Origin of the sequence: Thioalkalivibrio sp. AKL19, from assembly GCF_000420165.1 — a bacterium.
Lineage (GTDB): Bacteria > Pseudomonadota > Gammaproteobacteria > Ectothiorhodospirales > Ectothiorhodospiraceae > Thioalkalivibrio.
Genome location: NZ_ATUK01000010.1, coordinates 510,801 through 565,777, shown reverse-complemented (window position 1 = coordinate 565,777; position 54,977 = coordinate 510,801). Strand labels below are relative to the sequence as shown.

54 protein-coding genes and 1 pseudogene (2 of these 55 cut by a window edge) are annotated in these 54,977 nt (G+C 67.6%); 24 read left to right on the top strand and 31 right to left on the bottom strand.

Annotation, left to right across the window (positions count from 1 at the left end; all coding sequences use genetic code 11):
* From F817_RS14085 to F817_RS0104535, 5 genes are all read right to left on the bottom strand, one after another.
* Positions 1-395, bottom strand: the start of a protein-coding gene (locus F817_RS14085) for an MFS transporter (RefSeq protein WP_081644452.1). It extends 571 nt beyond the left edge of the window; only the first 395 of its 966 coding nucleotides appear in the window; the start codon lies at positions 393-395; its stop codon lies beyond the left edge, outside the window.
* Positions 389-619 (bottom strand): hypothetical protein, encoded by a 231-nt coding sequence (locus F817_RS14695; protein ID WP_155988438.1) that lies wholly within the window; start codon positions 617-619, stop codon positions 389-391. The genes F817_RS14085 and F817_RS14695 overlap by 7 nt, the downstream gene beginning before the upstream one ends.
* 169 nt (positions 620-788) lie before the next feature.
* Complete coding sequence (locus tag F817_RS0104545; RefSeq protein WP_155988437.1) at positions 789-2,507, bottom strand: TrkA family potassium uptake protein; 1,719 nt, start codon at positions 2,505-2,507, stop codon at positions 789-791.
* A 32-nt stretch (positions 2,508-2,539) separates the two neighbouring features.
* Complete coding sequence (locus tag F817_RS0104540; protein WP_024326542.1) at positions 2,540-2,923, bottom strand: DUF6394 family protein; 384 nt, start codon at positions 2,921-2,923, stop codon at positions 2,540-2,542.
* Between the two features lie 267 nt (positions 2,924-3,190).
* Positions 3,191-3,862 carry a hypothetical protein gene (locus F817_RS0104535; RefSeq protein WP_024326541.1) on the bottom strand — a complete coding sequence of 224 codons (672 nt, stop codon included), beginning with the start codon at positions 3,860-3,862 and terminating at the stop codon, positions 3,191-3,193.
* A gap of 153 nt (positions 3,863-4,015) precedes the next feature.
* Between F817_RS0104535 and F817_RS0104530 the strand changes: the two genes are divergently transcribed.
* Together F817_RS0104530 and F817_RS0104525 are read left to right on the top strand one after the other, a co-directional pair.
* Positions 4,016-4,384 carry a nucleotide pyrophosphohydrolase gene (locus F817_RS0104530; RefSeq protein ID WP_024326540.1) on the top strand — a complete coding sequence of 123 codons (369 nt, stop codon included), beginning with the start codon at positions 4,016-4,018 and terminating at the stop codon, positions 4,382-4,384.
* 306 nt (positions 4,385-4,690) lie between these two features.
* On the top strand, positions 4,691-5,059 hold the full coding sequence (locus tag F817_RS0104525; protein ID WP_024326539.1) for a rhodanese-like domain-containing protein: 369 nt from the start codon (positions 4,691-4,693) through the stop codon (positions 5,057-5,059).
* 195 nt (positions 5,060-5,254) lie between these two features.
* On the opposite strand, the gene F817_RS0104520 is transcribed toward F817_RS0104525, so the two are convergent.
* Entirely contained in the window at positions 5,255-5,458 is a 204-nt protein-coding gene (locus tag F817_RS0104520; protein WP_018938832.1) for a hypothetical protein, read from the bottom strand.
* A 199-nt stretch (positions 5,459-5,657) separates the two neighbouring features.
* Between F817_RS0104520 and F817_RS0104515 the strand changes: the two genes are divergently transcribed.
* The 4 genes from F817_RS0104515 (at position 5,658) to F817_RS0104500 (ending at position 10,444) form a co-directional block, all read left to right on the top strand.
* The gene (locus tag F817_RS0104515; protein WP_024326538.1) at positions 5,658-6,206 is read left to right on the top strand and encodes a glutathione peroxidase; all 549 of its coding nucleotides are present in this window, start codon (positions 5,658-5,660) and stop codon (positions 6,204-6,206) included.
* A 233-nt stretch (positions 6,207-6,439) separates the two neighbouring features.
* Positions 6,440-8,632 (top strand): catalase/peroxidase HPI, encoded by a 2,193-nt coding sequence (gene katG, locus F817_RS0104510; RefSeq protein ID WP_024326537.1) that lies wholly within the window; start codon positions 6,440-6,442, stop codon positions 8,630-8,632.
* Positions 8,633-9,190: 558 nt separating this feature from the next.
* Positions 9,191-9,646 (top strand): hypothetical protein, encoded by a 456-nt coding sequence (locus F817_RS0104505; RefSeq protein ID WP_024326536.1) that lies wholly within the window; start codon positions 9,191-9,193, stop codon positions 9,644-9,646.
* A gap of 465 nt (positions 9,647-10,111) precedes the next feature.
* Positions 10,112-10,444 (top strand): hypothetical protein, encoded by a 333-nt coding sequence (locus tag F817_RS0104500; RefSeq protein WP_024326535.1) that lies wholly within the window; start codon positions 10,112-10,114, stop codon positions 10,442-10,444.
* A 382-nt stretch (positions 10,445-10,826) separates the two neighbouring features.
* Here the strand turns inward: F817_RS0104500 and F817_RS0104495 are convergent, their stop codons facing one another.
* From F817_RS0104495 to corA, 4 genes are all read right to left on the bottom strand, one after another.
* Complete coding sequence (locus F817_RS0104495) at positions 10,827-12,029, bottom strand: NnrS family protein (RefSeq protein WP_029681035.1); 1,203 nt, start codon at positions 12,027-12,029, stop codon at positions 10,827-10,829.
* 157 nt (positions 12,030-12,186) lie between these two features.
* Positions 12,187-12,519 (bottom strand): DUF3634 family protein, encoded by a 333-nt coding sequence (locus F817_RS0104485; protein ID WP_024326533.1) that lies wholly within the window; start codon positions 12,517-12,519, stop codon positions 12,187-12,189.
* 323 nt (positions 12,520-12,842) lie between these two features.
* Positions 12,843-13,211, bottom strand: a complete 369-nt coding sequence (locus F817_RS0104480) for a nucleotide pyrophosphohydrolase (RefSeq protein ID WP_024326532.1) — start codon at positions 13,209-13,211, stop codon at positions 12,843-12,845.
* 164 nt (positions 13,212-13,375) lie between these two features.
* On the bottom strand, positions 13,376-14,458 hold the full coding sequence (gene corA / locus F817_RS0104475; protein ID WP_024326531.1) for a magnesium/cobalt transporter CorA: 1,083 nt from the start codon (positions 14,456-14,458) through the stop codon (positions 13,376-13,378).
* A 141-nt stretch (positions 14,459-14,599) separates the two neighbouring features.
* Between corA and F817_RS0104470 the strand changes: the two genes are divergently transcribed.
* Positions 14,600-15,085, top strand: a complete 486-nt coding sequence (locus tag F817_RS0104470) for a universal stress protein (RefSeq protein ID WP_024326530.1) — start codon at positions 14,600-14,602, stop codon at positions 15,083-15,085.
* A gap of 16 nt (positions 15,086-15,101) precedes the next feature.
* The gene (locus F817_RS0104465; RefSeq protein WP_024326529.1) at positions 15,102-15,356 is read left to right on the top strand and encodes a Smr/MutS family protein; all 255 of its coding nucleotides are present in this window, start codon (positions 15,102-15,104) and stop codon (positions 15,354-15,356) included.
* A 298-nt stretch (positions 15,357-15,654) separates the two neighbouring features.
* Here F817_RS0104465 and F817_RS0104460 read toward each other — a convergent pair whose 3' ends face one another.
* On the bottom strand, positions 15,655-16,617 hold the full coding sequence (locus tag F817_RS0104460) for a patatin-like phospholipase family protein (RefSeq protein WP_024326528.1): 963 nt from the start codon (positions 16,615-16,617) through the stop codon (positions 15,655-15,657).
* A gap of 114 nt (positions 16,618-16,731) precedes the next feature.
* On the bottom strand, positions 16,732-17,163 hold the full coding sequence (locus F817_RS0104455; RefSeq protein ID WP_024326527.1) for a hypothetical protein: 432 nt from the start codon (positions 17,161-17,163) through the stop codon (positions 16,732-16,734).
* Between the two features lie 116 nt (positions 17,164-17,279).
* Here F817_RS0104455 and F817_RS0104450 point away from each other — a divergent pair, with 116 nt between their 5' ends.
* From F817_RS0104450 to F817_RS0104440, 3 genes are all read left to right on the top strand, one after another.
* Entirely contained in the window at positions 17,280-17,756 is a 477-nt protein-coding gene (locus F817_RS0104450) for a YbhB/YbcL family Raf kinase inhibitor-like protein (protein ID WP_024326526.1), read from the top strand.
* A 200-nt stretch (positions 17,757-17,956) separates the two neighbouring features.
* A complete protein-coding gene (locus F817_RS0104445) occupies positions 17,957-18,217 on the top strand; it encodes a type II toxin-antitoxin system Phd/YefM family antitoxin (RefSeq protein ID WP_019594942.1) in 261 nt (86 codons plus the stop codon).
* Positions 18,214-18,468, top strand: a complete 255-nt coding sequence (locus F817_RS0104440; protein ID WP_024326525.1) for a type II toxin-antitoxin system mRNA interferase toxin, RelE/StbE family — start codon at positions 18,214-18,216, stop codon at positions 18,466-18,468. The genes F817_RS0104445 and F817_RS0104440 overlap by 4 nt, the downstream gene beginning before the upstream one ends.
* A gap of 222 nt (positions 18,469-18,690) precedes the next feature.
* On the opposite strand, the gene F817_RS0104435 is transcribed toward F817_RS0104440, so the two are convergent.
* Together F817_RS0104435 and F817_RS0104430 are read right to left on the bottom strand one after the other, a co-directional pair.
* Positions 18,691-19,623 (bottom strand): carbohydrate kinase family protein, encoded by a 933-nt coding sequence (locus tag F817_RS0104435; protein ID WP_024326524.1) that lies wholly within the window; start codon positions 19,621-19,623, stop codon positions 18,691-18,693.
* Positions 19,624-19,858: 235 nt separating this feature from the next.
* Positions 19,859-21,190, bottom strand: a complete 1,332-nt coding sequence (locus tag F817_RS0104430; protein ID WP_024326523.1) for an ethylbenzene dehydrogenase-related protein — start codon at positions 21,188-21,190, stop codon at positions 19,859-19,861.
* A gap of 146 nt (positions 21,191-21,336) precedes the next feature.
* Between F817_RS0104430 and F817_RS14595 the strand changes: the two genes are divergently transcribed.
* The 3 genes from F817_RS14595 to F817_RS0104415 are packed head-to-tail and all read left to right on the top strand — an operon-like array spanning position 21,337 to position 24,638.
* Positions 21,337-21,513, top strand: coding sequence for a hypothetical protein (locus tag F817_RS14595; protein ID WP_019568628.1), 177 nt, complete (start codon positions 21,337-21,339; stop codon positions 21,511-21,513).
* Complete coding sequence (locus tag F817_RS0104420; RefSeq protein WP_024326522.1) at positions 21,510-22,259, top strand: ABC transporter ATP-binding protein; 750 nt, start codon at positions 21,510-21,512, stop codon at positions 22,257-22,259. Before F817_RS14595 ends, F817_RS0104420 begins: the two co-directional genes overlap by 4 nt.
* An 18-nt stretch (positions 22,260-22,277) precedes the next feature.
* Positions 22,278-24,638: an ABC transporter permease gene (locus F817_RS0104415; RefSeq protein WP_024326521.1), complete on the top strand. Its 2,361-nt coding sequence runs from the start codon at positions 22,278-22,280 to the stop codon at positions 24,636-24,638.
* A 460-nt stretch (positions 24,639-25,098) separates the two neighbouring features.
* On the opposite strand, the pseudogene F817_RS14825 reads toward F817_RS0104415, so the two are convergent.
* Positions 25,099-25,359 (bottom strand): annotated as a pseudogene (locus tag F817_RS14825) (hypothetical protein).
* A gap of 441 nt (positions 25,360-25,800) precedes the next feature.
* Here F817_RS14825 and F817_RS0104410 point away from each other — a divergent pair.
* The 3 genes from F817_RS0104410 (at position 25,801) to F817_RS0104400 (ending at position 30,046) form a co-directional block, all read left to right on the top strand.
* Positions 25,801-26,994 carry an efflux RND transporter periplasmic adaptor subunit gene (locus F817_RS0104410; RefSeq protein WP_024326520.1) on the top strand — a complete coding sequence of 398 codons (1,194 nt, stop codon included), beginning with the start codon at positions 25,801-25,803 and terminating at the stop codon, positions 26,992-26,994.
* 7 nt (positions 26,995-27,001) lie between these two features.
* A complete protein-coding gene (gene hrpB, locus F817_RS0104405; protein WP_024326519.1) occupies positions 27,002-29,509 on the top strand; it encodes an ATP-dependent helicase HrpB in 2,508 nt (835 codons plus the stop codon).
* Positions 29,510-29,824: 315 nt separating this feature from the next.
* Entirely contained in the window at positions 29,825-30,046 is a 222-nt protein-coding gene (locus tag F817_RS0104400; RefSeq protein ID WP_018938018.1) for a hypothetical protein, read from the top strand.
* 22 nt (positions 30,047-30,068) lie between these two features.
* On the opposite strand, the gene F817_RS0104395 is transcribed toward F817_RS0104400, so the two are convergent.
* From F817_RS0104395 to glgA, 5 genes are all read right to left on the bottom strand, one after another.
* Positions 30,069-31,466: a sigma-54 dependent transcriptional regulator gene (locus tag F817_RS0104395; RefSeq protein WP_024326518.1), complete on the bottom strand. Its 1,398-nt coding sequence runs from the start codon at positions 31,464-31,466 to the stop codon at positions 30,069-30,071.
* The gene (locus F817_RS0104390; protein WP_024326517.1) at positions 31,463-33,100 is read right to left on the bottom strand and encodes a PAS domain-containing sensor histidine kinase; all 1,638 of its coding nucleotides are present in this window, start codon (positions 33,098-33,100) and stop codon (positions 31,463-31,465) included. The genes F817_RS0104395 and F817_RS0104390 overlap by 4 nt, the downstream gene beginning before the upstream one ends.
* Positions 33,101-33,109: 9 nt before the next feature.
* Positions 33,110-33,382 (bottom strand): PP0621 family protein, encoded by a 273-nt coding sequence (locus F817_RS0104385; RefSeq protein WP_024326516.1) that lies wholly within the window; start codon positions 33,380-33,382, stop codon positions 33,110-33,112.
* Positions 33,383-33,391: 9 nt separating this feature from the next.
* Positions 33,392-36,232 carry a phosphoenolpyruvate carboxylase gene (ppc, locus tag F817_RS0104380; protein ID WP_024326515.1) on the bottom strand — a complete coding sequence of 947 codons (2,841 nt, stop codon included), beginning with the start codon at positions 36,230-36,232 and terminating at the stop codon, positions 33,392-33,394.
* Positions 36,233-36,313: 81 nt separating this feature from the next.
* Positions 36,314-37,801 (bottom strand): glycogen synthase GlgA, encoded by a 1,488-nt coding sequence (glgA, locus tag F817_RS0104375; RefSeq protein WP_024326514.1) that lies wholly within the window; start codon positions 37,799-37,801, stop codon positions 36,314-36,316.
* Between the two features lie 130 nt (positions 37,802-37,931).
* On the opposite strand from glgA, the gene pgi reads away from it, so the two are divergent.
* Positions 37,932-39,575: a glucose-6-phosphate isomerase gene (pgi, locus tag F817_RS0104370; protein ID WP_024326513.1), complete on the top strand. Its 1,644-nt coding sequence runs from the start codon at positions 37,932-37,934 to the stop codon at positions 39,573-39,575.
* Between the two features lie 22 nt (positions 39,576-39,597).
* Here the strand turns inward: pgi and F817_RS0104365 are convergent, their stop codons facing one another.
* On the bottom strand, positions 39,598-40,446 hold the full coding sequence (locus F817_RS0104365; RefSeq protein WP_029681034.1) for a bifunctional nuclease domain-containing protein: 849 nt from the start codon (positions 40,444-40,446) through the stop codon (positions 39,598-39,600).
* Between the two features lie 95 nt (positions 40,447-40,541).
* On the opposite strand from F817_RS0104365, the gene F817_RS0104360 reads away from it, so the two are divergent.
* Entirely contained in the window at positions 40,542-41,141 is a 600-nt protein-coding gene (locus F817_RS0104360) for a DUF938 domain-containing protein (protein ID WP_024326511.1), read from the top strand.
* A gap of 207 nt (positions 41,142-41,348) precedes the next feature.
* Here F817_RS0104360 and F817_RS0104355 read toward each other — a convergent pair whose 3' ends face one another.
* Positions 41,349-41,774 carry a DUF3617 family protein gene (locus F817_RS0104355; RefSeq protein WP_024326510.1) on the bottom strand — a complete coding sequence of 142 codons (426 nt, stop codon included), beginning with the start codon at positions 41,772-41,774 and terminating at the stop codon, positions 41,349-41,351.
* A 123-nt stretch (positions 41,775-41,897) separates the two neighbouring features.
* Here F817_RS0104355 and F817_RS0104350 point away from each other — a divergent pair, with 123 nt between their 5' ends.
* The gene (locus tag F817_RS0104350; RefSeq protein ID WP_029681033.1) at positions 41,898-42,854 is read left to right on the top strand and encodes a matrixin family metalloprotease; all 957 of its coding nucleotides are present in this window, start codon (positions 41,898-41,900) and stop codon (positions 42,852-42,854) included.
* Positions 42,855-42,893: 39 nt separating this feature from the next.
* On the opposite strand, the gene F817_RS0104345 is transcribed toward F817_RS0104350, so the two are convergent.
* The 3 genes from F817_RS0104345 to F817_RS0104335 form a co-directional block, all read right to left on the bottom strand.
* On the bottom strand, positions 42,894-44,180 hold the full coding sequence (locus F817_RS0104345; protein ID WP_024326508.1) for an OmpP1/FadL family transporter: 1,287 nt from the start codon (positions 44,178-44,180) through the stop codon (positions 42,894-42,896).
* Positions 44,181-44,303: 123 nt separating this feature from the next.
* Positions 44,304-44,492, bottom strand: a complete 189-nt coding sequence (locus tag F817_RS0104340; RefSeq protein WP_024326507.1) for a DUF3185 family protein — start codon at positions 44,490-44,492, stop codon at positions 44,304-44,306.
* Positions 44,493-44,514: 22 nt separating this feature from the next.
* On the bottom strand, positions 44,515-44,766 hold the full coding sequence (locus F817_RS0104335) for a GlsB/YeaQ/YmgE family stress response membrane protein (RefSeq protein ID WP_017941905.1): 252 nt from the start codon (positions 44,764-44,766) through the stop codon (positions 44,515-44,517).
* Positions 44,767-45,050: 284 nt separating this feature from the next.
* Here F817_RS0104335 and mltF point away from each other — a divergent pair, with 284 nt between their 5' ends.
* On the top strand, positions 45,051-46,520 hold the full coding sequence (mltF, locus tag F817_RS0104330) for a membrane-bound lytic murein transglycosylase MltF (protein ID WP_024326506.1): 1,470 nt from the start codon (positions 45,051-45,053) through the stop codon (positions 46,518-46,520).
* On the opposite strand, the gene F817_RS0104325 is transcribed toward mltF, so the two are convergent.
* From F817_RS0104325 to F817_RS0104310, 4 genes are read right to left on the bottom strand one after another with little or no spacing between them, the layout of a single operon-like run.
* On the bottom strand, positions 46,507-47,607 hold the full coding sequence (locus tag F817_RS0104325) for a DUF3524 domain-containing protein (RefSeq protein WP_029681032.1): 1,101 nt from the start codon (positions 47,605-47,607) through the stop codon (positions 46,507-46,509). The two genes, mltF and F817_RS0104325, sit on opposite strands and share 14 nt — an antisense overlap.
* Before the next feature lie 46 nt (positions 47,608-47,653).
* Positions 47,654-48,031, bottom strand: a complete 378-nt coding sequence (locus F817_RS0104320; protein WP_024326504.1) for a DsrE family protein — start codon at positions 48,029-48,031, stop codon at positions 47,654-47,656.
* Positions 48,032-48,072: 41 nt separating this feature from the next.
* Complete coding sequence (locus F817_RS0104315; protein ID WP_024326503.1) at positions 48,073-48,630, bottom strand: carboxymuconolactone decarboxylase family protein; 558 nt, start codon at positions 48,628-48,630, stop codon at positions 48,073-48,075.
* Positions 48,620-49,258 carry a TetR/AcrR family transcriptional regulator gene (locus F817_RS0104310; RefSeq protein ID WP_024326502.1) on the bottom strand — a complete coding sequence of 213 codons (639 nt, stop codon included), beginning with the start codon at positions 49,256-49,258 and terminating at the stop codon, positions 48,620-48,622. The genes F817_RS0104315 and F817_RS0104310 overlap by 11 nt, the downstream gene beginning before the upstream one ends.
* A gap of 66 nt (positions 49,259-49,324) precedes the next feature.
* Here F817_RS0104310 and F817_RS0104305 point away from each other — a divergent pair, with 66 nt between their 5' ends.
* Complete coding sequence (locus F817_RS0104305) at positions 49,325-50,053, top strand: hypothetical protein (RefSeq protein ID WP_024326501.1); 729 nt, start codon at positions 49,325-49,327, stop codon at positions 50,051-50,053.
* 19 nt (positions 50,054-50,072) lie between these two features.
* Here F817_RS0104305 and F817_RS0104300 read toward each other — a convergent pair whose 3' ends face one another.
* Complete coding sequence (locus tag F817_RS0104300) at positions 50,073-53,294, bottom strand: EAL domain-containing protein (RefSeq protein WP_024326500.1); 3,222 nt, start codon at positions 53,292-53,294, stop codon at positions 50,073-50,075.
* Positions 53,295-53,527: 233 nt separating this feature from the next.
* On the bottom strand, positions 53,528-53,842 hold the full coding sequence (locus tag F817_RS0104295) for a high-potential iron-sulfur protein (protein ID WP_024326499.1): 315 nt from the start codon (positions 53,840-53,842) through the stop codon (positions 53,528-53,530).
* A 292-nt stretch (positions 53,843-54,134) separates the two neighbouring features.
* On the opposite strand from F817_RS0104295, the gene F817_RS0104290 reads away from it, so the two are divergent.
* Positions 54,135-54,677 (top strand): outer membrane beta-barrel protein, encoded by a 543-nt coding sequence (locus tag F817_RS0104290; protein ID WP_024326498.1) that lies wholly within the window; start codon positions 54,135-54,137, stop codon positions 54,675-54,677.
* Between the two features lie 81 nt (positions 54,678-54,758).
* A protein-coding gene (locus F817_RS0104285) for a cation-transporting P-type ATPase (RefSeq protein ID WP_024326497.1) crosses the window boundary here: on the top strand, positions 54,759-54,977 show its 5' end (the start). 2,541 nt of this gene lie beyond the right edge of the window; only the first 219 of its 2,760 coding nucleotides appear in the window; its start codon is at positions 54,759-54,761; the stop codon falls past the right edge of the window.

Below are 54,977 nucleotides of genomic sequence, written 5' to 3'. Positions count from 1 at the left end.
CGACGCGACCAGTGGCTCTCGCCTTCGCCGGCGTCGGGGTCCGTCCGGGCCAGCGGGATCGAGCGCCCCAGGAGCATCAGCACCAGCACGGTCAACCCGACCAGGATTGCCGCGATTACGCCCCAGGTCGAGCGCCAGCCGATGGCGGCCGCCCCTGCGACCACCAGGATCGGGACCACGGCCTCGGCCACCGGCAACCCGGCCACCACCAGGCTGATGGCCTTGCCCCGGTGCGTGGTGAACGCCCGCGCCACTGCGGTCTGGGCCGTGTGCGTCATCAGCCCCTGGCCGAAAAACCGCAGCAGGAAGAACCCCAGCACCAGCCCCGGCACGCCCGGACTGAATGCGAGCACGGCGCTGCCCACGGCCGCCCCCAGTAGCACGAACGTCACCATGGCACGAAGCGGTGGTCCACCAGCCGCCCGGCGCTGATCAGCAGTAGTGCGCTGGCCAGCGTGGCGACCGAATACGCCAGCCCCAGCTGCCCGTGGGTCAGGTCGAACAGTTCGCGCCACTCGCCCCCGAACAGGGACAGAACGAACGTCTGTCCGACGACGGAGAACGCCACCAGCAGAAAGCCGGCCCCGAGAAAGCGCGGATGGCGAAGCAATGGATGCAAGAACCCACCCCGGACGGTGCGAAACAGCCGCCCATGATAACGACACCGGCAAGCGCAGGGCCGGAACACCCTGTCCGCATGGAAACGTTGTCATGGCCCCGGTTTCAGGTCCGGATCGCGACCAGACGCTGGCGCCCGGCAAGCGCATCCGACTGGATCATTCTGTCTCTCAGGCGGGTTGCCCGCGGGCGGCGCGCAGGGCGCGGCAGAACCAGCCCTGGGGGCTGTCCTCGCCGGTGAGCAGGTAGCGCAGGGCATGCGGGTCGCGCAGGGTATGGGCAATCGTCAGGGCGCTCGCGAAGCGGCCACAGAACAGCAGTTGGTCGCCGGCCTGCAGGAGCGTCTCGTCATCGGGCGCCAGGAGGTCCGGCGAGCCGTCCTCGCGCCGCAGCAGGAGGGCGATGCAGGCATGTCGCTGGCGTTCAGGGTGGTCGGCGCGCAGCAGCTGGCCAAGGGTGACCGGCTCCTGTTCCAGGTGGGCGAGCAGAGCCGGGGCATGTTCTTCGTCCAGTTGCTCGGTCCAGATCGCCGGTACGCGGTCCCCGACCACGGCCGTGATGGCGCTGACCCGCTCATTGGCCCATTCGGTGGACTGCTCGCGGCTCAAATCCAGGAAGCGTGGCAACAGCGGCGAGGTGAGATGCGCCAGGATCGCCTCCGCGATCACCCGGTCATGGCGCATCACCAGCGGCAGATCGGCGGCGGCGAACAGCAATGAGCTGCTCTCGCGGTTCTGGCGCCCGACCATGAACAGCTCCGGGTTCAGCTCGCGCGCGGTCATCACGATGGACAGGTTATAGTCGTCGCGGCCGGTGCCGGCCACGATCCCGGAGGCGGTCGCGATGCCGGCCTCGTGCAGGGTGTCCGCCTCGGTGCCGCGGCCCCGTATGCAGTCGGGCGGGCAGTCCGCGCCTTCGGGATCCGTCTCCACCAGGGTCACGTCCACGCCTTCCTGGATCAGACCGGCATGCACGGCCTTGCCGAAGCGTCCGAAGCCGCACAGGATCCAGCGGCCGCAGGGCGGATCGATCGGCATCGGCAGCGGGCTTCCAGGGATGTTCCCCAGCCACTCGTGCAGTAGATGATGCGCGGGGGAATGCAGTGCCAGCGCGAGCCGCTGGCCGAAGATGTCGAACGGGTTGATGATCTGGTCGGTTCCGAACGAGGCCATGTTTTTCTCCGTGTCATGGCTCTCGGCGCGGCAGATGACGGGGCGGTCTGGGTTCAGGAGCTTGGCGGCAATGGCGATGCGCAGATTCACCGCGTCGTCGCTGGTCAGTGCCACCACCCCCCGGCAGCGCGGGTTGAGCAGCCCGGCGTCGAGCAGGCGGTTGGCGACACTGGCGTCCGCGCACAGGCCGGGGATCTGCAGCGCGTAATCCTCCAGGGTCAGTTCGTTGATGCGGTCCGGGTTCTGATCGATCACCACGGCAAAGCCGTTGCGCCCGAGCAGGGAACGCACCACCAGGGCACCCGTGTCGCCATATCCGCAGACGATAAAAAACGGCCGCTGTAGCTTGCGGATGGTGCGGTCGAACGCGTGCTGGCTGACCGCCAGACGGAAGGCCGGGTCCTGAATCAGCGCGAGGATCTTGCCGATGGCGTACAGCCACGCGACCACCGAGAGGTACACGGCAAATACCGTCCACATCCTCTGCGCCTCGGTGAAGGCGTGGGGGATCTCGCCGAAGCCGATGGTCGTGGCCATGTAGGTGACGAAGTAGAACGCATGGAAGAAATCCATGCGCCAGGGTTCCCCCTGGTCGTCCACGCCAGGGATCAGCACCAGGCCGAGAACGGAGATCGAATAGGCCGCCGTCAGCGCGAGCAGGGGCGCCCGCATGCGCCGAAGGAACAGGAACAGCACCTTGTTGATGGTGGCAGGCACGGCGCGGGATTCGGCGGCAGTCGTGGCCGGTGTCAGCGGCGCAGGGCCACCGTATCCGCGATCAGCAGGAGCACCGAGATCAGGTTCGCCACCATGGCCCCGCCCGCCAGTGAAACGATGCTGGCCATAAACATCGCATCCATGCCTCCGGCATGCACGTGGCTGGCATAGCCCCACACCACCGCGGCCGCGATCAGCTGCAGCACCGCCACCAGCGAGCTGGCCAGCAGCAGCGCCCCGGTCTGCGTCCGATCCCCCAGCTTCAGGGCCGTCGCAATGATGTTCACCACGATGGCCGCGAACAGCTCGTAGACGTTGTGATGCGCCGGATTGTCGATCTCGCCGAGAAAGAACCCGAAGTTCAGCGTGAACGCCAGGATGATGAAAAAGCCGAAGATCACCTTCTCCAGGTTCATGCGCACGCTCCTTGTCGTTCGAGGTGACGGGTGCCTGATCGGCGCCGCGACACGGGGCCCGTCTTCATCCACCCACAGCATGGAGCATGGCCCAACACGTCCCGGATGGCGAGGGCGGGGACGGATGTCCTCACGTGCCGATACGCCAGGGGCGTGTTGTTGCGGGGGTCGCAAAGGCCACGACGATCGGTTGGGATGTCCAGGGCGGTGGCTGATCCAAGGTCAAGCAGGAGCAAACATCTGACCCAGTGCCCTGCGAAATCTCCCTCAGCTGCTGCGGCGCAGGGCGTTTGCGATGTCCGGAATAGCCTTGAGCCGATACAGCAACACCACGCAGGCCCCGTAGAAGGCGATCGCGATCCAGTCGGTCCATTGTTTGGCGAGCACGCCGTCCGCCAGGGCCAGCATCCCGATCGCAAGCAGATAGGCCACGGCGAAGCCGCCGTGCACGGCCCGGTCGCGCCAGGTTCCGCGGGCCACCGTGTACCAGAGAAAGACCGCGACATGCCACAGCGCCATGAACAGGAAGAGGAACTGGATCATGTTGTCGCCCAGTGTCACCTCGGTCGCCCCCTCGCGCCCACCGAGCGACGTCAGGTGCCCGATCAACAGTACCGCGTACAGCCAGGCCACCAGCATCACCTGGGCGAGGTCGCACAGGAACATCAGGATCATGCGCACCGGGCTCAGCTGCGCCAGTCGGGCCGCGTTGGCCGGCGCGCAGAAATAGGCCGAGTAGGCCACGAACTTGTAGGCGGTAAACACCGTCACGAGAAGCGCCAGAGCGATGCGCTTCCAGAATTCAGGGTCCGCGAAGGTACCCGGGTGATCGGTCAGGAACTGCACGTATTCGACCGACACGACCAGCAAGCCAAGCGCGATCACCGCGAGGATCAGGTCGCTGATCTTCTCCGATAATCGGCTGTAAAAGACGTCCATCCGCGCAGTCTTCCCTTTTTCCTGGTTCGCGCCTCGAGTGTCGCGCGAGATCCCGACCAAGGATAATCCAGGGCTGCGTGTCCTTGCTTACTGGAGCATGCGCTCCTTCGGTACGATGCAGGGAAGTTTGAGAGTCGATGCCACGGGGACGCGATGAAAGGGGATTCGCACAGAGCGCAGGGGCTGGAGGAGCTGGTCGCGCGGCTGGAGGCGTTCGTCGAGGAACGCGACCGGGTGCAGTTCAATTCGCCCAAGAACCTGTCGATGGCACTGGCCGGAGAGGTCGGCGAACTGATCGAACCCTTCCAGTGGCTCACCCAGGAACAGTCACGGCACCTGTCCGCCGAGACCCGCGAGGCGGTGCGGCAAGAGATCGCCGATGTGCAGATCTATCTCCTGCTTCTGGCGTGCAAGCTCGACATCGACCCGGTCGAGGCCGCCAGTGACAAACTGGAGATGAACGCCCGGAAGCATCCCGTCGAAAAGGCCCGCGGCAACGCCCGCAAATACTCCGACCTGTAACCCACGCTACCCGGCCGCGGTCCGCGAGACCGACTTGGGCGATGGCTACGGTGGAGCTAAACGCCGTAGAAGCGTGCCCGCACGCGAAGCCCCTGCCAAAGTACAACGCGGGCCGGGGCTTCGCGTGCAAGCACGCTCCCACAGAGGCGCGCCCCGTCGTTGCGAGGCCTCGCAGAGGCCGTGGCAATCGGCCGGAGCTGCCCGTGAGGTGTCGGTGTGGCGATGAACCTCCCTCGATGCACGCGCGAGCGCAGGCGGATGTACCCTTGGGGGAGCCACGGGCACCGTGGACAGGAGGTGATCACGATGGATTGGAGCCAGTGGCGGCCGTTCGGCCGCGTGCCGGAAATGAGCCCCGAGGAACTGGCGCAGGCGATGGAGAACGCCCAGGTGCAAGTGCTGGATGTGCGCACCGGTGTCGAGCATCGTCGGAGTCGTATCCCGGGCGCGCGTCACCTCCCGATCACGCAGTTTTCCAAGCGACGCCTGGCGGACCTGGAACTCGATCCCGATCGTCCCGTGGTGGCCATCTGCCTCAGTGCACACCGCAGCATCCCCGCCGTGCGCAAGCTGCGGGCCCGCGGCTACGAGGCCCGCCAGCTTCGCGGCGGCATGCTCGCCTGGTGGCGGGCAGGACTGCCATGCGAGCGGGGAAACGAAGGTGTCGGTGGATAAGACCTGCGACCGTTACGCGGGCCCGGCAAGCCCAGAAACGGGGCGGCCATCCCCCTCGGCCGCATGATCTCGGAGTGCAAGGGTGCCGTTTCCGGCCCAGGGCCCAGCGTGCGCGCCCTTGGAGCGGCCGTTGCGCTCAGGAGCGCCGAGTAAACGCAGTTCGCGGCTTGCGTCCGTCCCCGGCCGGCCGGTATCTCAGTCGTCGTCCTTGTCCTGCTTGCTGCCCGGAGTGACGGCACGTCCCACCGCTCCGGCGGTCTTGCCGGTCGCCTTGGCGGCGCCGGTGGTGACGCTGACGGCGGCGCTTCCCGTGGCACCGGCGACCTTCACGGCCGTGCAGCCCGTGGTCAACGGCAGGATGATGGCAAGCAGCAGGAGCGGGCGGGTGTAGGCAATCATCGGCTAGAGACTTCGTTGATGTCTGCGATCAAGGGTACGCCCGTCATGTTGGTGAGGCCATGGCATGTCCAAAAGGGAGCACCGAAATGGAGGATGTTCGGCGCCATCGTGGCCCCGTGCTGGCGGTCACGAGCCGGCCCTCCACAGAACCCGCAGGTGCGCCCCTGGTCTGAGGGTCGAGCCCCTGTGGAGACCTGCGATGTCCCGTTTTGCGCGCCTGTTTGCTTCCCTGTTGCTGATGCTGCCGATTGCGGCGGCGAGCGCTGCCGAACCGGACACGGAAGCCCTGTTCCAGCACGAGCTGGGCCGACTGCACTCATCCGAGATCGTGAACCTGCAGGAGCGCTTCCTGGGCCATCCGCTGCTGATCATCAACACCGCCAGCCACTGTGGTTACACCGACCAGTTCGGTGGGCTGGAACAGTTGCATCAGGACTACCGGGACCAGGGGCTGAAGGTGGTGGGCTTCCCTTCCCATGACTTCAACCAGGAGGCCGACGACGAGGCCGAGACCGCCCGGGTGTGCTTCGAGAACTTCGGCGTCACCTTCGACATGTTCAGGCCGATCAGTGTGCGCGGCGCGGACGCCCACCCGATCTTTCGCGAACTGGCCCGCCAGTCCGCCGCCCCGCGCTGGAACTTCTACAAGTACGTGGTGGACCGAGAGGGGCGGGTGAGGGCGCATTTCCCCAGCCAGGCTGGCCCCGGGGCCGCCGAGCTGCGTCGCGCGATCGAGAGCGTCTTGTAGCCCATCGCGCTGCGGCGCCGCTCGTGGCGGGATAGCGGGAGGCTATCTCGCTCATCGTGAATATCAACTGGCACTAATGGCTCGCGGGGCCTAGCTTCAAGGGCAGGTGGGCCGTGAGCCCCTCCCCGGTCGACGGTGGCCCGGAGGCAGAACGGCTTGCGGTCCCTGAGGAAAGCCATCGATGGCAGTTGGATGGCGCTTTCCGAAACACGAACACGCTGAACGCAGCGAACATGGAGAACGATATGGGTGAGCATCAGAACATGGGCAAATGCCCGGTCATGCATGGCGGCGAGACCGCCGCCGGCCACTCGGTCATGGACTGGTGGCCGGAAGCGCTGAACCTGGACATCCTCCATCAGCATGACCGCAAGACCAACCCGATGGGCGAGGACTTCGACTATCGGGAAGAGGTCAAGAAGCTCGACTTCGACGCCCTGAAGAAGGATATGCACGCGCTGCTGACGGAGAGCCAGGCGTGGTGGCCGGCCGACTGGGGCCATTACGGCGGGCTGATGATCCGCCTGTCCTGGCACGCGGCCGGCACCTACCGGATCGCCGATGGCCGGGGTGGCGGTGGCACCGGCAACCAGCGTTTCGCCCCGATCAACAGCTGGCCCGACAACGTCAGTCTGGACAAGGCGCGCCGTCTGCTGTGGCCGATCAAGAAGAAATACGGCAACAAGATCAGCTGGGCGGATCTGATCATCCTGGCCGGTACCGTGGCCTACGAGAACATGGGCCTGAAGACCTTCGGCTTCTCCTTTGGTCGCGAGGACATCTGGCATCCCGAGAAGGACACCTACTGGGGTGCGGAGAAGGAATGGCTGGCACCCTCCGACGAGCGCTACGGCGACGTCGACAAGCCCGACACCATGGAGAACCCCCTGGCGGCCGTCCAGATGGGCCTGATCTATGTGAACCCGGAAGGGGTCAACGGCAAACCCGACCCGATCAAGACCGGCGAGCAGGTCCGCGAGACCTTCGCCCGCATGGCCATGAACGATGAAGAGACCGCGGCGCTGACCGCCGGCGGCCACACCGTGGGCAAGTGCCACGGCAATGGCGATGCCGGTGCGCTGGGTCCGGAGCCCGAAGGGGCCGATGTCGAGGAACAGGGCTTCGGCTGGAAGAATCCCAGCATGCAGGGCAAGGCCGCCAACGCCGTCTCCTCCGGCATCGAGGGTGCCTGGACCACCCATCCGACGAAGTTCGACATGGGGTATTTCGACCTGCTGTTCGGCCACGAGTGGGAGCTGAAGAACAGCCCCGCCGGTGCCTGGCAGTGGGAGCCGATCGACATGAAGGAGGCGGACAAGCCGGTGGATGCCAGCGATCCCTCCATCCGCCACAACCCGATCATGACCGACGCCGACATGGCGATGAAAATGGATCCGAAGTACCGGGCCATCTGCGAGAAGTTCATGGCGGATCCCGCGTATTTCCAGGACTGCTTCGCCCGCGCCTGGTTCAAGCTGACCCACCGTGATCTGGGCCCGAAGACCCGCTACATCGGTCCGGAAGCGCCACAGGAAGATCTGATCTGGCAGGACCCGGTGCCGGCCGGCAGCACCGACTACTGCGTCGAGGCGGCCAAGCAGAAGATCGCCGAGAGCGGCCTAACCACCGCCGAGATGGTCAGCACGGCCTGGGACAGCGCCCGAACCTTCCGCGGCTCCGACATGCGCGGTGGTGCCAACGGTGCCCATATCCGCCTGGCCCCGCAGAAGGACTGGGAGGGCAACGAGCCGCAGCGCCTGGACCGGGTGCTCAAGGTCTACGAGCAGCTCTCCGCCGAGACCGGCGCCAGCGTGGCCGACCTGATCGTGCTGGGTGGCAGCGTGGGCATCGAGCAGGCCGCCCGGGCGGCCGGATACGATGTCCTGGTGCCGTTCAATCCGGGGCGTGGCGATGCCCGCGCCGAGATGGTCGATGCCGACTCCTTCGCGCCGCTGGAGCCGCTGGCGGATGGCTTCCGCAACTGGCTGAAGAAGGACTACGTGGTCAAGCCGGAGGAGATGCTGCTCGACCGCGCCCAGCTGATGGGCCTGACCGCGCCGGAGATGACGGTGCTGATCGGCGGGATGCGCGTGCTCGGAACCAACCATGGCGGCAGCAAGCATGGCGTGTTCACCGGCCGTGAAGGCCAGTTGACCAACGACTTCTTCGTTAACCTGACCGACATGGCCAACGCCTGGAAGTCTGCGGACAACGGCATCTATGAGGTCCGCGACCGCAAGAGCGACCAGGTGAAGTGGACCGCTAGCCGCATCGACCTGGTGTTCGGCTCCAACTCCATCCTGCGCAGCTACGCCGAGGTGTACGCCCAGGACGACAACGAGGAGAAGTTCGTGAAGGACTTCGTCAGGGCCTGGACCAAGGTGATGAACGCCGACCGCTTCGATCTGGAGCAGTACCAGCAGTAAGCACGGCCTGAACCGGGCGGTTTGCCCGGCATGCAGACCAGGACGCCCGGGCCCATCCCGGGCGTTTTTTGTGCCGGGGGCTACGGCTACCGGTGCGCGAATCCCGGGGCGGGCCCGGCCTTCGGCTCCCGTGACGCCACCCGCCCGCGTCTGGGTGGCAGGTGCCGTCCGTCCTTGAGCCAGCTCCTGTTGCGCGGCCCAGGTCGGTCCGTCCACGGCCTTCAAACAGATATAAGAGTCCGGAAAGCCGCCGAAATCCCGTCCATTACCGTGGTCCGACCCTGTCTCCCCCCCGCCCTGTCTCTTCCTCCGGGTTCTCCCGGCATCGGCGGCAAGAACGCTCCGGCAAACCAGAATGGATCTGCCGCCCGTTGGCGCTTCCGGTTGCCTCCCGCATGCGCGGTCGAACAGCGTATGGCGCGGCATGGAGCCGCCCGGCCCAAACCGGCGAATGCGCCGGCTGTTCCTGGCATGGTGGCTGCTAGCGAACGATCGCAGGAACGCATCACCGATTCCGGTGGCGCGTTGCATGCCGCAAATATTGTCAGGAGCCGAATCATGTTCGACGGAATTGGAGCCAACCCGGCTTATACCCGTACCACCCCCGCTTACAATCCCCAGCAGAATGACCCTCGGGCCGACGCCGCCCGTGAACAACGCGCCCAGGCTCAACAAGCCGAAGCGCGCGCGCCGGGGGAGCAGGCCCACGCGACCAGTCGCGCCGAACAGACCGAGCCGGCTGTCCAGCAGGCGCCGTTCAGCACCGTGGCGGCGCAGTCGATGAATGCACCAAGCGCATTGCAGGCGGCACAGATGGGGCCGTCGGCACAACCCGGCGCCGTGAGCGCCCTCATGGCGCAAACGACCATGACCGGAACGATGAACCATGCGACGACTCCGCAGACCGCCGGCGCAGCGTCCACGGCGAGCCTGGGCGAGACCGTGCAGCCCAACGGCACGGTGGACGCGACCGATCCAGCAAACCGCGGTTCTCACGTCGACACCGAGATCTGAACCCGCCGTTCAGGTTTCCCGGTCCTGCGGACCCGCCGAATCTCGGCGAGGCATCGTGGCATCTCGTGCGGGATTCGGCCGGTCCGGGGCTGGCCGATCATTCTCGCTGAACCCTCCCGGCCGTCTCGCCGCCACGACTTCCCGCGTCGCGTAAGGACTGCTGTGCCCATTGGGTTGCGGCTGGTCCGTGGCGGTGTCGCTGCTCCCCGGAATGTCGGGATGCTGAAGCTGTGGCGTCATGACCGGGTTGTCCTAACCCATGTGTCGGGATGAAACAGACCACTGTGCCTGGCTTTGCTCGTCCGCAATCCGACGGGGTTTCACAAGTGCATGAAATATCGGTATTAACATCGATTTTTGTCACCCTGGCATTGTGTTTGCTCCTCCCTGGTTGCAGTGGTCCGAACGCACTTTCGAGCGGATCGGCTGACTGCACGACTTGATTCCATCTTGAAGGAGAGAAGCATGATGTCGACTTTCCAGAAGACCGCGATCGCATTGGTCCTCGGTTCCATGTTTGCCATGGGAGGCATGGGGGCTGCACATGCCCAGGCCGGTGGTGACGCGGGCGCCGGTGCCGGCGCCCCGGAAGCGGGTACTGGCGCTGAGGGCGGTGCGGGCGCACCGGAAGGTGGTGCCGGAGCAGGCGCCGGTGCTCCGGAAGGCGGGGCCGAGGCCGGTGGTGGTGGCACCATGGGCGGCGGAGGCGCCGAAGGTGGTGCCGGTGCCGGTGCAGGCTCCATGGATGACCATGACGAAGATGACGACGACGATGACGATGGGGCCCCCGACTGGTAATCCCCATCTCTCCACCAAGCCGGGCACCCCGCCCGGCTTCTTCTTGGAAGACGCTGATCCATTCGCACGCCCGCGCTGGCGCTCCGGTTTTTCCGCAGCGAAAGCAAGGCGCGCTATTCGGCTCTGTCGCCCCTCTCCACTTCACTCAACGCGCCTTGTCGTCGCACAAAATCGACTCAAGCGCGAACGTGCGAATGGATCAGCGTACCTGGTCGACTTCGGGAGCCCAGCCGGCGATGCGCCAGGATCGTCCCCGTCGTAAGTGGGTCGGGCTGGCCGGCGTCCAACGGCCGAACCCGACGGCTCCCGGCATCGCCCCCTAGTTCCTTGTACTGATGCTTGTGTCCGTCCGGACGGCTGCCACCGTGTTGAGCGCACCCGGCTAGCCGTAATGCCCGTCGACGCGCGGTTTGACCAGCATCGGGGCATAAATCCAGAGAAACCCGGCGAAGGCCGCGATCCACAAGAGTTGCGAGGCGCTCATCCAGCTGGCGATCAAGGCCGGCCAGAGCAGAGGGGCGGCCACCCGTGCGAGCGCCCCGGCGGCCAGCAGGCCGAATAGCAGCCCGAGGACCCGCGGCGGGTCAAAGACGTTGCGTCCGGTATGGCCCAGGGCGACGCGCGTCATCATCCCCAGGGTCATCATGCCGATTCCCCCGTAGGTGAATGCGTGCAGCGCGGCCATCGGGCTGAGGGGGGTGAATTCGGCCACGGCCCGCAGGGCAAAGCCGATCACGATCCAGCCGTAGGCCATCATCAGCACCCACAGCAGTGGCTTGCGCCACAGCGCCGGCGTATGCCAGCCCGCCCAGCGCATGCCATGCGCCACGGCCAGACCGGCGGCCAGCCCCCCCGCGACCGTTGCCCATGGCAGGAACACCTCGACCAGCCAGAAGGCGAGCAACAGCAACAGGGCGAGGCGGTCCAGCCAGTCCCGGTTCACCGGCGTAAAGGCACCCTCCAGCCCGCGCTCGATAAAGAACGGGATGACCCGGCGCCCCATCATCAGGATCAGCGACAGCACCAGGTAGACCCCGGAGTAGAGCCCCAGGCGCTGGCCGCCATCGAGAAGATCGAAGGCGCCCAGGTAGAACAGGCCGTTGCTCGCCCCCAGCAGCGCGATTTTGCCGATCACGGCGAGCTGGGCCCATTGGCGCGTCTGCCATACCGGGCGGGCCAGGGCGGCCAGCAGCCACAGGGTAAAGCCCAGATCGAACAGCGCCATCGCCACCAGCCCGGGGTCCCCGAACAACGCCGCCACCCGGCCGCCGAGCCAGAGCCCGGCCAGCACCAGCAGTGCGGATCCGTGGGTCGTCTGTACCCCGGTCCAGTTGCGCACGGCCGTGAGCAGGAACCCGGCGACGACCGCCATGGCGTAGCCGAAGATCAGGGTATGGCCGTGCCAGGCGAAGGGCCCGCCAAAGGCGGCCGTGGGCAGCGCCGCCATGTCGAATTGGTAGAGCCAGGTCCACAGACCGACGACCAGCACGGCGTACAGCCCTGCCAGCAGGAAGAACGGGCGAAAGCCCAGATGGCTCAGGGCAAATCGAACCTGTCCCGGCTCTTCGATATTCAGCTTCAACATCGCCCCCTTGGTTCGCCACGCTGGTACCCGCCATCTCGTTGCGAGCCACCCAGAAGACGGGTTCGCACCCGCTCATATAATGCATGTAGTGAAAAGCTTTTGGCGAGCCTGGGTTCTTCGTCATTGCGACGCCTCGGCAATCGGCCGGACCGGCCCGCTATCCCGTCGCGCGCATGCCGCCGCCTCCCCCTCCGCCCGGCGGGGGTGTCCAGACGTTGCGAAAGGCCTGATGCGTCTTGGGTGGGAGGTGGCGGGAGAAGCGCAACTCGACACCCCGGTCGGTACGCACGGCACGGATCCGGCCCCGCTTCAGCCTGTATTGTCGTGCGACGTCCTCGCAGCCCCTCACGAAACCGGACGGCGGCTTGCCGCGCCGCACGCGGGCAGCGCCATCGCGCAGCTCCACCGAAAACACCAGCCGGGCATGCCAGAGCATCAGCGCGACGCCAAGCCCCAGCAGGGCGAACATGATCAGGAACGTGAGCAGCATGATGGATTGCGGGACAAGGGGCGCCTCAGTGTAGCGCACCCCATCCGCGGTCTTTCGCCCCCGACGGTCGCCGTGGCCTGCAGCGCAAACTCGCCTGTTCTCGCTCGTCCTGGTTGGTCATCCCGAAAATCGCGCAGCGGTGATCCGGGATCCACGCGGCGGGAGACGGGATGGGACCCGAGCGCTTGTCGCCCTGGAAGATCCCGGGTCTGTGTTTTCCTGGGGCCGGGATGGCCGGGGGGCTTTGCAGGCGCGGGCAGGTGCGGTTCCACCAGGTGCTACCACAAGGCTGTCCCACAGGATCCTTCGTCGTTTGATGGGGGTTACAGGTCGGAGTATTTGCGGGCGTTGCCGCGAGACTTTTCGACGGGGTATTTGCGGGCGTTCATCTCGAGTTTGTCGCTGGCGGCTTCGAGGAGGTCGATGTCGAGCTTGCGAGCGAGGAGCAGGAGGTAGATTTGTACGTCGGCGATCTCCTGGCGCACGGCCTCGTGGGTGCCTTCCGGGAGGGTGCGCGACTGGTCCTGGGTCAGCCACTGGAAGTGTTCGATGAGTTCGCCGACCTCGCCGGCCAGTGCCATCGACAGGTTCTTGGGCGAGTGGAACTGCGCCCAGTCGCGTGCCTCGACGAAGGCCTCGACGCGGGCGGTCAGTTCTTCCAGGGCCTGCGTGCCGTTGGTTTTCGCGTCCATCGGTGCTCCGTTCGGTCCGTACTTCTGCATTCCCGGCATCGTAACGGAGTCGGCGTGCGGACTGTAATCGAGGTTGTGCGGTTCCCCGTGGGACGCTGTGGGCTGCGGGTCTCGCGGGGGGTGTTGCTGTCGGCGGCGGCGCGGGCAATCCCGCTCCTGCGGGGCTACAGCCAGCCGCGGCGGCGGAAGAGGTAGAGCATGCCGAGGACGACGGCCAGCATGATGCCGAGCAGGATAGGGTAGCCGTAGTAGGTGTAGAGCTCGGGCATGGACCAGGGGCTGTCGGGGTGGTCGAAGTTCATGCCGTAGATGCCGACCAGGAAGGTGAGCGGGATGAAGATGGTGGCGATGATGGTGAGCACGCGCATGACGTCGTTGGAGCGCTGGTTGATGGTCGACATGTAGGCCTCGATCAGGGTGGCCGCCATCTCGCGGTAGGACTCCAGCAGATCCATGATCTGGATGGTGTGGTCGTGGGCGTCGCGCAGGTACGGGAACAGCTCCGGGGTGAAGGGCTCCATGTCGTCGCGCATCAGGCGGGCGACCACGTCGCGCGTGGGCCAGAGCTGGCGGCGCAGGACGAGGAGTTCGCGGCGCAGGATGTGGATCTCGTTCAGGGTGTGGCGGTCGGGTTGGTCGAGGACGGTCTCCTCCAGGGTTTCCAGCTTTTCGCTGATGCGTTCCATCACCGGGAAGGCCTGGTCGATCACGGTATCCATCAGGGCGTAGGCGAGGTAGGCGGCGCCCAGGCGGTTGAAGTTGCGGTTGGCGCTGCGCATGCGGTCGCGGACCGGACCGAAGGGGTCGTGTGCGCCGCTGTGGATGCTGATGACCAGGCGGGTGCTCACCACGAAGACGTTGACCTGGTCGAGTTCGATACTGCCGTTGTGATGGCGCGGCTGGCGCAGAATCGCGACCAGCTGTTCGTCGAAGAAGTCCACCTTGGGACGCTGTCCCTGGTGGCGCACGTCTTCCAGCGCCAGCGTGTGCAGGCCGAAGGCCTCGCCGAGGTCGTGCAGCTGACGCGGGCTGGGTGCGCCCTGCAGGTGCAGCCAGACCAGGCCGCCGTCGAGGGCTTGCACGCCTTCGCGCAGGGTGCGTTGCGGGTCGAGTTCGACGAGTTGTTCGTGGTGGTAGTGCCAGGCGGAGACGGTGGCGTCGTCGGCGTGCGGATGCTCGGTGGCGTGGGCCCCGTGACCGGGGGCGGCGCCGGGCTTCAGGTAGGTCTTTTCGAACAGGCGGGTCATCGCGGTTTCCGTGCGGATTTTTGGTCAGTATAGGAGGCTGAAAAATGCTGCGCGCGGGGGGCGAGTCTGGCAGTCTGGGCGGCCACTGAACGGCTCGGGCCCGGGCCGTCCCCCCCACGGGTTAGGAACAAGGAGCGCGGTATGGAACTGAAGACCATGTTGGTGCCGGTGGATGGTTCCGCCAACGCCTGGCGGGCGGTGGAGGTGGCCGCGGACCTGGCGTCCAAGTATCGCGCCCGGGTGGTGCTGGTCAGCGTGTTGCTGCAGGGCGAGGTGCCGCCGCATATCCGCAAGCTCTCCGACCTGCCGGACGCGGACGATCCGCCGCTGGCGATGGGCGGTGCGGCCGTGGGCTCCGCGGTGCCGCCAAAAGTGCTGCGGGATATCGCGAAGAAGCTGGTGGATCAGGCGCACGCCTACTTCACCGAAATGGGCGTGGCCGATATCGAGCATCATATCGAGGATGGCTCGCCGGCCAAGGTGATACTGCAGCAGGCGGAGTATCACGACGTCGACATGGTGGTGATGGGTTCACGCGGCCTCGGTGGCCTGCAGGGGCTGCTCTCCGGCAGTGTGTCGCACAAGGTGCAGCAGCTGGCGCGCTGCATCGTGGTGACGGTCAACTGAGCCCGGCCTTCTCGCGATGTCGCGGCTGTCGATCGATTTGCACGAGTGCTTTCGCAATGGCCGCCAGATCGACGCCGAGCTGAACGGCGCGATCGAGCAGGCCTGCGACAAGCGCATCAAGACGGTGGAGATCATCCACGGCAAGGGCAGTGGGCAGCTGAAAAAGCGCGTGCTGCGCTTTCTGGAACAGCCCGAGGTGAAGGCGCGCTACCACCGGGTGGAGAAGGACTCGAAAAACCACGGGCGGCTGTTCGTGCACTTCAAGCATTGAGCCGTGGGTTCCTTTTTGCAGGAGGCCGGCCTCTGACGGCCCGGCAGGTGCTGTCATTTCGGAAACCGCACAGCGGTGATCCGGGATCTCGGGCGTTGGGGCAGGGGGATGACGTTGGAGATCCCGGCTCTTCGCTGCGCTGCGGCCGGGATGACCTGGTGGAGGTGGATGGCCGGGAGGATGTGGGCTGGGGTTCTGTAGGAGCGTGCCTGCACGCGAATGCCCCTGCCAGAGCCGGACGCGGGCGGGGCTTCGCGTGCAGGCACGCTCCTACAGTGATATTCCCACCGGGGGGCAACTAAGGCTTCTGGTGGCCTAGTTTGCGGTTGGCGAGTTCGTAGCCGAGGTCGATCATGTCGGCGGCGCGGTGGAAGTCGAATATGCCGCAGGCGTTGACCGGGACCTCGATCAGGTGCTCCGGGTTGTAGGCGGCGATGCGAAAGCGCGCGATCGAGCCCTGCATGGCCTCGATGGAGTGGGAGACGATGTCGATCAGGCCCAGCGCGCGGGCCTCCTGTTCGCGGCTCAGGCCGGGGTCGGTCTCGCCCAGGCCCAGCTTGTCCTGCCAGTCTTGCAGCCAGCTGCCGACGCGGTCGGGCAGGGCCTCCGCAAGGCGGTGGTTCAGGAGGCCGCCAGGGTCGGGTTTCCCCGCGGCGTGGCCGGGCTCGCTGGTGCGTTCGGGGCGGATCAGTTCTTCGCCGACGCGGCCGTTCAGGCTGACCGCAAGGGTGATGTCGGTGTCGTCGTTGAGGGTGGGGGCGATCGGGACCGGGTTCAGCAGGCCGCCGTCCACCAGTAGCCGACCCTTGAGGCGGACCGGGGTGAAGACGGTCGGGATGGCGATGGAGGCGCGGATGGCGTCGAACAGCGAGCCGGAGTTCAGCCATACCTCGCGTTCGCGCTCGATGTCCGTGGCCACGGCGGTGAACGAGATCGGCAGCTGCTCGATGTCGGTGTCGCCGAGCATGTCGCGCAGCTTCTCGATCAGGCGATCGCCGCGGATCAGCCCGGCGCCGCGGAAGGAGAAGTCCAGCAGCCGCCAGACGTCCTGGCGCCGCAGGGTCTTCACCCAGTCCTCGTAGGCATCCAGCTGGCCGGCGGCGTAGATGCCGCCGACGACCGCCCCCATGGAGGCACCGGCAATGGAGCGGATGTGGTAGTCCGAGTGTTCCTCCAGCCAGCGGATCACGCCGATCTGTGCCAGACCGCGGGCGCCGCCGCTGCCGAGGACTAGGGAAATGGACTGGGGCTTGCGCGTCATGGTTGCCGGGGTGCCTGTGTGGGGTTTTTTGGCCGTCGGTCGGTCGGTCGGTCGGCCGGTCGTGCTGCCTGATTCAATACTGGGGGCGCGGCGCGCGTTTTCCAGCGTGCTTCTTCATGCGCGATCGGGGTCCAGCAGGTGGTCGTGCAGGGCCTGGGCGGCCTCGCCGGCGGGTTCTTCCACCCGTAGCTGCCACACGGCGGCGGGGTGGTCCGGTGACCACTCGCTGAATACCACCAGCCCGGCATACGGGCCGTGCCCGCGGATGGTGCCCAGCGTCAGCCGGCCCTCCGAGTCGCCGTACAAGTGCACTTCGAACTCGGGGGCGGGTGGCGGCAGCTTCCAGTAACCGTCGCGACCGGTCTCGCGGAAGGCGGTGTCGGAAGGCTCGGCGTCGTCGTCGAAGTGGCGGCGTAGCAGCGGCACCGACAGTCGGTGTGGCAGCCCCAGGACGGTCTCGATGCCAGTGCGGCCGTGGTCAACGGCCTGAGCGGCGGCCTCCAGCGGATCGCGCGGGCCCAGCCATTTCTTCAGTAGCTTGCGCATGCGCGGATCATCCGTGTGCCGTCCGCAGTGTGCAAGCGTCGGTGGTCATGTAGTGGCTTGGAGGGTGATGGCTGCCGGCGTTACGGTGCGGGTGGGTAAAAGAAAAGGAGTCAGTCATGGGGTTTGCACTGTCCGCGATGCAGTTGTCGAGTTCCGCCTTTGGGCCCGGCCAGCCGATCCCCAAGCGGCACAGCGGCGAGGGCGAGGATACCTCGCCTGCCTTGCGGTGGCGGGACGTGCCACAGGGCGCCCGGTCCCTGGCGGTGATCTGCCATGACCCGGATGCGCCGTTGATCCAGCCAGGCACCTACGGCTTCGTGCACTGGGTGCTGTACAACCTGCCGCCGGATCTGGACGGCCTGTCCGAGGCAACCGATCTGGGCACGACGGGCCAGACGGATTTCGGTCGCACCGGCTACGGCGGACCAATGCCGCCCGAGGGCCACGGCAAGCACCACTACTTCTTCTGGCTGCTGGCGCTGGACGCCGACCTGCAGCTCCCGCCCGGGTTAACCCTGTGGCAGTTCCTGGAGCATGCCGAGCCCCACGTGATCGGCATGAACCGCCTGGTGGGCACCTACCAGCGCGACTGATGCCTTGGGGGCATGGGGCATTTCTTGTAGGAGCCGCCTTGGCGGAGAAGCCCCTGCCGGAGTCGGACGCGGGCAGGGGCTTCGCGTGCAAGCACGCTCCCACGGGGGCCCCTATCCTGCTTGTGACTGTTCGGTCTTGACCGGGTGGGTCGGCGGGCGCACGATGTGTACCACTTTATGTACGTTTCGGGTGACTGGCGATGACGACGCTGACGGCTACCGAGGCCCGCAAGGGTCTGTTCGATCTGATCAAGGGCGTGAACGAACAGCACGCGATCTACCATATCCGGCATCGCAACGGCGATGCGGTGCTGATGTCGGAAGACGAGTACGCCAGCCTGATCGAAACCCTGGAGCTGCTCTCGGAGCCCGGCTTCCGGCAGGAATTCGAGCGGGGCCGCCGCGAGGCGGATGAGGGCGATACGCTGGGATTCGAGGAGGTGTTCGGGGAGAAGCAGTGACCTGGACCATTCGGTTCACCCGTCAAGCGGAGAAAGACCTCCGGCGTCTGACGCCGAAGCTGCGCGACAAGGTGAAGCAGATCCTGCGCAACCGGGTTGCGGTCGACCCGTACTGTGGCAAGGCGCTGGTGGGTGATCTGCGCGGGTTCTACTCCCTGAGGATCAGCTACAAGGACCGTCTGCTGTACACGATTCGGGACGAGCAGTTGCTGGTGATCGTGATCCGGGCGCGTACGCATTACGGCGAATAGCCTTGTAGGAACCTGCTTGTGGGAGCCGGCTTGCCGGCGAAGCCCCTGCCAGCGTCGGACGCGGGCAGGGGCTTCGCGTGCAAGCCGGCTCCCACAGTGATGCGCCCTCAGGGGCAGGGGGTGGCGGCGGTGTTGGCTCCATCCATAAAAAAGGCCCGGGCCGAGCGAACTCGGTCCGGGCCTTTTGCGTTCCCGGGCGGGTGCCCGGGGCGGCGGCGTTGCTTAGTAGCGGTAGCCGAAGGCCTTTTCGAACTTGTCGGCGAACTCCTCGGCGCTGAAGTGGTGGTTCTGGGTGCCGGAGTGCGCGATCTTGATCGAGCCGATCAGCGAGGCGATACGGCCGGTGGTCTCCCAATCAAAGCCCTTTTCCAGGCCGAACAGGATGCCGGCGCGGTAGGAGTCGCCACAGCCGGTCGGATCCTTGATCGCGGCCGGTTCGACCGACGGGATGGTGATCTTCTTGCCGCCGGTGTAGATGTCGGAGCCGTCGCCGCCACGGGTGACGATCATGGCGTCCACCATCTCGGCCAGCTGTTCCATGCTCATGCCGGTACGGTCGGCGGTCAGCTGCGCCTCGTAGTCGTTGAACGCGGCGTAGGTGGCGTTCTCCATGAAGCGCTTCAGGTCGTCGCCGTCGAACATCGGCAGGCCCTGGCCCGGGTCGAACATGAACGGGATGCCGGCGTCGGCGAACTGCTGGGCGTGCTCGATCATGCCGTCACGGCCGTCCGGGGAGACGATGCCGACCTTGATGCCGTCGGCGTCGGTGACCTTCTGCTGATGCGAGAAGCCCATCGCGCCCGGGTGGAAGGCGGTGATCTGGTTGTCGTCCTGGTCGGTGGTGATGAAGGCCTGACCGGTGTAGGTGTCCTTCAGCTCCTTGACGAACTTGCGCGAGATGCCGTGGCGGTCCATCCAGTCGGCATAGGGGGCGAAGTCGCCGCCCACGGTCGCCATCACGGTCGGATCGGCGCCCAGCAGCTTCATGTTGTAGGCGATGTTGCCGGCGCAGCCACCGAACTCGCGGCGCATGTCCGGGACCAGGAAGGACACATTCAGCATGTGCACCTTGTCCGGGAGGATGTGGTTCTTGAAGCGGTCGGGGAACACCATGATGGTGTCGTAGGCCATGGACCCACAGATCAGTGCGGACATTGTTGCTCCTTAGCGTTGGCTGAAATCGTTGTCGTGCGCGCCTTTGAAGGCGGCACAGGACGTCCCGTAGCGCGCGCTGGAAGCCCGAATGGCGCGCCGGTCACGGGTCGTGCGATGTGCATAGGGTAAGTATTTGGGCGCAAAACAACAAATCAGGGGGGCTGCACGACGCCCGTCGAGTGCGTCCGCAGCCCCCTGAAGACGTGCCCGGACGGAGGTTCCGGGGCGGTCCGGCTCAGTCGTCCTGTTCGAGCAGGTGGCGTTCCATGTCGACGATGAAGTCTGGCAGGGTGTCGAGGTCGTGCTCGTCGCGGACGCCGAGCTCGCCTTCCAGCACCAGCGCTTGTCCGGGGTGCTTCTCGCTGTGGAGGAACTGATTGGTGATCTGGCCGGGATAGAATACCTCGATCTCGGTCCACTCCGGTTCCGCGTCGTCGAGGTTGCCGTCCACCCGGCGGGCCACGATGTCCGCGTCCTCGTTCTCCAGACCCAGGGTCTGCGGCAGCGAGACCAGATGCCAGCGGGCGCCCGCAGCACTGTGGACGGCGAAGGCCACGTTGTAGGTGCCGCCGTGTTCCAGCGTCTTGCTGTCGCGTTCGTTCGGGGCTTCCAGCGAACGCGTCAGGGCGATGCGCCAGGCACCGTCCTCGTAAGCGCCCGAGGCGCTGATGGCCCCGCGGCTGCCGCTCGGCTCCTGCAGGAAGCGTTGCGGGATGACGTCACCCTCTTCCCAGTCGTGGTCGGGGTCGAACGGGACCGCATTGTCTTCGGAGATGTAGTAGTGGTCATCCTGATCGTACTGGCGATCCAGCAGGGCCTCCCAGTCGAGGGAGCGTGAGCCGGTCTGCTCGGGGTCGAACATCCAGGCGGGCTGGTCCTGCTCGTCGTCCCAGTTGTCGGTGAACATGCTGTCCCCCTCGGAGGACAGCCGGTAGTGCAGCACGTAGTTGTTGTCGGCGTAGCCCATGGGGTGGCTGCGATGCGAGCGCCACTGCCACAGATCGATAAAGCTCCCGGCTTTCTGCAGCTCCTCCAGGGCCCCGTCGTCCTTGATCTGGTCCCAGGACTTTTCCGTGGGGTCTTCGGTCGTGCGGGTCTGGGGCAGGTACTTGCGCACGTCGCTGCGGCCCAGTTCCTCACCCAGCTTGGGATGCTCGGTCACGGCCTCGGAGTCCACCTCGGAGGTCAGGCTGCGCATGCCCTCGTGGGCAGTCATCCAGCCGCCCAGGCGATCGAAGCCGTCGACCGCGCCGTCATCCAGCATCATGGAGATGCGGTCTTCGTACAGGCCATGTTCGTCAGGGCCGGGGCCGCCGGAACCGTAGCGGACCCAGTCGCCATCCTCGTAGCGCCAGACCTGGTGATACCAGCTGGGATCGTCGGTCTCGTACTTGTAATGGATACGGAACTCTTCGTCGTTGTACACCGCGCCGACGCTCAGTACGGCGCTCCCGTCTTCCTCGGAGGGGATGTACACGTTGCGATCGGTATCGACCATGCGGGGTTCTGCCACGCCGAGCCCCGGGACTGTTCCGGCGATCGCGATCACGAGCAGTGAACGTTTCATGGTAAATCCTTTCGTTCTGAGGTGGAATTCGATGTGACACCCAGTAGTTCTGGCAGTTCCGCCGGGGCCTTTTCCCCCTTCGGCCAGAGTCCCCGGGGCTGGCCTGTGGCAGCATGGGGTGATTCCCGTGAGCGAGGGCGTGACTGATGAATCCGCGCGTACTGATCCCGATCCTGATCATCCTGCTGTTGTTGCTGAGCCTGTGGTCCATGAGCCTGGACGGCGACGGGGGCATCCTGCCCGGCGCGCCCGATACGGGTGCGGCACCGGCGGCCGAGCGCATGGCCGCTGGATCAGGATCGGTTGCGCCCCGGGCGGCATGAATACAGCCACGGCGCCCGCCCCGGATGCGCCGCACGCCGGGCGTGAAGTGATCTTCCGCGCCGCCGGGGTGACCAAGGTCTACCGCATGGGCGAGGTGACGATCCACGCCCTGCGCGGGGTGGACCTGGAGCTCTATACCGGCGAGCTGGTGGTGATGCTGGGGGCCTCGGGCTCCGGCAAGTCGACGCTGCTGAACATCATGGGCGGGCTGGATACCGCGTCCGAGGGCGAGGTGCGCTACCGCGATCAGGATCTGGCGCAGGCCTCCGAGCGCACACTGACGAACTTTCGCCGGGACCATGTCGGCTTCGTGTTCCAGTTCTACAACCTGATCGCCAGCCTGACCGCGCGCGAGAACGTGGCGATTGTCACCGAGATCTCGCGCGACCCGATGCCACCGGAGGAGGCGCTGGCGCTGGTCGGGCTGGAGGACCGCATGGACCACTTTCCCTCGCAGCTCTCCGGCGGCGAGCAGCAGCGGGTGGCCATCGCCCGCGCGATCGCCAAGCAGCCGGCGGTGCTGCTGTGCGATGAGCCCACTGGCGCGCTGGACTCGAAGACCGGCATCCGCGTGCTGGAGGTGCTGCAGCACATCAACGAGCGCCTGGATACGACGGTGGCGATCATCACCCACAACGCGGTGATCGGCGAGATGGCCGATCGCGTGATCCACCTGAGCGACGGCCGTGTGAGCGAGATCCACGAGAATGCCAGCCGGCAGTCTCCTTCCTCGTTGCACTGGTAGCGGCGCCGGTCCCGTCTCGTGCGCGCCCTGAACCGCAAGATCCTGCGCGATCTCGGCCACCTGAAGGGCCAAGCGGCGGCCATCGCGCTGGTGATCGCCAGCGGGGTGATGACGCTGGTGATCGCGGTCACCAGCCTCGACGCCCTGACCATCACCAAGGAGCGCTTCTACTCCGAATACCAGTTCGCCGATGTGTTCGCGGAGATCACGCGCGCGCCGGAGAGCGCGGTGGAGCGCTTCCGCGATGCGCCGGGCATCAACCAGATCGAGACCCGGGTGCAGGCCCCGGTGCGTCTGGAGGTGGCCGGCTTCGACGACCCGATCCGGGGCACCATGCTCTCCCTGCCGGACGGGGGCGAGCCGCTCCTGAACCGGCTCTACCTGCGCGAGGGCCGGCTGCCCGAGCCGGGCCGCGAGCGCGAGGTGGTGGTCAGCGAGGCCTTCGCCGAGGCGCACGGTCTGGGCGCCGGGGATGCCCTGCGCGCGATCATCGACGGGCGCTTGACCGACCTGCAGATCAGCGGCATCGCGCTGTCGCCGGAGTTCGTCTACCAGATCAGCCCCACCGACCTGCTGCCGGACTACGAGCGCTACGGCATCCTGTGGATGAACCGCCGCGCGCTGGCGGCCGCCTACGGCATGGAGGGGGCGTTCAACTCCGTCACCGTGAGTCTGCAAGCGGGCGCCGACCCGGAGCCCGTGATCGAGGCCATGGACCGCGCGCTGGCCCGCTACGGCGGTCTGGGCGCCTACGGGCGGGAGGACCAGTTCTCGCATCGCTTCCTGTCCGAGGAGCTGACCCAGCTGCGCGCCCAGGCGGCCATCCTGCCCACCATCTTCCTGGCGGTGGCGGCGTTTCTGCTGAACGTCGTGGTCGGACGCATCATCCGCTCGCAGCGCGAGCCGATCGCAGTGCTCAAGGCCTTTGGCTATGGCAATGGCGCGATTGCCGCGCACTACGGCCTGCTGACCGGCGGCATCGTGCTGGTGGGTTGTGCGCTGGGGCTCGCGTTCGGGGCCTGGGCCGCGCAGGGCCTGGCCGGCATCTACGCCGAGTACTTCCGCTTCCCGGCGATGAGCTTTCGCCTGCAGCCCTGGGTGATGGTGCTGGCGGTGGCCGTGGCGATGGGCGCGGCCATGCTCGGCACCTTCCGCGCGGTGTGGCAGGCGGTACGCATGGCCCCGGCCGAGGCCATGCGCCCACCGGCACCGGAACGTTTTCACCGCGGCTGGATGGAACGCACGGCGGCGTGGCGCGGGCTGGACCAGCCGACCCGCATCATCCTGCGCAACCTCGCGCGCCACCGGCTGAAGTCCGTGCTGTCGGTGATCGGCATCGGCCTGTCCGGCGGACTGCTGCTGATGGGCGCCTACCAGCTGAACGCGGTGGATCAGATGCTGGATACCCAGTACGGGCAGGTGCTGCAGATGGACATCGACCTGCAGTTCACCGATCCGGTGCCGGCGCGCGCGGCCGGGGAGCTGCGCCACGAGCCGGGCGTGCTGGCGGTGGAGACCTTCCGCGCGGTCCCGGTGCGGCTGGTCGGGGTGAACCGCGAGGAGCGCGTGCGCCTGCTGGGTCTGGACGCGGAACCGCGCCTGCGTCAGTTGCCGACGGCGGGCGGGCGCGGTCGCCTGCCGGAAGAAGGCATCCTGCTGACCGACTACCTGGCGGAGCAGCTGGGGCTGCGCGTCGGCGATCCGGTGGAGCTGGAGATCCTCGAGGGGCGCCGGCGCACGGTCTCGGTCCCGCTGGCCGGGGTGGTGGAGGAGCCGATCGGCGTCGGCGCCTACATGTACCGCCCGGCGCTGAATCGCCTGATCGGCGAGGGGCCGGCCGTCTCCGGTGCCTGGCTGCTGACCGACCGCGCGCAGGAGGCAGCGCTGTTCGCGCGGCTGTCGGATCGCCCGCGTGTGGCCAGCGTCGGTCTGATCGCGGAAGCCGAGCGCAACATCCGCGAATACATCGGCGAGACCATTATCGTGTTCGCCCTGGTGTTCGTGGCGCTGGCGGTGTCCATCGCCTTCGCCGTGACCTACAACAACGCGCGCATCACCTATGCCGAACGCGCCCGTGACCTGGCGACGCTGGAGGTGCTCGGCTACTCGCGCGGCCAGGTGAGCTGGATCCTGCTGGGCGAGATCGCCGTGCTGACGCTGGCGGCGATCCCGGTCGCCTGGCTCACCGGCACCGGTTTCGCCTGGCTGCTGAACCAGGCCTTCGCGATGGATTTGATGCGTGTACCGCTGGTGATCACGCCGCAGGCCTACGGCTTCGCCGCGCTGGGCATCCTGGTGGCGGCCAGCCTGACCGCCTTCCTCGCCTGGCGCCGCCTGCAGAGCCTCGACCGCGTACAGGCCCTGAAGGCCGCGGAATGACATTCCGGAGGACCGAACAGGCCAGCCGTCATTGCGAGGAGCGCAGCGACGAAGCACAAAAGCGCGAAGCGCGTTGAACGGCCGCAGGCCGGCCCGAAGGGCGAGCGCAGCGAGTAATCTCCATCCGGAACCAGCGCAGCCAGATCTTGAAAGCATTGCCCGCTTTCGGAGGTTGCTTCGTCGCTGCGCTCCTCGCAATGACGGGGCTTGTGACGGTGGTTGCGGATCTTTACTGGCTGCGTTCGGCCGCGTGCCTTGTTGTGGCTGGCACCGGTTCGGCATCTGGTGTTTACGGAGCCTTCGTCCGGCCGCCTGCCACGCGCTCTCTCGCGAGCGCACCGCGAGGTCCTTTCTTGCTTGTCCAAGAAAGGACCCAAAGAAGGACACCCGGATTCCGCCCGGGAACCTTGCTCCAGGGCCCTCGGACCGGCGGCGCTGAACTCGCTACGCTGCGCTTCGCTCAGACATCCAGCGCCTTCTCCCGGCCCGAGGACCCTTCCGCAAGGGGCTGCATACGGGAGGGGAAAGTCAAAACAGGCGGCATCCCGTAGGGTGCGGTTGAGCCCAGCGAAACGCACCACTCCCAACGTCGTGCGAAACCCTGATGCGATTCGCTACGCTCATCGGCATCCTACGAAAGCCCCCGGCGCCCGCTTCGCGGGCGCGGCACGCCATGGCCAAAGGCCGAGGGTGCGAAGATGTCCGAAAGCCTAGCCATCATCTATTAGCCATAGCGCTGGGATAGCCGTTGTTTTGACCTGCCTCCCCGTTGTCGTCGCGCCGAGTGGAGAGGCTTTTCGCGGGATTCAAGGCGCTGGATGTCTGAGCGGAGCGGAGCGTGGCGAGTTCAGCGCCGCCCGCGAAAAGCCTCGGAGCGAGGGAAACCCCGGCCCGCGCAGCGGGCCGGGGTCGCGGCAGTCGGGCGTGTTTCTTGGGTACTTCTTTGCACGAGCAAAGAAGTACCTCGCGGTGCGCTCGCGAGAGAGCGCGTGGCAGGCGGCCGGACGAAGGCACCGTAAACACCCGATGACGAACCGGGGCCAGCCACCACAAGGCGGCTGGATTGGGCCCCGTAAAAGGGACGTCGCTGTGCCGACTTGCCGTAGGCATCATGCGAGTGAATGGGGGAGCGCCCGACAGCAGGATTTGCGAGACTGAAGGCATGGCGATGAGGAAGCGGATCACGATTGGGCTGGTGGTGCTGGCGGGGGTGGCCGCACTGGTGTGGGCGCTGCGGCCGCAGCCGGTGCCGGTGTCGCTCAGCGAGGTGCACAAGGGCTCCTTCGAGGAGACCGTGCGCGAGGAGGGGCGTACCCGGCTGCGCGACACCTACACGGTTTCGGCGCCGATTGCGGGCTATCTGCATCGGGTAGCGCTGGAGGAGGGCGACGCGGTGGCGCTGGGCGATACGCTGTTCCGCCTGGAGCCGTTGCCGACGCCAGCGCTGGATGCGCGCTCGCGCGAGCAGGCGCGCGAGAACCTGGCCGCCGCGCGTTCGCGGCTGCAAAGCGCGGAGGCGAACCTGGAGAACCTGCGGGCCGAGGCGCGTTTTGCCGAGTCCGAGTATCGCCGCCACCAGGAGTTGTTCGACCGCGGGGCGGTGTCCGCGACCGAGATGGAGCGCATGGAGACGATGCGCGACCGGGCGCGTTCCGCCGTGCGCGCGGGCGAGTCGGCGGTGGAGGTCGCGCGCAGCGAGATCGAGAGTGCCCGCGTGGTGCTGGATATCGCCAGCGGCCAGATGCCGGAATCCGAGGCGGATTCCCTGTCCGTGCGTTCGCCCGCCGAGGGCGTAGTGCTGGAGCGCTACCGCTGCTGCGAGGGCACCATCGGCGCCGGCGAGCCGGTACTGGTCGTCGGCGATCTGGACGACCTGGAGGTGCAGGTGGACCTGCTGTCGATGGATGCGGTGCGCGTGGTACCGGGGATGCGCGTGCGCCTGACGGACTGGGGTCGTGACGCGCAGCTGGACGCCACGGTGCGTCGGGTGCAGCCGTTCGGCTTCACCAAGATCTCCGCGCTAGGCGTGGACGAACAGCGTGTGCCGGTGATCCTCGATCTGGATGCGGTGGAGGCGCGCCTGGCCGGGCTGGCCGTTGGCTACCGCGTGGAGGCCGAGTTTCTGCTGTGGGAGGGCGACGACGTGCTGCAGGTGCCGACCAGTGCGTTGTTCCGCGACCGTGGCGACTGGTCGGTGTACGTGGTCGAGGACGGCCGTGCGGAGCCGCGACGGGTCGAGGTGGGCCGCCGTTCCGGGTTCACGACCCAGATCCTGGAGGGCCTGGAGGGGGGCGAGCGCGTAGTCACCCGCCCGGGCGACCGCGTGCAGGCCGGTACCCGCGTCGTCGAAAACTGACCTGCCGATGGTCGAAACCCCGAATGCCTCGCCCGAGGCGCTGGATGACCTGCTGAGTCCGCTGGATGCCGCGCTCGCCACGTGCGGTGCGGCCGTGCTGGTCGCAGAGCCGGGGGCGGGCAAGACCACGCGGGTGCCGCTGCACCTGGCGGATTCCGTATCCGGGGGGCGGGTCATCGTGCTTCAGCCACGCCGCCTGGCTGCGCGCATGGCGGCCACGTTCATGGCCGCGCAGCGCGGCGAGGCGGTCGGGCAGACGGTGGGTTACCGCGTGCGCGACGAGCAGAAGGTCTCGGAGAACACCCGCGTGGAGCTGGTCACCGATGGCCTGTTCCTGCGCCGCATCCAGGCCGACCCGCTGCTGGAGGATGTCGGCGCCGTCGTGTTCGACGAGTTTCATCTGCGCCGGCCCGAGGCCGAACTGGCGCTGGCCTTCGCGCTGCAGGTGCGCCGGTTGCTGCGCCCCGAGCTGCGGATCGTGGTGATGTCCGCCACCCTCGACGACGAGGCCGTGGCGCGACTGCTTGCGGGGCCGGAGGCGGACCCCGTGCCCGTGCTGCGGGCTCGCGGGCGACAGTTCCCCGTGGAGGTGCGCTATGCGGCGCCGAAGAAGGACGCCCCGCTGGCCGACGCCGTGGCGCAGGCGGTGCGCGAGGCACTGGAGGCCGAGCGGGGTTCGGTGCTGGTCTTTCTGCCCGGCGAGCGCGAGATCCGCGAGGTCGCTGAGCGTCTGGGAGAGACCGTGGAGACACCGTCCGGCCCCGCGCGGGTGGCGCCGTTGTTCGGGCGGCTGTCGGCGGAGGAGCAGAACCGCGCGGTGCGCCCGGCCCCGCAGGGCGAACGCAAGGTGGTGCTGGCCACCGACATTGCCGAGACCAGCCTGACCATCGAGGGTGTGCGCGTGGTGGTCGACGCGGGGCTGTCGCGCGAGCCGCGCTTTGATGCCGCGACCGGGCTTTCGCGGCTGGTGACGGTCGCCGCCTCGAAGGCCGCGGCGGAACAGCGCGCCGGCCGTGCCGGGCGGACCGAACCCGGCGTCGCGATCCGGCTGTGGGCCCGTGCCGAGGAGGTACAGCGCCCGGACTACGCGACACCCGGACTGCAACAGGTTGATCTGCTGCCGCTGGCCCTGGAGCTGGCGGGCTGGGGCGAGGCGGTGGCCGAACTCGACTGGCTGGAGCCGCCACCGGCGCACGGCATGGCCGCCGCGCAGGCGATCCTCGCGGAGCTGGGCGCGGTGGATGGCGAAGGACGGATCACCGATCACGGCCGCGCCCTGCTGCGGCTGCCGACGCATCCGCGCCTGGCGCACATGCTGCTGCGGGCGCGCGAGCGGGGACTTGCGCGTCTGGGCTGCGAGCTGGCGGTGGTGGTCGAGGAGCCGGGGATGGCCGGGCCGGGTGCACCGCTGGAACTGGGGGAGCGCCTGGTGCAGGCACGGCGTGCGGGTGGCCGCGCCTGGAAAGCCGGGCTGCGGCGGCTTGAGCAGGCCCTGGCGCGGCTGGACGACAGCGCCGGCGCAGCAGAATCCGTACTGGACGAGGCTGTGGCGCTGGGGGTGCTGGCTGCGCTGGCCTGGCCCGAACGCATCGCGCGGCCACGCGGCGGGCAGGCCGGGCGCTTCGTGATGGGCAATGGCCGCGGGGCGTTGCTGTCGGAGCGCGAGCGCCTGGCGCATGCCGAGTACCTGGTGGCGGTGGATTGCACCGACGCCGAGCGCGAGGCCCGTATCCGCTGCGCGGTGGAGCTGGACCTGGCCGCGCTGGAGCGCGAGGCCCCGGAGCTTTTCCACCGCGAGACGCGTTGCGACTGGGTGGAGGACGGGGCGCGGCTGGAGAACGCGCGCATCCGCCGCATTGGCACGTTGGTGGTCGAGCGGCAGATGGTCGCGCTGGACGACCCGGCGTCCACGATCCCGCGCTGGTGCGAGCGACTGCGCCGCGAAGGGCTGGCGCTGCTGCCGTGGGATGACGCGGCGACCCAGCTGCGTGCACGCATCCAGCTGCTGCATCAGGTGATGCCGGAGGCGGGCTTTCCCGACATGGGTGACGCCGCGTTACTGGCCGGTCTCGAGGACTGGCTGGGGCCGTACCTGGCCGGAATGACGCGGCTGCGCGATCTGGGTCGGCTGGGCCTGGCGGCGATCCTGCGCGCGCGGCTGGACTGGGAGCATCAGCAGCGACTGGAGCGCGACGCGCCGGCCCGTATCGCGGTGCCTTCCGGTTCCGCCCACCGGGTGGACTACACGCAGGACCCGCCGGTGCTGGCGGTGAAGCTGCAGGAGGTGTTCGGCCTGACGGAAACGCCCGCTGTGGCCGGAGGTCGCGTGGCGCTGGTGCTGCACCTGCTTTCGCCGGCGCGGCGCCCGGTGCAGGTCACCCAGGATCTGAAGAGTTTCTGGGAGAACGGCTACCCGGAGGTGCGGCGCGAGCTGAAGGGCCGTTACCCGAAACACCCGTGGCCGGAGGATCCGTGGAATGCGCCGGCCACGCGGCATGCGAAGCGGCGTGGGTAGGCAGTTCAGGTTTGGCGGGGGCTTCGCCTGCAAGCAGGCTCCCACAGAGGTCAGCACAACGCGGGACGCCGCGCGTGACCCCCTGTGTCGTCATCCCGGAAACCGCGGAGCGGTTATGCGGGATTTCGGGCGTCGGGGTGGCCATGGCCGCGGAGATCCCGGCTCTTCGCTGCGCTGCAGGCGGGATGACGCCGGGGTGATGGGCGCCAGGCAGCACCTGGGGCGCGGGGTGGTGGGGACGATGCGGCGGGTGGCGTTCTCGGGTAGTGTCGCGTTCAGTGCTGTTGCGAGTCCCGTGCGAGGAAGCGAACCCCGATGCTGAAGTTTCTGACCGTGATCCTGATCCTGCTGTTCGTCTGGTGGCGGGTGTCGCGCTGGATGGATGTACGCCGCCGCCGCGCGCGAGGGGAGGATGTGTCCTATCAGGTGGACGTGAAGGGGTTTCGTCCAATCACGGTGCTCAGCGTCATCTTCCTGCTGCTCTACGGCGGCTACGTGATCTGGTTTGCCCTGACCGAATGGGTGGATCTGCTGTAGCGCCGGGCCGACCGGCGAGCGGTTACTCGATCCCGAGTTTCTTCAGGCGGTAGCGCAGCTGGCGAAAGCTGAGGCCGAGCAGGCGTGCGGCGGCCGTGCGGTTGCCGCCGGTCTGTTGCAGGGCGGTGGCAATGGCCTGGCGTTCCTGCGCGGCGAGCTGGTCGTCCAGGGCCCGGTCCTTCTCGTTCCGGGTGTTGTCCGCGGGGCAGTCGGAGATCCCGTCGGTAGCGGGTTCGGTGCCGAGACCGTTGGCCGGCAGGTCGATGTTGTCGGCGTGGATCAGCGGGCCCTCGCACAGCGTGGCGGCGCGTTCCAGGACGTTCTCCAGTTCGCGGACGTTGCCGGGGAAGCTGTGTCCCTCCAGGGCCGCGAGGGCATCGGGCGCCAGCTCCAGGTCGCCGGTTTGCCACTGCTCGCTGATGCGTCTCAGGATGCGTGTGGCCAGGCGCGTGATATCGCCGCGGCGGCTGCGCAACGGTGGCACCTTCAGTTCGATCACGTTCAGGCGGTAGTAGAGGTCCTGGCGGAAACGGCCCTCGCGCACGGCCTTCTCCAGGTCGTGGTGAGTGGCGCTGAGGATGCGTACGTCCACCGGGATCTCGCGGGTGCCGCCGACCGGCTTGATGGCGCGTTCCTGGATGGCGCGCAGCAGCTTGACCTGCATCGGCAGCGGCAGGTCGGCGACCTCGTCGAGAAACAGCGTGCCGCCATCGGCGGACTGGAACAGGCCGGTGTGGTCCTGGGTGGCGCCGGTGAAGGCGCCCTTGCGGTGGCCGAAGAATTCGCTTTCCATCAGCTCGCTGGGGATGGCGCCGCAGTTGACCGGCACGAACGGCCGCTCGGCGCGCGGGCCGAGGCGATGGATCTCGCGGGCGACCAGCTCCTTGCCGGAACCGGACTCGCCGGAGATGAACACCGGGGCCTGGCTGCGCGCCAGCTTGTGGATGGTGGCGCGCAGCCGCTGCATGGGTTCGGACTGGCCCAGCAGGGGGCTGTCGTCGGGGGTGGCCGGGGCGGCATCGTCATCGGACGCGTCGGGACCCGGGCTTCCGGTCTCCAGGCGCAGGGCCGCGTCGATCAGTTCGCGCAGCTGCTTGAGATCCACTGGTTTGCTGACGAAGTCGAAGGCCCCCAGCTTCAGGGCCTGCACCGCCGTATCCACGCTGCCGTGGGCCGTGATCACGGCCACCGGGAGTTCCGGACGCTCACACTGGATATGGCGGACGAGATCCAGCCCGTCGCCGTCGGGCAGGCGCATGTCGGTCAGGCACAGGTCGAAGTCGCGCTCGGCGATCAGGGCCCGCGCCGGCTCCAGCCGGGTGGCCGTGGTGGCCTCCAGCCCCATGCGGGCCAGGGTGATCTCGAGCAGTTCGCAGATATCGGGCTCGTCGTCCACGACCAGCACGTGGCGGATACTCATGCGCCTTGTTCCTTTGGCGAATCGGCTTCCAGGGGAGCGAACAGGATCCGGAAACAGCCCCCGGTGGGTGTCCGGACGTACTCCAGCGAGGCCCCGTTGTTTTCGCACAGCATGCGCGAGATGTACAGGCCGAGCCCGGTCCCCCCCGTGCGCCCGGAGACGAACGGCTCGAACAGGTCCTTTTCCTGCTCGGTGGAGATCCCGGGGCCGGCGTCGATCACGTCCAGGCTGACGACGCGCGCGACCTGGCCGGCACCACCGCGCAGCACGATGGGCGGACTGTCCGGCGTGTCGTGGCCGCCGTGGATGCGTGCGTTGGTGCACAGGTTCCACAGGATCTGGTTGAGCTGGGAGCGGTCGAACTGGATCTCGGAATCTCCCGGTTCCACCCGGGCGTGCAGGGTCTCCCGGGGGAGTTGCAGCGCGCCGCAGAACTCCTCGGCGAAGCGGTCCAGGGACTCCTGCAGGTTCAGCCGCTCGCGCTCGCCGGTCTCCCGGCGCGACAGGCTGAGGACATTGGAGATCAGTTCGTTCACCCGCTTGCTCTGGTTGTTGATGATGTCGAGCAGGCGCTGGTCGTGGGGCTTGAGATCCGGCGATTCGCCCAGCAGCTGGGCACTGTGGCTGATGGCGCCCAGCGGATTGCGGATCTCGTGGGCGATGCTGGCGGTCAGCCGCCCCAGGGCCTGGAGCTTGCTGGCCTGTGCCTGGCGCTGGAGTTCGCCGGCATCCTCGAGGATCAGCAGGGTGCCCTGGTCCCCGCGGTCGCCCAGTGGGGCGAGGCGGATCCGCAGGGCCGGCTGGTCGCGATCGCCCGGCAGCTGCTGGCTGGTGTTGGGCATGCCGTTTCGCTGCCACTCGCGGATGACCCGCGCCACGGAGGGCGACAGCGACGACAGGTGCCGTCCCGGCCGCGGTGGCAGCAGCCGGCGTGCGGCCTCGTTGATGGAGCGGATGTAGCCGTCCGGATCGACGGCGATCACGCCGGCGCTCATGCGCGCGATGATCTGCGCGTTCAACTCGGCCAGGTTGGCCAGATCGGCCTCCTGGCGCTCCACCTGGGCGCGGGTCTCGCCGGCGTGGCGGGCAAAATGGCGTGCCAGTAGCCCGGCCGCGAACAGGGTGGCGCCGAGCAGCCCGGCCTGGGTGATGGCGCTTTCGCTGGTTTGCAGCAGCAGAGCGCTGACGAGTTCGGCCAGCAACAGCGCCAGGGTGGCGATGGCGGCCAGGCTCAGGGCGAATCGCGCACTGGAGAGCAGCACGGCGGCGACCAGGGCGGGGACCAGCAGCAGGCCGATGCCGGTCCCGACCCCGCCGGAGACGACCAGCAGCGCGATCAGGCCGACGCCGTCGCCGGCGCCCCCGATCAGGGCGATGCGGCTGAGGCTGGTGGTGTCGGGGTTCTGGGTGCAGCGCCAGGCGAAGGCCGCGGCGGCCAGGGCGAAGGCGAGATACCCGGTGGCGATGACGGCATAGAACTGGGGCGCCACCACATGCAGGCCGAGCGGTGTATCCGGAAACAGCCCGAGCAGGAGCAGGACTGCGGCGACAAACACCCGGTAGAGCGCAAACAGCCAGGCGGATCGCCGGGTGTCGGCGTCGATTGGCGTGTTTCCCCCGGTATGGTTACCCATGGACGGGGCTCAGTCGTCGTCGGAGCGGGAATCGGCGTCGGAGCGGCTGCGGTCGACCTCGGCATGCTGGCGCGAGCAGTACAGGCGGTCCCCGTCGCGGTAGGCCTCGGCCTCCGGTACGTGCACGCCGCAGAAGGCGCAGCGGATCACCGCGCCGCCTTCCTTGAGGCGCTCAGGGCGCTCTCCCTGCGACACCTGCTTGCGGTTGCCGCTGGAGCGCACCAGAGTGCGTACCGCAAGGAACACGGCGACGATGGCAACGATCAGGAGCAGCAGGCGCATGACGGGATTCTAGCCGGTATTGCGCATGCCCGCGGCGATGGCGTTGATCGAGCGCAGCATAGGCGACAGCCACGGGTTGTCGGCATCGTCGTCGGCTTCGGCGTCGAACTGGCGCGACTGGCGCAGCAGGTGGATCTGGATGCTGTTGAGCGGGTCCAGGTACGGATTGCGCCGCTGCAGGGAGCGCGCCAGCAAGGGCGTCTCGTCCATCAGGGCGTCCAGCTGCGCGACCCGCAGCACCTCGGTCACGGTGCGGCTGTGTTCCTCGCGTACCCGGGCATAGATGCGCTCGGCCAGTTCCGGATCGCTGCACAGGCGGGCATATTCGGCCGCGGTGCGCATGTCGGCCTTGGTCAGGGCCATCTGGCAGTTGGACAACAGCGAGCGGAAGAATGGCCACTCCTGGTACATGCGCTGGAGCTGGGCCAGGCGTTCGGGATCGTCACCACGCCAGCGTTCCAAGGCGGTGCCGATGCCGTACCAGGCGGGCAGGGTGTGGCGGGCCTGGGCCCAGCCGAAGACCCAGGGAATCGCGCGGATGGAGCTCTTGGAGCGGTCGGTCTTGCGCCGGTGTGATGGGCGCGAGCCGATGTTCAGGAAGCCGATCTCCTGCACTGGGGTGATCTCGTAGAAGTAGTCGAGCACGCCGTCGGTGCGGTCGATCAGTTCGCGATAGGCGTCCTCGCCGCACTCCGCGAGATCCTGCATGGTGGCGCGGTAGTCATCGCGATCCTGGCGCGGTGGCCGGATCAGGCTGCGCGAGGCGAGCATGACGCCGGTCGCGCCCATGCCCAGTTCGTACACCGCGGTCTCCACGTTGGAGTACTTGTACGACAGCACCTCGCCCTGCTCGGTGAACTTGATGCGCCCCTGCACGGTGGCCGGGGGCTGGGCGAGGATCGATTCGTGGGTCGGGCCGCCGCCGCGCCCGACGGTGCCGCCGCGGCCGTGGAACAGCTGGCAGCGCACGCCGAAGCGGTCGGTGATGCCGACGATCTTCTTCTGTGCCTCGTAGAGGTTCCAGCTGGAGGCGAGGATGCCGCCGTCCTTGCAGGAATCCGAGTAGCCGAGCATCACGTCCTGGATGTTGCCGGAGGCGGCCAGCAGCCGGGCGTAGACCGGATTGGACAGCAGGCCCTCGAGGACGTCCTCGACGTGCAGCAGGTCCTCGATGGTCTCGAACAGCGGCGAGATGCGCAGGTGGCAGAACGGCTGGCCCTGCTCGTCGTCGCCTGCCAGGCCCGCCAGACGGCCCAGCAGCAGGACCTCCAGCACATGCGAGGCGGCGTGGGTCATGGAGATCACGTAGGTGCCGATGCCGTCCGGGCCGACCTCGCGGCGCATGCCCCGGATGACCTCGAACACGCGCAGGGTCTCGCGGGTGGTCTCGCCCAGGGCCTCGCGGTCCAATTCGGCCAGCTTCTCGGCAGCGATCAGGTCACTCAGGGTCTTCTGGCGTCCGGCCTCGTCCAGCGCGGCGTAGTCGGTGTCCGGGGCCAGCTGGCCGAGGATCTCCGCAACGGCGTCGGTGTGGACGGTGGATTCCTGGCGCACGTCCAGGTGGTGCAGGTGAAAGCCGAAGGTCTCGACCAGGCGAATCAGGTCGGTCAGCGCGCCGCTGGCGATATTGCGGTCCCCGTGACTGATCAGCGAGTTGCGGATCAGTTTGAGGTCGTTCAGGAAGGCCTGGGCATCGGCATAGGCGCTGTTGGTCGGCAGTACCGCCGCCTCGCCGTGCACCCGGCGGACCACGGTGTCCAGGGTCTCGCGCAGGCGGTAGCGCATGATGTAGAGCTTGCGCCGGTAGGGCTCGCTCTCGAAGCGGTCGGAGGCGCCCTGGAACACCGCGTTGGCGATGTTGGCGTCGGAGTCCAGGCTGTCGAGGAATTCCTGGGACGGCTGGCACATGAACGACGAATGGGTCAGCACGTTGCGCAGGTGATTGACCCGCTTGATGTATTCGCGCAGCACCTGTTCCATCGCCAGGCGACAGGAAAGCTCGGTGACCTCGGGGGTCACGTTCGGGTTGCCGTCGCGGTCGCCGCCGATCCAGGAGCCGAAGTGCAGGAAGGCCGGGATGCGCACCGGCAGGCTGCCGTCCGGGTTGACGCCGTAGATGCGACGGATGGCCTTCTCGAGGAAGCGATAGGACTGCGGGATCGCCTCGAACAGGCTCTCCTCGAAATAGAACAGGCCGTACTTGATCTCGTCCTGGACCTGCGGCTTCTTCACCCGAACTTCGTTGGTGCGCCAGAGGAGCTGGATCTGGGTCTCCAGTTCCTCGGTGATCAGCCGGCGTTCCTCCTCGCCCAGACCCGGCTGGTTCAGCCGGTCGGCGGTCTCGAAGACCCGGCGCTGGTTCTCCATCGTGGTCCGGCGGCGGGCCTCGGTGGGGTGGGCGGTGAATACCGGCTGGTAGTGCAGCTCGTCGAGCAGCCGCTCCAGTTCCTCGGCGGTGACGCCTTCATCGTGCAACTCGCGCAGGGTCTGGTCGAAGGAGCCGGTCCACAGCGGTTCACCACTGGAGACCTGGGCGCGGCGCCAGCGGTAGAACAGGTCTTCCTCGGCGATGTTGACCAGGCTGAAGTAGATGCTGAAGGCGCGGATTACGCGCTCGGTGAGCGAAGCGTCGAAGTCCGTGATGTCGGCCATCAGCTGGCGGCGCAACTCCGGGTCCTCGTCCTTGCGCAGGCTGACGAAGCCGCGGCGCAGCTTTTCCACCGCGTCGAAGACGGCCTGGCCTTCCAGCTTGTGGATCACGTTGCCCAGGAGTTCCCCGAACAGGCGCACGCGGGCGCGCAGTTCCTTGTCCTTGGGGAGGAATCGGTCGTGTTGATCGCTTCGAGTCATATCGGGCCTGTGCGTGCAGGACGACGATTGCCGCTGCCTGGGCTTGCCGTTTGGGGTCGGGAAGTCGCGAAAAGCACGCGATTATAGCGCAGATGCCGCCTTCGCACGCCGGCTGCGGCGCGGGAGCTGTTCGCGGTACAGGGCGAGATAGGCGTCGGCGCTGGCGTTCCAGCCGAAGTCGCGGGTCATGCCGTTGCGCATCAGCTGCTCCCAGCGCCCGTCGCCGCGGGCGGCGTGCAACTCGAGGGCCCGCTCCAGGGCGGCGCCGAGCGCGGCGATGCTGTCCGGCGTGAAGCTGAAACCGGTCGCGGTGCCGGCGTCGAGGTTCTCCGGCGTGGCATCCACCACGGTGTCGGCCAGACCGCCGGTGGCATGGACCACCGGCGGGGTACCGTAGCGCAGGCTGTAGAGCTGGTTGAGCCCGCAGGGCTCGAAGCGCGACGGCATCAGGAACAGGTCGGCGCCGGCCTCGATCTGGTGGGCCAGGGGCTCGTCGTAGCCGATGTGCACGCCAACCCGTCCGGGGTAGGCGCGCGCGAGGGCGCCGGTGGCGTGTTCCAGGTCCTTCTGGCCCGAGCCGACGAGGGCGAGCTGGATGCGTCCGGCCTCCAGCAGCGGGGTGCAGGCGGCGTGCAGCAGGTCCACGCCCTTTTGCTCCACCATGCGGCCGACGTGCCCCAGCAACGGGACGTCCGGGTTCGGTTCCAGGCCCATGCGGGTCTGCAGCGCGGTCTTGTTGGCGGCCTTGCCGGAGAGGTCGTCGGCGCTGTAGCGCGTGGCGATATGACGGTCGCGCGCCGGGTCCCAGTCGCGGTAGTCCACCCCGTTCAGGATGCCGTGCAGGTCCTCGCTGCGGGCACGCAGGACGCCGTCCAGGCCCATGCCCGAGGCCGGGTCCTGGATCTCGCGGGCGTAGGTGGGCGAGACCGTAGTGATGGCATCGGCGAAGACCAGGGCCGCCTTCATGAACGAGAGCTGGTCGTGAAACTCCAGGGCCTCCGGGTGCCACAGCTTCGCGGGCAGGTTCAGGTCTTGCAGCGTGCTCGCCGGGAACAGGCCCTGGTAGGCCAGGTTGTGGATGGTGAACACGGTCCGCGGGCGCTCGACGCCGGTGCGTTCCGGGTCCAGCAGCAACGGGACCAGACCGGTTTGCCAGTCGTTCAGGTGGACCAGCTCCGGCGCCCAGTCCAGCCCGGCCTCGTCGCGTGCCAGGGCCACGATGGCGCGGGCGAAGCCGGCAAAGCGCTGGGCGTTGTCCGGCCAGTCCATGCCGTTGCTGGCACTGTAGGGGTTGCCGGCGCGCTGGAAGTATTCCGGCCAGTCGACCAGGTAGACCGGCAGCCGGGTCCCCGGCAGGTGGCCCTCGAGGAGCTGCCACGGGGCGCCCTCCGGGCCCGGGCGCGGGGTGGCATCCACCAGGTTGCGGCAGGCCTCGGGATAGCCCGGCAGTACCAGGCGCACATCCTGGCGCCGGCGGCGCAGGGCGGCCGGCAGGCTGGCGCTGACATCGGCGAGGCCCCCGGTCTTGACCAGACCGTAGGCCTCGCTGCTGGCGAAAAGGATGCGCATGCAGAAAATCCCCAAGTACGGAACCGGCGGCGCCGGATGACTTTCTGTTAATTGTAACGCAGGGGCCGGGGCGGCACTCTGGGACAAGGACAACCGAGGAAACAGGATGACGGCAGGAATGGACGCGGCGATGGACAGTGCCTTGCGGGTCGAGGCCCGCCGGCTGGAGGACGAGACGCTCCGCGAGCTGTTCGCGCGCGATCCGGATCGCGTGCAGCGGGACGTGGAGGAAGTTGCCGGTTTGCGCCTCGACTGGACGCGCCAGCGCCTGGACGGTGCGGCCTGGGATGCGTTGTTCGAACGCGCCGCGGCCTGCGAGGTGCCGGAGGCGCTGCGCGTGCTGTTCGCCGGTGAACGGGTCAATACCACCGAGGGACGGGCGGCGTTGCATACGGCCCTGCGCCTGCCGCGCGAGGCGCGCTGCGAAGTGGATGGCGTGGACGTGGTTCCGCAGGTGCATGCGCAGCTCGACCGGGTCGAGACGTTCGTGCGGCGGATCCACGACGGGGCCCATCGCGGCTACAGTGGCCGCCCGATCCAGCGCGTGGTGAATATCGGCATCGGGGGTTCCGACCTCGGGCCGCGCATGGTCTGTCGGGCGCTCGCGCCGTATGCACGGGCGACGGCCGAAGGTGTGCCGCTGACCGTCCAGTTCGTCTCCAACGTGGACGGCGCGGCGCTCTCCGCGGTGCTGCGCGAGGCCGATCCGGAAACCACGCTGTTCATCGTCGCGTCGAAGACCTTCGGCACCCAGGAGACCCTGACCAATGCCCGTGCGGCCCGCGCCTGGCTCCTGCGGCATGCGCCGGACGACTCGGCCGTCGCGCGCCACTTCGTGGCCGTATCCACCGCGCGCGACCGGGTAACCGCGTTCGGCATCGACCCGGACAACATGTTCGGATTCTGGGACTGGGTCGGCGGGCGCTATTCGGTGTGGTCCAGCATCGGGCTGCCGGTGGCGCTGCTGCTGGGCATGGACGGCTTCCGTGCCTTTCTCGGCGGGGCTCATGCCATGGACGAGCACGTGCGCCAGACGCCGGTCTCCAGCAATGCCGCGGTGCGCATGGCCCTGGTGGACCTGTGGAACCAGAATCTGCTGGGCTCGCAATCCCGTGCGGTGCTGCCCTACGACGAGCGCCTGTCACTGCTGCCGCCGTATCTGCAGCAGGCGGAGATGGAGAGCCTGGGCAAGCGCGTGGGGCTGGACGGTCAGGTGGTGAGGGACGACACCGGCGCGGTGGTCTGGGGCGCGGTGGGCACCGACGGCCAGCACGCTTTCTTCCAGTTGCTGCACCAGGGCACGCGTTTCATCCCGGCCGAGTTCATCGGAGTGGCCCGCCCCGAGCATGATCTGCCGGCGCAGCATCCGCTGCTGATCGCGAACCTGGTGGCGCAGGCCGAGGCACTGGCGATGGGCAAGGACGAGGCCGCGGTGCGCGCTGAGATGGCGGCGGCCGGACAGTCGCCCGACGCGATCGACGCGCTGGCGCCGCACCGGACCTTCCCCGGCAATCGGCCGAGCACGCTGATTTTGCTGGAACGCCTGGATCCGGCCACGCTGGGTGCCCTTATCGCCCTGTTCGAGCACAAGATCTACGTGCTGGCGACGTTGTGGGGCATCAACGCCTTCGATCAGTGGGGGGTGGAGCTGGGCAAGCAGCTGGCCGGTCAGGTGCTCGAGGATCTGGCGCCCGGCGCGACCACCGGCGAGCACGACCTTGCAACCACCGCCACGCTCGACTGGCTGCGCCCGCGGCTTACGCCGCGGGACTGACCCGCGTCCGTTCCGGCTCTGCTCAGACGGTCAGGGCGTCGTCGGACTCCTCGATCGCGGGGACGTCCGTGGGCAGGGTGATGGTCCGGGTCTCGCCGTCCAGCCAGTAGCGGATCTCGGCCTCCTCGCCCTCCGGCGTGGCCGAGACCGCCTCGAGGAAGTCCATCGGCGTGGTGGGCGTGCGGCCGTTGACCTCCAGGATCAGGGCCCCGTGGGTCACGCCGGCGCTCGCGGCACGGCCCGCCGCTCGACTGACCAGCACGCCGGGGGCATCGGGCAGCTCCAGGGCCTCGCGCAGGTCGTCGCGCGCCTCGACCACGGTGATCCCAAGGGCGGTGACGACTTCGTCGTCGCCCGGGGGTGTGTAGTCGAAGGGCACCTCGGCCTCGAGGATCTCCGGGGCGACGTGGATGGCGGCGCCGCTGCGCACGGCCAGGGCGAGCCCGTCGCTGGGACGGGTGTCGATCAGTCGCGGTTCGTCCTCGCCGGCGACCCGCACCTCCAGCCAGCCGAGATAGGTGCCGTTCTCCAGGCCGTCGACGATTACCCGTTCCAGGCGCGCATCCAGCTGCTCCAGCAGGTCGATCATCAGGTCGTGGGTCTGCGGGCGCGACAGCGGGACCTCGTGCATTGCCAGCAGGATCGCGCGGGCCTGGTCGGTGCCGATCACGATCGGCACCACTTCGCCGGAGGCCGGGTGTCGCAGCAACGCGATGGGGGCGTCAGAGTTGGCATCGACCCCGACCGTGGCCAGCTCGACCGGGAGCAGGCGATCCGGGTCGGTCGCCATGTCGCGCGCCAGGGCCTCGCCGGCCATGACGAGAAGCAGGGCGAGCAAGACGGGCAGGGACAACCGGGAGCGGGGCATCATCGGGGGCGCCTGGGAAGGGGATGTCTCCCGATCATGGCAGTGCGGCCACGAGGCGTCCAGAATACGGGGCCTGCTTCTGCTTACGGATTGCCGAGATGACCTCCGACAAGCCCTATGCCCCGGCCGCTGAACAGAACCGGGCGCCCATCCTGGCGGTTCTTCGCGAGCGCTTTCATGCCCACGGGCGGGTTCTGGAGATCGGTGCCGGCACGGGGCAGCATGCGGTCCACTTTGCCGCGGCATTGCCGCACCTGGACTGGCACCCCAGCGACGTCGCCGAGAATCTTCCGGGCGTGGAGGCATGGCGGCGCGATGCTGCCGTACCCAACCTGCAGCCGGCGCGGCAACTGGACGTACTGCACGATGCCTGGCCGGAGGGGCCGTTCGAGTATGTCTACAGCGCGAACACCGTCCACATCATGCACTGGCCTGCGGTGGAGGCACTGTTTGCCGGGGTGGCCCGGGTACTGGCGGCGGGCGGGTTGTTTGCGCTGTACGGCCCGTTTGCCCACGACGGTTCGCATACCGCCGAATCCAACGCCCGGTTCGACCAGATGCTGCGGGCGCAAGATCCGGGCATGGGCGTGCGCGACTGCGCCGACCTGGACGCCCTCGCCGCCCGCCACGGACTGGAGCCCGAGGCCGTCATCGACATGCCGGCCAACAACCAGATCCGCCTCTGGCGCAGGACGTGAATCTTTAGGGCGCGACTGCCACGAAGCGCACGAAGAAGGGCTGGGTCAACAGCGATTTACAGGAAGATGGGAAGTTTGGAAGAGAAACAGTGATGGGCGCCCGGCGCGCACGGCTGCTCACTGACTAACCGATACACATCGAACCAAGGCAACGGTCCTTTTCCCTCTTCCAACCTTCCTGTCCTCGCTCTTGTTCGTGGTGGGTGGTCAGCAGTCGCCGATGCGTTTGCCGCGCATTTCCATGCGCACGTTGACCGGGCCCATCGGGGTCTCCATCTCGCTGGTCATTTCGCCCTCGGCGTGGTCACCCATGAAGCGCATGCTGCCGTCCATCTGCATGCGTCCGCCCTGTGGGCCGGGGCAACTCATGGTGTAGTCCATGCGGTCGGCCGTCATGTCCATCTGGTCCAGGGTGCAGCCTTCCGGCGCCTCGATAATGCTCTCGCCGCGGTCGATGTCTTCCTGGGTGACGCACTCGGTGCTGGTCTCGGTCTGGTCCGGCATGCCGCCCATGCCTTCCATGATCTTGGTGTTCTGGTTTTCCCAGAGGCCGGGCTGGATATTCGGGGTCTCGGCCTGGACGGCCAGCGGCAGGACAACGAGCGGCAGGGCGGCAAGAAGGGTGCGCAGCATGGCAGTCTCCTGAATCGGGGGTATCGAATGGATTCAATGGTGCCTGGCCCGTTTTGGCGGGGCAAACGCGGGTAGCGGTGCCCGCTGGCTGGTACCTTGGGTGCGTGCGAGGGAGGAAACGTAATGGCAATACCGTTGTGGCTGGTCGGCGGTGTCGGGGCGCTCGCGATGGGCGGTTTCCTGTTGCAGGAAGGTCAAGTACCGGGCGGCTCCACGGGGCATGCGCACCAGGCCGCGCCGCGCTGCGAGGTGCCCATCACCCTGCATCTGGAGGCCGTGGACCCGCGCTTCCGGTTGGAACGTGACGCGGTGCAGGCAGCCCTGGACGCGGCCGTGAGCATGTGGGACGGGCCGACGCCGGAAACACTTTTCCGTCAGCGCGCGGGCGAGGGGATGCCGGTCCGGCTGGTGTTCGACGAGCGCCAGGCGGGTGCCGAGAGCCGCGACCGGGCGCGCGCGGAGCTGGACCGGCTCAAGCGGGGGATCGCCGAGCGCGAGGAGCGCCTGGATCACCGCCACTCGGCGCTAGCGGCGGACGCCGCGGGCTATCAGCGGCGTCTGGAGGACCTTCAGGCGCGCCAGCGCGAGTACGAAGAAGCAGTGGCCGCCTGGAATGCCGGACGCATGGCGCACAGCGCGGGGAACCGCGAGCGGCTGGAACGGCAGCGCAGGGCGCTGGATGCGGCGCGGAATGACCTGGAGCAACGCCGCCGCACGCTGGAGCGCCGGCGCGACGAGCTCAATCGTGAGATCCGCGACCTCGAGCGTGAGATCGATGGCTTCAACGAACGGGTCGCGGAACTGAACCGCGAGATCGGCGCGACCGGTGCCTTCGACATGGCGGTCTACGAGCAGCAGGGCGCGCGGCGCTCCATCACCGTGTTCAAGGCCAGTGACGCGGACGAGCTGCGCCTGACGCTGGCGCACGAGCTGGGGCACGCCCTGGGGATCGAGCACGTGGACGACCCGGCGGCGGTGATGCACGCGATCCTGGGCGAGGCCAACGCCGGACGGCGCGACCTGAGCAACGCCGACCGACGCGCGCTGGCGGCGGCCTGCGGAGTGGGGCTGGAGCGGTGATGAACGGGGCGGGGCGCATGCCCAGCCCCGGATTCGGCGCTAGAAGTGGTAGCGCATGGCGGCCGACAGGACGTGCACGTGGCCCTTGGTCGTCCCCTGCATGTTCACAATGGTATCAGCCTGTCCATCTTGATTTGAATCGAAGCCCCGCGTGATGTCGAGGTCCTCGCTGGCGACATGGATGTAGCTGTAGCCCAGGTCGAAGGTCAGGCGCTCGCTGCGGGCGTAGCTGGCACCGAAGGAGAACCAGGTGCGGTCGCCATCCGGGGTGCGCGTGCTGCGCCCGTCGGTCTGCGTCGGGGTCTGGTCGTACTGGATGCCGCCACGCAGGGTCCAGCGCGGGTTCATCGCGTACTCGGCCCCCACCGCCAGGGCGTAGCTGTTGCGGTAGTTCTGTTCCAGCACCTGCTCGTTGCCCTGGGGCAACTGGATCCGGATCTCGTCGAAGTTTGACCAGTTGAACCAGGTGTACTGGGCGAGGCCGGTCCAGCGGTCATTGAAGCGATGCTGGATGCCGATCGACGCGATGTCGGGGAGTTTCAGGTCGGCACGACCGGGCAGAACACCCTGCTGGGTGGAGGTCGCGGTCCCCTTCAGGGTGTGGGTGATGCCGTCGCGGTAGTGGATGCCCAGCCGGGTGTCATCATTCAGGTCGAACTGCATGCCGATGTTGAAGCCGACATCCCAGTTGTCACCCTCGAGTTCGAACTCGCCGTCGGTGGCTGGACTGGTCGGGGGCCCTCCGGGCGTCGCGCTGCGCAGGGTGGCATCGGCGTACTGCAGGTCGAGGCCGCCGCCGATGGAGATCCGGTCGGTCAGCTCGAACGCGATGCTGGGCTGCAGGTTCAGCACCTGCAGGTCGGATTCCAGCGAGTCGTAGCGGGCGAAGAAGTTGTCGTTGTACTCGTTCCTCAGGCCGAAGGGCGCGGTGAGGCCGAAGCCCAGCCAGACGCGGTCGGAGTACTGCTCCGCCCAGTACAGGTTGGGGACCGGGGTCGGATCGTAGGGATTGCTGCTGTCGCGGCCGCCATCATATGGCGTGCCGTTGATGGTCGTACCGCGGCTGTTGACCTCCGCGTTGGGGATCAGCAGGTGCACGCCCGCCTGGAGCTCGTTGCTTTCCAGGCGCGTCATGCCGGCCGGGTTGAAGTAGATGGTGCTGGCGTCGGAGGCGATGGCGGCCTCCCCGGCATAGGCACGGCCGAGGCCGGACACGCCCTGCTCCTGGAGGTAGAAGCCGGCGGCCAGCAGGGTCGTGGGGGCGGCGAACAGGGCGGAGCTTGCGGCGATCGAGAGCGCCAGGCGGCGCGACGGTGTCAGTGTCATGCGGTCTCCCCTTCGTGGTGGTTATACGGGGGTGGCCGCAGCCAGGCCGCGCCTTCTGCGGGACGCGATCCCCCGGGGCGGACCCTACCGTTTCGGGGGAATTACGCCAACCGCTTCACGTTTTCAGGTGATCAGGATCAGGCCGATCAGCGCGGCAACGCCGCCACCAATAAGCAGCGCAAGGGTGCGGCGGGTGAAGTGGCCAAGAAACAGTCGCGCCGCGCGTTCGCGCATGCCGAAGGCGTCCTGAACACCGACCAGGGCGGCGATCAGGCCACCGACCAGCAGGATGATGCCCAGTATCTGGAGGATGGCATCCATCTCGAGCACCGCCTCAGGCCTTGTGGATCAGGCGTAGCAGGCCCAGCAGGAGGACGGCGCCGAGTGTCGCGGCCGCCAGGCTGCCGATGAGGCCGCCGGCCTGTACCCCGAGCTGGGTGAATAGCCAGCCGCCAAGGAAGGCGCCGATCACGCCGACCACGATGTTGAGCAGGATTCCCTGCCCGGACCCGTGGACCAGCAGGCCGGCGAGCCAGCCGGCGATGCCGCCGATGAGCAGGAGGAGAAGGAGGGATTCCACGGCCATATTGTTGCGCTCCTTGCAGGTGACGGGGTTTTGATCGTGCCAATGCCGGGACGTTCACCGGGGAAACATGGATCCGCGTTCCCCGGGACCCTGCTTCGACTGTACAGGCCACGCGATTTCCCTGCCCACCGGCGAACATCGTCCCGGCGACACCGCAACCCCATCGGCATGGGTATTTTTGAGAACCATTCCGCAAAACCCTAGTCTCTGTATCGGACATTCATGGATCCGTCATGGACTCGGCCACGCGTTCGTCGCGGGCTGTCGACGGGAAGGAAACCGAGATGACCGAACAAGCGAATCCCCGCGCCCAGTATGGGCGCTCGGCGCGTTGCGGGCGGACCTGTCGCGCGCTGATGCCTGCCGCCCTGTTGGCGTTGCTCGCCGGGTGCGGTTCGGGGAACGGGCCGTCCGAGGCGGTTGTGTCCAGTGCCGCCGCGGGCGACGGCCTGGCTCCGGTGGAGGAGACCGGGACGCTGCGCGTGGTGACTCGCAACGCGCCCACCACCTGGTACTTCGACCAGCATCTGGAGACCGCCGGCACGGAACACGACCTGGTCGAGGGCTTTGCCCAGGCGCATGGCTGGCAGGTGGAGTGGGTCATGGCCGAGTCGGTCTCCGGCGTGCTCGAGGCACTCGCGTCCGGCGAGGCGCACATGGCGGCGGCGGGGCTGACCCATCTCCCCTCGCGCGACGAGCGCTTCCGCCGCGGCCCCGAATACATGGAGATCAGGGAGCAGGTGGTCTGCCATCGTGACTTCGATGCCATGCCCGGTTCGGCGAGCGAGCTGGAGGGTGTCGATCTGGTGGTCTCGGCGGGCAGCAGCTATGTCGAGACCCTGCAGGATGTTCTGCCGGAATCGGCCGATTTCGAGGCGCGCGAGATTGGCACCGAGCGTCTGATGGCGCAGGTCGCGCGCCAGGAGATCGACTGCACCGTGGCGGATTCCCACATCGTCCGCTACAACCGCCGCTCGTTCCCGCACCTCGACATCGCCTTCGATCTTTCCGAGCCGCGTGCGCTGGGGTGGTACGTGGAGGCCGCACAGGCGGCGCTGGCGGACCTGGCAGCCGAGTGGATGCAGGGCGACGGCGGCCGGGAACTGCGCGAACTCGTCGACGAACGCTACTACGCCTACATCGATCAGTTCGACTTCGTGGACCTGCGGGCGCTGAACCGCCGGATCGAGAATCGGCTGCCGCAGTATCAGGCGTACTTCGAGGAGGCGGCCGAACGCACGGACCTTCCCGCCGACTTGCTGGCCGCGCTGGCCTACCAGGAGTCGCACTGGGATCCGGAGGCGCGCAGCCCCACCGGCGTGCGCGGCCTGATGATGCTGACCCGGCGCACCGCCGAGTCGCTGGGGGTGGACCGGCTGGACCCGCTGCAAAGCATTGACGGCGGGGCCCGCTACCTGCAGCGCCAGCACGAACTGCTGCCGGATGATGTCGCCGAGCCCGATCGCACGTACCTGGCGCTGGCCGCATACAACATCGGGCGTGGCCACCTGCTGGACGCCCGCCGCCTGGCACGCGAGCTGGGGCGCGATCCCGACCGCTGGGCCGACATGCGCGAGACGCTGCCACTGCTGACCGAGGAGCGGTACTACCAGGACCTGCGCTATGGCTATGCCCGTGGCTATCAACCGGTGTACTACGTGCAGCGTATCCGCAACTACCGCGATGTGATCCGCCCGGTCTTCGTGGCCGAGGACGACCCCAAGTCGGAACGGGTCGTGGTCAGCCGCGACTGACCCGTGGACGCTTGCGGTCGTCCATGACGAGGTCGTCCAGTATCTCTCTCCAGTCCGGCTCCAATCGCCCCGGCGTCCACGCGCGGACGTCGGGTGCGGGCGGGACCCCTTGCTGCAGCCATGCTTGCAGGCGCTGCGTCAGCGTGTCTACATCGCCTTGCGGGTAGCGACAGGCATCGGGGTACTGTTCGCGGTAGGCCAGGGCATCCGGGACCAGCGGTGTGGCACCAGCGGCGCTGGCCTCCAGCACTGCCAGGCCCTGGAACTCGTGCCGGGCGGTACTGACGACGATGCCTGCGCGGCCCAGTAACGCGTCGTATTCGCTGCGGGGCAGCTTGCCATCGGCGATGATCCGGTTCCCCAGGGCCTCGCGCAGCTTTTGCAGGGGTTCGGGGGCGTTCGCCGGCCGCGGCCCCAGCAGGGCAAGACGGAACTCCACGCCCGACCCCGCCAGCGCCAGCATGGCCTCGGCAAAGACCTCCGGGGCCTTGTCGTATTCCCAACGGTGATTCCAGAGGATCAGGCCCGGATCGCGAGTGCCGCCGGCCACGGCCGTTGGCTGGATCGGCACCGGGAGGATCGCGCTGCGCTCCGTCAGTCGGTCCCCTATCCCGGGAGGTACCGCATCCGGCATGCGTCCGAGGAGGGTCGCCACCCCTTCCAGGAACGAGTCGCGGTTGAACGCCGAGTTGAAGGCGATGCGGTCCGCGGCCAGCGCCGCATAGATCTGCACCATCTGCGGGTCCACCGAATCCACCTGTTGCGGGCCCAGCGGATAGGCAAACTGGTTCTCGTGCACGTAGTAGAGCGTCGGCAGGGCGGCGAGATGCGGATGGAGTCCGCGCAGGGTGGCGAGATCCACCATCGAGGTGGCGATGACTGCGTCGGCTTCCGTGGTCGCCAGTTCGTCCAGCCAGGAGATCGGGTTGCCACGGATGCGCCAACGGAAGTGGCGCCCCGGCAGTTCCAGTAGCTGCCAGTTGAACGCATCGAAGGTGCTGGTCAGCCAGTCTGTCCACGCCGCGTGGCTGTCGGCGCGATAGGCGGAGAGCAGGAGGATGCGTTTGCGATGGTCCGGCGCGCCCAGGGTTGGCTCCCCGTCAGACAGGGGCGCCCCGGGGCGCCCCTCGTGATTACCAGGTGAGGACTTTGCCGGCCGAACCCAGCGAGGGCAAGGCCTGGGACGGGCTCAGCAGCGGGAGATCCTGGTAGGCGAGATCGGACTCATCCATGCCGTTGAGTTCCAGCGACTGGCGACAGCCCATCACCTGGACCCCGTTGTCCATGGCGTTCTTCATGAAGTCGGCAATGCTCTTGCCGCCCTCCATTGGGTAGATGGTTTCGGCGACCCCCGTTTTCAGCAGCTCGGTGGCCGGTCCGGTGAAGTACATGATGACGTTCTGTTCGGCCGCGGCAGCGGTGGCTGCCAGGAAGAAGGCCGACGGCAGGCGGCGCTTGTTCTCCGGCCCGGTGATCATGATGACGACAAGATCGGCGGTTTCTTCGCTCATGGGGATGCTCCTCGGGGTGGTTTCGGTGGGGGCGCCCGCGGCTACTTCGGGGCGGTCCAGCGTTCGCCGGCCATGGGCTCGTCCACGGGCGTGCCGGCGATGTGGTTGGTGTAGTTGGACAGAGTCTTCAGGCCGATCGCCAGGATTACCTCCAGCATCTGCGCGGGCGTATGGCCGGCATCCAGGAAGGCCTGCCGGGTGGCCGTGTCGACCCAGCCACGCTGTTCGATCATCGCGCGGGCGAACTGGCGCAGGGCCTCCAGCTTGGGGTCAGTGATCGGCTGGTCCTCGCGCAGCGCGGCGATCACGTCGTCGGGAACACCGGTCATGCGGCCGGTCATGCTGTGGGCGGCCATGCAGTAGTCGCACTCGTGGTAGCGGCTGACGGTCAGCAGCAGCACACCCTGTTCGGTCGGGGTTAGCGAGGTCTTCTGCAGCAGGTCGTTGAGGGAGAGGTAGGCCTCGGCCAGGGCAGGGGCGCTGGCCATCTTGCGGATCAGGTTGGGGACCATGCCGAAGGTCTGTTCGGCCTGGTCGAAGGCGCGTTGCGCCTCCGGCGCGCTGCTCGCGTCGTGTAGGGGGAAGTCATCATGACTCATGGCGGGCCTCCGGCGTTGGGTTGAGGAGTGCGCCCAGCGCGGGGCCCAGGCGCAGGATGGTCGCCGGATCCTGGTTGGCCTTGGCCATGACCAGGATCCCCTCCATCAGCGCCAGCCACTGTTCGGCCAGCGCGTCGGTGTCGGTGTGGGATGGCAGCTCGCCGTCCTGCACGGCCTCGTCCAGCACGGAGCGGAAATGCGCGGTGACGGCGTCAAGGTGTTCCCGGATCGCCTGGCGCAGGGTCGGGTTGTGGGTGCCCATCTCCACGGCCAGGTTGCCGAAGGGGCATCCCGGAAGCTGTCCCGTGTCCGCCTTGATCCCGGCCTCGAAGTCATGGATGGCCCGGACAAATGCCTCGATCCGGGCGCCCAGCCCGTCGACGCCGGCCAGTGCCGGGATCAGGACCTCTTGTTCGAAGTCGGCGTAGAGGGCATCCAGCATCGCCAGGGTGAGCGCCTCCTTGCCGGGAAAGAAGTGATACAGGCTGCCCTTGCGCACGCCGGCGTGCGCACAGATCTCGGCAATGCCGACGGCGCTGTAGCTGCGTCCGACGATCAGTTCGCGGGCGGCCTTCAGCAGGCCTTCGCGGCTGTCGTGGCCAGTGGGGTTGGCGGTGGTTATCTGCATGACTTTGCACACTAGTTGACCGGTCGGTAAAGTGCAAGGGGAGACCTTCCCGAAAGGAGCGCGACGATGCCCCGAATACCCGATGCTTGTGACGTCAAGGGTGCCTCTGGTGTGTCCATCCCGGTGCGGTATGCCGAGTCCTGGGAGGACGGCTTTGGCGTGCGTGGCTGGAAGCTGGACCTGCCCGGGCAAGGCGCGGACGTGATCGCGGCCACCCCGTTTACCGGCGAGCGCATCCCGACCTCGGTATTCGTGCACGACATCGTGGATCACCACCTTTGCGGGTTTGCCCTGTCCGGCTATGTCGACGAGGCCGGAGCGCTGATTCAACTGGCCGAGCGCACGGGTTCCGATCCGGTGCCGGATTTCGTGCAGATCATCGATGAGGATCTATTGCCGGGATTGTTCGAGAGCGAGGACTGGCAAGCGTTGCTGCCCGTATCGCTTGTTGAGCTGGTGGAAGCCGCCTCGGACGCACGCTCCGGCATGGCGCGGCTGCGTGGGCAATGGGGCGACGGCGTACTGCGGGCGCTGTGGATCGCCGGCTTCGTGGAGACGGGCTGGGAGCTGGCCGCGGGCGCGCGGGACGCCTGGGAACGCCACGGATTGGCTTACGCGAACCGCGCCATGACCGCGCGGGCACTGCAGCGGCTCTTCGAGCGGGTCGATGCGATGGTGTGCAAGCAGGGCTGGAGTCGGGCGCGGGGCGTTTTCCGGATCGCGCCGACGGGGGTGAATTTCCGCTTCGAGGAGCCGGCGCTCGGCCCCGACGAGTACGAGCCACTCACTGACTGAGCCGTTCGCGTGCGGTGGTTCAGGTATCGGTGGCCGGGAGCTCCAGGGACGGGCGGTGCAAGTGGTAGCCCTGAGCCATGTCCACGCCCAGTTCGCCCAGCATCTCGAGGGTGGGCGCGTCTTCCACGCATTCGGCCACGGTTTGCTTTTCCAGGCCCCGGGCGACGTCGACCATTGCGCGAATGAAGGCCTGGTTGTCGCGGTTGTTGGGCAGGTCGCGCACGAACATGCCGTCGATCTTGAGGATCTGCACGCCCAGGTACTTGAGGTAGGCGAAGGTGGAGAAGCCGGAGCCGAAGTCGTCCAGGCAGACGGTGCAGCCGGTGTGCTGCAGCGCCTCGATGAAGCGCTGGGCATCTTGCATCTCGGAGACCGCGGCGGTCTCGGTCAGTTCGATGATCAGCCGGCGAGGCTCGACGGCGTGCTGTTCGAGCTGCTGGGCGATGTAGTGCGGGAGCCCGGGTTCGTCGAAGCTGCGCCCGGAGATGTTGATCGCGATGCCGGGGATGGCCGCGTCATCGGCCAGGCGCGCGATGCTCTCGCGGATCACCCAGCGGTCGATGTCGAGGATCTGCCCGGTTTTCTCGGCGATGGGAATGAACTGGCCGGGCATGGTGAGCTCCTCCGGGCTGGTCGGGTCGCGCATGCGGACCAGGGCCTCCATGTGGTGCATGTGGCGCCCGTCGATGGTGTAGATGCCCTGGTAGTGCAGCTCGAAGTGGCCCCGTTCCAGCGCGGTGCCGATGCGCTGGCTCCACGACATCCGCTCCAGCATGTGCTCGGCGGTGTTGCGACTGCGGTCGAACACCGCCCAGGTGTTCTTGCCCAGGTCCTTGGCCTGGTACATCGCGGTGTCGGCATGCGCCACGAGGTCCTCGACGTTGTCGCCGTGCTCGGGGTAGTGGGCAATGCCGATGCTGGCGGTGAGGCGGTAGTTCTGGCCACGGAAGCGGAACGGGATCGCGGAGATCGCGCGGCCGACGCGTTCGGCCAGTTCGATCGGCTCCTGATCCGATTCGCGGTCCACCAGGATCGCGAACTCGTCACCGCCCAGGCGGGCAAAGATGTCCTGGCTACGCACCAGGGCGGCGATCTCGCCGGCGGCGCGCACCAGCACGGTATCGCCGGCCCGGTGGCCGAAGGTGTCGTTGATGGTCTTGAATTCGTCGAGATCGAAGTACAAAAGGGCGAAGCGCCCGTTGCGACGGCGCTCGCTGTGAATCGCGCGTTCCAGGCGCTTCTGGAAGTGATGGCGGTTGTACAGCCCGGTCAGCGCGTCGTGCTCGGCGAGGTAGACCAGTTGCTGGGCGGTCTGGCGTTCGTGGGTCACGTCCTCGTACAGCCACAGGCGTCCGATGGAGCGTTCGTCGGTATCGTGGACCGGGTAGGAGACCTGGGTGAGGATGCGCCCGTCGTACAGGTCGACCTCGAAGCGTTCGCTGATTTCGTGGGTGTCCAGCACGTGCAGGACGTGGCGCGAGGCGTGGTCCGGCCGTGCGAAGCGGTGGGTGGAGTGCTCCAGCACCTCGCGCGAGGGGCGGCCGACCAGTTCCACCTCGCTGGCGATGGCCCACATCCGGCGGAAGGCCGGGTTCACGTACTCCACCCGTCCGTCGCGGTCCTCGAACAGGATGCCGATGCTCATGGCCGAGAGCAGCGCGGCCATGCGGCCCTGCTCGCGCCGGGTCAGTTCCAGCAGGCGCGCCTGCTCGTCGCGCGAGGCTTCCAGTTCCGAGAGGGCCTGCAGCAGGGCCTTCTCGTTGCGCTTGCGCTGGGTGATGTCGTGCGAGATGGCCACGTAGCGGGCCGTCTCGCCGCGCGGGGCGACGAGCTGCAGGGAGATCTCGACTGGAACCTCGACGCCGTCGCGGTGGCGGTGGCTGGTCTCGAAGCGGAACTGGTCGCGCTCGCCCCGGCGCAGGGGCTCGACCAGCTGGCGAAAGCGCGGCTCGGGGTAGTCCGGCTTGATGTCATAGGGATGTAGCTGCAGCAGTTCCTCGCGCGGGATGCCGGTCTGGTCCACCGCGCCCTGGTTGACGTAGATGAAGCGCAGGGTCTCCACATCGAACAGGAACACCGCATCCAGGGTCAGGTCGAGAGTGGAGCGGAAGGCCTCCAGTTCGTCGGTCTTGGCTCGCAGGCGCTCGCTGGTGGTGACGAGCTCGTCGGCATCGACGACGTGCCCCTGGAGATACTGCAGCCGGCCGCGCGCGTCGTAGTGGCCGGCCCCGCGTTCGAAGACCCAGCGCAGGCCGCCGTCACGCTGGACCAGACGCCACTGGACCTGGAACTGGCCGTCGCGCTGCAGGCCTTCCGAGACCTCCTGCCAGACGCGTTCGCGATCGTCCGGGTGGACCAGGTCGCCGAGGGTCCGGTGTTCCTGGAAGAACCGGGTCTGCGGGTGGCCCGACAGTTCTTCCAGCGAACCCTCGATGTTGATCACGTCCCACTGTGGATTGTTGCGGCAGCGATAGACGAAGCCATTGAGGGTATCGAGGATGCGCAGCAGGTCGTCGCCCTGCTGGGTGCCCAGCGAGCGGGTCAGGGTCATCAGCCCGATGGCGGCGAGGATGGCGGTGAACATGCGCAGCAGCTGCACGGGCAGCCCGCTTGTCTCGAGGAAGTCGCCTTGGGTGGGCAGCCAGCCCGGCAGGGCCGGATCCAGGGTTCCCGGAAACGGGGTGAGCAGTGCGTAACCCAGAAAGGCGAGAGCCAGGAGGGTCACGGCCGGATAATGCCGGGCCTGATCGCCGGATTCGACCGCCCGCCGACGGCGTTGCCGCAGCACGAACCAGAAGGCCAGACCGGTCAGCAGTGCCCCCGGGAAGCCGACCAGGTAGCGTCCGCCGTTGGCCAGGCCACGTCCCGGGTCGTCGGCGATGCCGATCACCAGCAGCATTCCGGCGGCGAGGACCGGGTACAACCACAGGGCATCGAGCCGGATGCGTGGCTGGCTCGCGACCAGGGCACGGCGCCCGAACTCCAGCAGCGGTACGTAGGAGAACAACTGCCAGGTGGCGTTGAGCCACACCGAGCGCGCCGGCGGATAGTGAAAGCCTGCGGCTTGCAGGAATTCGTACGCACCGTGGATCAGGCCGAACAGGGCCAGCAGCCAGAAGTATCGGGCAAACGGCAGTGTGCCGTCACCGCGGGGGAGCACCAGTGCGACCACCCCCAGCGCGAAGAAGGCCAGGCCGTAGGCCAGGTAGAGGACCGTGAAGCCGCCGGGCGAGAGATCCATCAGTGGGCTCGCCGCGAACCGGGGTATGGATCACCGGCGGTGATGCGGGCAAGCCGGGAGAACGGGTCGGACACGCAGCTTCCTTTCGGCCGCACGGGGCTGTTGCCGGGACCGGTCTACGAAATCAGGGGTCTAGCTTGCGGGGATGTGTGGAGGGGATGCAAGCCGCGGGCGGAGCGGCCGGGACGACGAAGCGTCCGGCCCGGAAGGCGGGCCGGACGCGAGGGTCGGGATCAGGCGCCGACGTACTCGTCACACCAGCCTTCGGCGTTCACCTGAACACCCTGGAAGTCGGCGTGGAAGCACTGGCCCCATTCGGCATCGCCACCGCCCCAGAAGGCGCAGTTCTTGCACTTCTCGCCTTCGGAGTAGTCCGCGTGATCGGCGTCTGCGGCGTTGTTGACGTAGTTGTGGGCATGGCCGTCTTCGGCCTTCGTATCAGCCTTGGCCGAGGAGATGCCCACCATGCTGACCACCGGGATGGCGGCCACGGCAGCGGATGCCTGACGCAGGAATTTACGACGGTTCGCATTCGGTTGATCGGACATGAGGTCCTCCGTTTGCTTATGAGTGGATGATTGTTCTTGTTGCTGCTTCAGAGCGAACCGCGCACGCCCGGGCTGTGCGCGTTCACTGCTTTCGAGCGCTGCGGCCGCCGAGGGTTCCCTCGATTTCTGCAGGGGTCCGGGCAGGGCACCGCGGCCGAGCTCCGGCAAGGGGATGCAGTGGCCCCGAAAAAAATTCCATGCCGTGCGTCGGGTTCCGTGTGACGTGATGAAGATCACGACAGGCTGGTCTACCATTAGGGTTTTCTTATTCATGCTGATCAGGAGGTGCCCCATGCAGTACCGGAAGACGATGGTGATGTGCGCCCTGGGCGCGATGGCGGTCATGCCATTTGCCCAGGCCAGCGCGGTGGAACGCGGCATGGAGCCCAGCGTGGCGCTGATGGGCGGAGTGGTCTCGCCGGATCTGTCGGATGCGAGCAGCGATGGCGCCTACGGCGTCGAGATCGGTGCCAACTGCCAGCTGTTCCAGCCAGCCACGGGCGTGCTGCGCCACCATCTGAGTGTGAGCCGCTATAGCGACGACCCGCTGAAAATGACCAGTGCCGAGGTCAACAGCCACTGGATGTTCGAGCCGAACGAACGGCTGTCGCTGGGGTTCGGTCCGGGTATCGGCTACGTGCGCGCCAAGCTGGATGACGACACGAATGGCCTGTGGGCGGCCCAGGTGGGTGGCAGCCTGAAATACCAGCTGGACCAACAGTGGTTCCTGGGGCTGGAGGCCCGCTATCAGTTTACCGAGAGCGATCGTTTCGATGGCCGCCGCGCGGATGCCGACAACATGCGCGTGATGGGCAAGGTCGGCATGCAGTTCTGAGCCGCCGGATCGCCCGGGGGCTTGCCGGCCCCCGGGTACCGGGTGACGATGGGGCGACGTAGATACAAAAAGGCGTTGCCCATGGCCGAAGCCCCCGACCCCACCGATCCGGGCGAGACCCAGGAGCCCCCCGCATGGCACGGCCGGAAGGCGGAGGAGGCCCTCGAGCATTGGGGGTCTGCGCGCGAGGGCCTGACGGCTGACACGGCCGAGGAGCGTCTGGCCCACTACGGTCCCAACCAGTTGCGCCCGCCCGAACGGGCCGGCGTTCTCCGACGCTTCCTGCGCCATTTCCACAAT

Excerpts from the sequence above, each read along its gene's own strand:
- F817_RS0104445 (WP_019594942.1), top strand. The coding sequence starts at position 17,957 with ATGACGACGCTGACGGCTACCGAGGCCCGCAAGGGTCTGTTCGATCTG.
- F817_RS0104395 (WP_024326518.1), bottom strand. The coding sequence starts at position 31,466 with ATGAGTATCCGCCACGTGCTGGTCGTGGACGACGAGCCCGATATCTGC.
- corA (WP_024326531.1), bottom strand. The coding sequence starts at position 14,458 with ATGACCCGCCTGTTCGAAAAGACCTACCTGAAGCCCGGCGCCGCCCCC.
- F817_RS0104360 (WP_024326511.1), top strand. The coding sequence starts at position 40,542 with ATGACCTCCGACAAGCCCTATGCCCCGGCCGCTGAACAGAACCGGGCG.
- F817_RS0104290 (WP_024326498.1), top strand. The coding sequence starts at position 54,135 with ATGCAGTACCGGAAGACGATGGTGATGTGCGCCCTGGGCGCGATGGCG.
- F817_RS0104470 (WP_024326530.1), top strand. The coding sequence starts at position 14,600 with ATGGAACTGAAGACCATGTTGGTGCCGGTGGATGGTTCCGCCAACGCC.
- F817_RS0104390 (WP_024326517.1), bottom strand. The coding sequence starts at position 33,100 with ATGGGTAACCATACCGGGGGAAACACGCCAATCGACGCCGACACCCGG.
- F817_RS0104455 (WP_024326527.1), bottom strand. The coding sequence starts at position 17,163 with ATGCGCAAGCTACTGAAGAAATGGCTGGGCCCGCGCGATCCGCTGGAG.
- F817_RS0104540 (WP_024326542.1), bottom strand. The coding sequence starts at position 2,923 with ATGAACCTGGAGAAGGTGATCTTCGGCTTTTTCATCATCCTGGCGTTC.
- F817_RS14595 (WP_019568628.1), top strand. The coding sequence starts at position 21,337 with ATGAATCCGCGCGTACTGATCCCGATCCTGATCATCCTGCTGTTGTTG.
- F817_RS0104410 (WP_024326520.1), top strand. The coding sequence starts at position 25,801 with ATGGCGATGAGGAAGCGGATCACGATTGGGCTGGTGGTGCTGGCGGGG.
- F817_RS0104460 (WP_024326528.1), bottom strand. The coding sequence starts at position 16,617 with ATGACGCGCAAGCCCCAGTCCATTTCCCTAGTCCTCGGCAGCGGCGGC.
- F817_RS0104480 (WP_024326532.1), bottom strand. The coding sequence starts at position 13,211 with ATGGACGCGAAAACCAACGGCACGCAGGCCCTGGAAGAACTGACCGCC.
- F817_RS0104500 (WP_024326535.1), top strand. The coding sequence starts at position 10,112 with ATGATGTCGACTTTCCAGAAGACCGCGATCGCATTGGTCCTCGGTTCC.
- F817_RS0104515 (WP_024326538.1), top strand. The coding sequence starts at position 5,658 with ATGTCCCGTTTTGCGCGCCTGTTTGCTTCCCTGTTGCTGATGCTGCCG.
- F817_RS0104495 (WP_029681035.1), bottom strand. The coding sequence starts at position 12,029 with ATGTTGAAGCTGAATATCGAAGAGCCGGGACAGGTTCGATTTGCCCTG.
- F817_RS0104430 (WP_024326523.1), bottom strand. The coding sequence starts at position 21,190 with ATGAAACGTTCACTGCTCGTGATCGCGATCGCCGGAACAGTCCCGGGG.
- F817_RS0104305 (WP_024326501.1), top strand. The coding sequence starts at position 49,325 with ATGCCCCGAATACCCGATGCTTGTGACGTCAAGGGTGCCTCTGGTGTG.
- F817_RS0104450 (WP_024326526.1), top strand. The coding sequence starts at position 17,280 with ATGGGGTTTGCACTGTCCGCGATGCAGTTGTCGAGTTCCGCCTTTGGG.
- pgi (WP_024326513.1), top strand. The coding sequence starts at position 37,932 with ATGGACAGTGCCTTGCGGGTCGAGGCCCGCCGGCTGGAGGACGAGACG.
- F817_RS0104525 (WP_024326539.1), top strand. The coding sequence starts at position 4,691 with ATGGATTGGAGCCAGTGGCGGCCGTTCGGCCGCGTGCCGGAAATGAGC.
- F817_RS0104420 (WP_024326522.1), top strand. The coding sequence starts at position 21,510 with ATGAATACAGCCACGGCGCCCGCCCCGGATGCGCCGCACGCCGGGCGT.
- F817_RS0104310 (WP_024326502.1), bottom strand. The coding sequence starts at position 49,258 with ATGCAGATAACCACCGCCAACCCCACTGGCCACGACAGCCGCGAAGGC.
- glgA (WP_024326514.1), bottom strand. The coding sequence starts at position 37,801 with ATGCGCATCCTTTTCGCCAGCAGCGAGGCCTACGGTCTGGTCAAGACC.
- F817_RS0104530 (WP_024326540.1), top strand. The coding sequence starts at position 4,016 with ATGAAAGGGGATTCGCACAGAGCGCAGGGGCTGGAGGAGCTGGTCGCG.
- F817_RS0104465 (WP_024326529.1), top strand. The coding sequence starts at position 15,102 with ATGTCGCGGCTGTCGATCGATTTGCACGAGTGCTTTCGCAATGGCCGC.
- F817_RS0104315 (WP_024326503.1), bottom strand. The coding sequence starts at position 48,630 with ATGAGTCATGATGACTTCCCCCTACACGACGCGAGCAGCGCGCCGGAG.
- F817_RS0104320 (WP_024326504.1), bottom strand. The coding sequence starts at position 48,031 with ATGAGCGAAGAAACCGCCGATCTTGTCGTCATCATGATCACCGGGCCG.
- F817_RS0104385 (WP_024326516.1), bottom strand. The coding sequence starts at position 33,382 with ATGCGCCTGCTGCTCCTGATCGTTGCCATCGTCGCCGTGTTCCTTGCG.
- F817_RS0104535 (WP_024326541.1), bottom strand. The coding sequence starts at position 3,862 with ATGGACGTCTTTTACAGCCGATTATCGGAGAAGATCAGCGACCTGATC.
- F817_RS0104345 (WP_024326508.1), bottom strand. The coding sequence starts at position 44,180 with ATGACACTGACACCGTCGCGCCGCCTGGCGCTCTCGATCGCCGCAAGC.
- F817_RS0104485 (WP_024326533.1), bottom strand. The coding sequence starts at position 12,519 with ATGCTGCTCACGTTCCTGATCATGTTCGCCCTGCTGGGGCTTGGCGTC.
- F817_RS0104400 (WP_018938018.1), top strand. The coding sequence starts at position 29,825 with ATGCTGAAGTTTCTGACCGTGATCCTGATCCTGCTGTTCGTCTGGTGG.
- katG (WP_024326537.1), top strand. The coding sequence starts at position 6,440 with ATGGAGAACGATATGGGTGAGCATCAGAACATGGGCAAATGCCCGGTC.
- ppc (WP_024326515.1), bottom strand. The coding sequence starts at position 36,232 with ATGACTCGAAGCGATCAACACGACCGATTCCTCCCCAAGGACAAGGAA.
- F817_RS0104520 (WP_018938832.1), bottom strand. The coding sequence starts at position 5,458 with ATGATTGCCTACACCCGCCCGCTCCTGCTGCTTGCCATCATCCTGCCG.
- F817_RS0104355 (WP_024326510.1), bottom strand. The coding sequence starts at position 41,774 with ATGCTGCGCACCCTTCTTGCCGCCCTGCCGCTCGTTGTCCTGCCGCTG.
- F817_RS0104300 (WP_024326500.1), bottom strand. The coding sequence starts at position 53,294 with ATGGATCTCTCGCCCGGCGGCTTCACGGTCCTCTACCTGGCCTACGGC.
- F817_RS0104365 (WP_029681034.1), bottom strand. The coding sequence starts at position 40,446 with ATGATGCCCCGCTCCCGGTTGTCCCTGCCCGTCTTGCTCGCCCTGCTT.
- F817_RS0104505 (WP_024326536.1), top strand. The coding sequence starts at position 9,191 with ATGTTCGACGGAATTGGAGCCAACCCGGCTTATACCCGTACCACCCCC.
- mltF (WP_024326506.1), top strand. The coding sequence starts at position 45,051 with ATGACCGAACAAGCGAATCCCCGCGCCCAGTATGGGCGCTCGGCGCGT.
- F817_RS0104295 (WP_024326499.1), bottom strand. The coding sequence starts at position 53,842 with ATGTCCGATCAACCGAATGCGAACCGTCGTAAATTCCTGCGTCAGGCA.
- hrpB (WP_024326519.1), top strand. The coding sequence starts at position 27,002 with ATGGTCGAAACCCCGAATGCCTCGCCCGAGGCGCTGGATGACCTGCTG.
- F817_RS0104335 (WP_017941905.1), bottom strand. The coding sequence starts at position 44,766 with ATGGCCGTGGAATCCCTCCTTCTCCTCCTGCTCATCGGCGGCATCGCC.
- F817_RS0104350 (WP_029681033.1), top strand. The coding sequence starts at position 41,898 with ATGGCAATACCGTTGTGGCTGGTCGGCGGTGTCGGGGCGCTCGCGATG.
- F817_RS0104435 (WP_024326524.1), bottom strand. The coding sequence starts at position 19,623 with ATGTCCGCACTGATCTGTGGGTCCATGGCCTACGACACCATCATGGTG.